General features: G+C 63.9%; 40 protein-coding genes and 15 pseudogenes. 28 read left to right on the top strand and 27 right to left on the bottom strand.

Annotated features, from left to right (window positions below):
* Positions 1–682: pseudogene (gene mobQ / locus F1640_RS20105) on the bottom strand (MobQ family relaxase); the annotation flags it as partial.
* A gap of 168 nt (positions 683–850) precedes the next feature.
* On the opposite strand from mobQ, the pseudogene F1640_RS20110 reads away from it, so the two are divergent.
* Positions 851–1,142: pseudogene (locus F1640_RS20110) on the top strand (conjugal transfer protein TraD); the annotation flags it as partial.
* A gap of 46 nt (positions 1,143–1,188) precedes the next feature.
* A pseudogene (locus F1640_RS25445) lies at positions 1,189–1,405 on the top strand (conjugal transfer protein TraD); the annotation flags it as partial.
* A gap of 244 nt (positions 1,406–1,649) precedes the next feature.
* On the opposite strand, the gene F1640_RS25450 reads toward F1640_RS25445, so the two are convergent.
* Positions 1,650–1,871: a hypothetical protein gene (locus tag F1640_RS25450; protein WP_255530629.1), complete on the bottom strand. Its 222-nt coding sequence runs from the start codon at positions 1,869–1,871 to the stop codon at positions 1,650–1,652.
* Between the two features lie 46 nt (positions 1,872–1,917).
* Between F1640_RS25450 and F1640_RS25455 the strand changes: the two genes are divergently transcribed.
* The 6 genes and pseudogenes from F1640_RS25455 to F1640_RS20125 form a co-directional block, all read left to right on the top strand.
* Positions 1,918–2,082, top strand: coding sequence for a hypothetical protein (locus tag F1640_RS25455; RefSeq protein WP_255530630.1), 165 nt, complete (start codon positions 1,918–1,920; stop codon positions 2,080–2,082).
* A gap of 88 nt (positions 2,083–2,170) precedes the next feature.
* Complete coding sequence (locus F1640_RS25460; RefSeq protein ID WP_309229325.1) at positions 2,171–2,386, top strand: type IV secretory system conjugative DNA transfer family protein; 216 nt, start codon at positions 2,171–2,173, stop codon at positions 2,384–2,386.
* Entirely contained in the window at positions 2,340–2,696 is a 357-nt protein-coding gene (locus tag F1640_RS25465; RefSeq protein WP_255530631.1) for a hypothetical protein, read from the top strand. Before F1640_RS25460 ends, F1640_RS25465 begins: the two co-directional genes overlap by 47 nt.
* A 50-nt stretch (positions 2,697–2,746) precedes the next feature.
* Complete coding sequence (locus F1640_RS25470) at positions 2,747–2,950, top strand: type IV secretory system conjugative DNA transfer family protein (RefSeq protein ID WP_309229326.1); 204 nt, start codon at positions 2,747–2,749, stop codon at positions 2,948–2,950.
* A 40-nt stretch (positions 2,951–2,990) separates the two neighbouring features.
* A complete protein-coding gene (locus F1640_RS25475; RefSeq protein ID WP_255530632.1) occupies positions 2,991–3,344 on the top strand; it encodes a type IV secretory system conjugative DNA transfer family protein in 354 nt (117 codons plus the stop codon).
* 948 nt (positions 3,345–4,292) lie between these two features.
* A pseudogene (locus tag F1640_RS20125) lies at positions 4,293–5,203 on the top strand (replication initiation protein); the annotation flags it as partial.
* Between the two features lie 135 nt (positions 5,204–5,338).
* On the opposite strand, the pseudogene F1640_RS20130 reads toward F1640_RS20125, so the two are convergent.
* The 7 genes and pseudogenes from F1640_RS20130 to F1640_RS20150 form a co-directional block, all read right to left on the bottom strand.
* A pseudogene (locus tag F1640_RS20130) lies at positions 5,339–6,913 on the bottom strand (Tn3 family transposase); the annotation flags it as partial.
* Positions 6,914–7,089: 176 nt separating this feature from the next.
* A pseudogene (locus F1640_RS20135) lies at positions 7,090–7,852 on the bottom strand (IS6-like element IS6100 family transposase).
* 171 nt (positions 7,853–8,023) lie between these two features.
* Entirely contained in the window at positions 8,024–9,556 is a 1,533-nt protein-coding gene (locus F1640_RS25480) for a TonB-dependent receptor (protein ID WP_309229327.1), read from the bottom strand.
* A 373-nt stretch (positions 9,557–9,929) separates the two neighbouring features.
* Positions 9,930–10,361, bottom strand: a pseudogene (locus F1640_RS25860) (TonB-dependent receptor plug domain-containing protein); the annotation flags it as partial.
* Between the two features lie 187 nt (positions 10,362–10,548).
* On the bottom strand, positions 10,549–10,683 hold the full coding sequence (locus F1640_RS25490; protein ID WP_255530633.1) for a hypothetical protein: 135 nt from the start codon (positions 10,681–10,683) through the stop codon (positions 10,549–10,551).
* 164 nt (positions 10,684–10,847) lie between these two features.
* On the bottom strand, positions 10,848–11,378 hold the full coding sequence (locus F1640_RS20145) for a GNAT family N-acetyltransferase (RefSeq protein ID WP_185210334.1): 531 nt from the start codon (positions 11,376–11,378) through the stop codon (positions 10,848–10,850).
* On the bottom strand, positions 11,375–11,995 hold the full coding sequence (locus F1640_RS20150; protein WP_008832583.1) for a recombinase family protein: 621 nt from the start codon (positions 11,993–11,995) through the stop codon (positions 11,375–11,377). Before F1640_RS20150 ends, F1640_RS20145 begins: the two co-directional genes overlap by 4 nt.
* A 125-nt stretch (positions 11,996–12,120) precedes the next feature.
* Here F1640_RS20150 and F1640_RS20155 point away from each other — a divergent pair.
* The 3 genes and pseudogenes from F1640_RS20155 to F1640_RS20165 all read left to right on the top strand — a co-directional run bounded on the left by F1640_RS20155 (position 12,121) and on the right by F1640_RS20165 (position 16,477).
* Positions 12,121–15,012, top strand: a pseudogene (locus tag F1640_RS20155) (Tn3 family transposase).
* Positions 15,013–15,243: 231 nt separating this feature from the next.
* Positions 15,244–15,965 (top strand): annotated as a pseudogene (locus F1640_RS20160) (replication initiation protein); the annotation flags it as partial.
* 131 nt (positions 15,966–16,096) lie between these two features.
* On the top strand, positions 16,097–16,477 hold the full coding sequence (locus F1640_RS20165; protein WP_194921599.1) for a VOC family protein: 381 nt from the start codon (positions 16,097–16,099) through the stop codon (positions 16,475–16,477).
* Here F1640_RS20165 and F1640_RS20170 read toward each other — a convergent pair.
* The 3 genes and pseudogenes from F1640_RS20170 to F1640_RS20180 form a co-directional block, all read right to left on the bottom strand.
* Positions 16,474–16,746 carry a hypothetical protein gene (locus tag F1640_RS20170; RefSeq protein WP_194921600.1) on the bottom strand — a complete coding sequence of 91 codons (273 nt, stop codon included), beginning with the start codon at positions 16,744–16,746 and terminating at the stop codon, positions 16,474–16,476. The two genes, F1640_RS20165 and F1640_RS20170, sit on opposite strands and share 4 nt — an antisense overlap.
* A 17-nt stretch (positions 16,747–16,763) precedes the next feature.
* Positions 16,764–17,405, bottom strand: a complete 642-nt coding sequence (locus F1640_RS20175; protein WP_194921601.1) for an AAA family ATPase — start codon at positions 17,403–17,405, stop codon at positions 16,764–16,766.
* A gap of 70 nt (positions 17,406–17,475) precedes the next feature.
* A pseudogene (locus F1640_RS20180) lies at positions 17,476–18,104 on the bottom strand (transcription elongation protein SprT).
* Positions 18,105–18,464: 360 nt separating this feature from the next.
* Between F1640_RS20180 and F1640_RS20185 the strand changes: the two are divergent.
* Both F1640_RS20185 and F1640_RS20190 read left to right on the top strand, forming a co-directional pair.
* Positions 18,465–18,839 (top strand): type II toxin-antitoxin system RelE/ParE family toxin, encoded by a 375-nt coding sequence (locus tag F1640_RS20185; RefSeq protein ID WP_305082353.1) that lies wholly within the window; start codon positions 18,465–18,467, stop codon positions 18,837–18,839.
* Positions 18,836–19,132 (top strand): helix-turn-helix domain-containing protein, encoded by a 297-nt coding sequence (locus F1640_RS20190; protein ID WP_206694912.1) that lies wholly within the window; start codon positions 18,836–18,838, stop codon positions 19,130–19,132. The genes F1640_RS20185 and F1640_RS20190 overlap by 4 nt, the downstream gene beginning before the upstream one ends.
* A 318-nt stretch (positions 19,133–19,450) precedes the next feature.
* Here F1640_RS20190 and F1640_RS20195 read toward each other — a convergent pair whose 3' ends face one another.
* Both F1640_RS20195 and F1640_RS20200 read right to left on the bottom strand, forming a co-directional pair.
* On the bottom strand, positions 19,451–19,672 hold the full coding sequence (locus tag F1640_RS20195) for a universal stress protein (protein WP_194921602.1): 222 nt from the start codon (positions 19,670–19,672) through the stop codon (positions 19,451–19,453).
* Positions 19,673–19,727: 55 nt separating this feature from the next.
* The gene (locus tag F1640_RS20200) at positions 19,728–20,264 is read right to left on the bottom strand and encodes a hypothetical protein (RefSeq protein WP_194921603.1); all 537 of its coding nucleotides are present in this window, start codon (positions 20,262–20,264) and stop codon (positions 19,728–19,730) included.
* Positions 20,265–20,571: 307 nt separating this feature from the next.
* Between F1640_RS20200 and F1640_RS20205 the strand changes: the two genes are divergently transcribed.
* The 9 genes and pseudogenes from F1640_RS20205 to F1640_RS20245 all read left to right on the top strand — a co-directional run bounded on the left by F1640_RS20205 (position 20,572) and on the right by F1640_RS20245 (position 31,248).
* Positions 20,572–20,907 (top strand): hypothetical protein, encoded by a 336-nt coding sequence (locus tag F1640_RS20205; RefSeq protein WP_194921604.1) that lies wholly within the window; start codon positions 20,572–20,574, stop codon positions 20,905–20,907.
* A gap of 59 nt (positions 20,908–20,966) precedes the next feature.
* A pseudogene (locus F1640_RS20210) lies at positions 20,967–22,275 on the top strand (TolC family protein).
* Positions 22,272–23,442: pseudogene (locus tag F1640_RS20215) on the top strand (efflux RND transporter periplasmic adaptor subunit). Before F1640_RS20210 ends, F1640_RS20215 begins: the two co-directional pseudogenes overlap by 4 nt.
* A 1-nt stretch (position 23,443) precedes the next feature.
* Positions 23,444–26,681: pseudogene (locus tag F1640_RS20220) on the top strand (efflux RND transporter permease subunit).
* 52 nt (positions 26,682–26,733) lie between these two features.
* Positions 26,734–27,231, top strand: a complete 498-nt coding sequence (locus F1640_RS20225) for an SRPBCC family protein (protein WP_194921605.1) — start codon at positions 26,734–26,736, stop codon at positions 27,229–27,231.
* Positions 27,228–27,836 carry a cation transporter gene (locus F1640_RS20230; RefSeq protein ID WP_194921612.1) on the top strand — a complete coding sequence of 203 codons (609 nt, stop codon included), beginning with the start codon at positions 27,228–27,230 and terminating at the stop codon, positions 27,834–27,836. Before F1640_RS20225 ends, F1640_RS20230 begins: the two co-directional genes overlap by 4 nt.
* Positions 27,837–27,942: 106 nt before the next feature.
* Positions 27,943–28,182 (top strand): zf-TFIIB domain-containing protein, encoded by a 240-nt coding sequence (locus F1640_RS20235; RefSeq protein WP_375336206.1) that lies wholly within the window; start codon positions 27,943–27,945, stop codon positions 28,180–28,182.
* 234 nt (positions 28,183–28,416) lie between these two features.
* Positions 28,417–28,701: a hypothetical protein gene (locus F1640_RS20240; RefSeq protein WP_309229328.1), complete on the top strand. Its 285-nt coding sequence runs from the start codon at positions 28,417–28,419 to the stop codon at positions 28,699–28,701.
* A 53-nt stretch (positions 28,702–28,754) separates the two neighbouring features.
* Positions 28,755–31,248 (top strand): annotated as a pseudogene (locus tag F1640_RS20245) (heavy metal translocating P-type ATPase).
* Between the two features lie 26 nt (positions 31,249–31,274).
* On the opposite strand, the gene F1640_RS20250 reads toward F1640_RS20245, so the two are convergent.
* From F1640_RS20250 to F1640_RS20265, 4 genes are read right to left on the bottom strand one after another with little or no spacing between them, the layout of a single operon-like run.
* Positions 31,275–31,622, bottom strand: a complete 348-nt coding sequence (locus F1640_RS20250; RefSeq protein WP_194921616.1) for a hypothetical protein — start codon at positions 31,620–31,622, stop codon at positions 31,275–31,277.
* 50 nt (positions 31,623–31,672) lie between these two features.
* Complete coding sequence (locus F1640_RS20255) at positions 31,673–32,635, bottom strand: tyrosine-type recombinase/integrase (protein WP_194921625.1); 963 nt, start codon at positions 32,633–32,635, stop codon at positions 31,673–31,675.
* Positions 32,632–33,027 (bottom strand): CopG family transcriptional regulator, encoded by a 396-nt coding sequence (locus tag F1640_RS20260; RefSeq protein ID WP_194921627.1) that lies wholly within the window; start codon positions 33,025–33,027, stop codon positions 32,632–32,634. Before F1640_RS20260 ends, F1640_RS20255 begins: the two co-directional genes overlap by 4 nt.
* Positions 33,028–33,064: 37 nt before the next feature.
* Positions 33,065–33,427, bottom strand: a complete 363-nt coding sequence (locus F1640_RS20265) for a hypothetical protein (protein WP_194921629.1) — start codon at positions 33,425–33,427, stop codon at positions 33,065–33,067.
* Positions 33,428–33,868: 441 nt separating this feature from the next.
* Between F1640_RS20265 and F1640_RS20270 the strand changes: the two genes are divergently transcribed.
* The 3 genes from F1640_RS20270 (at position 33,869) to F1640_RS20280 (ending at position 37,061) form a co-directional block, all read left to right on the top strand.
* Complete coding sequence (locus tag F1640_RS20270) at positions 33,869–34,552, top strand: response regulator transcription factor (protein ID WP_309229330.1); 684 nt, start codon at positions 33,869–33,871, stop codon at positions 34,550–34,552.
* Positions 34,553–34,577: 25 nt separating this feature from the next.
* Positions 34,578–35,978 (top strand): HAMP domain-containing sensor histidine kinase, encoded by a 1,401-nt coding sequence (locus tag F1640_RS20275; protein ID WP_194921634.1) that lies wholly within the window; start codon positions 34,578–34,580, stop codon positions 35,976–35,978.
* A gap of 489 nt (positions 35,979–36,467) precedes the next feature.
* On the top strand, positions 36,468–37,061 hold the full coding sequence (locus tag F1640_RS20280) for an outer membrane protein (RefSeq protein WP_194921636.1): 594 nt from the start codon (positions 36,468–36,470) through the stop codon (positions 37,059–37,061).
* A 106-nt stretch (positions 37,062–37,167) separates the two neighbouring features.
* Here the strand turns inward: F1640_RS20280 and F1640_RS20285 are convergent, their stop codons facing one another.
* Together F1640_RS20285 and F1640_RS20290 are read right to left on the bottom strand one after the other, a co-directional pair.
* Positions 37,168–37,455: a hypothetical protein gene (locus tag F1640_RS20285; protein ID WP_206694914.1), complete on the bottom strand. Its 288-nt coding sequence runs from the start codon at positions 37,453–37,455 to the stop codon at positions 37,168–37,170.
* A 260-nt stretch (positions 37,456–37,715) separates the two neighbouring features.
* Positions 37,716–38,123 carry a hypothetical protein gene (locus tag F1640_RS20290; RefSeq protein ID WP_194921638.1) on the bottom strand — a complete coding sequence of 136 codons (408 nt, stop codon included), beginning with the start codon at positions 38,121–38,123 and terminating at the stop codon, positions 37,716–37,718.
* Between the two features lie 161 nt (positions 38,124–38,284).
* Between F1640_RS20290 and F1640_RS20295 the strand changes: the two genes are divergently transcribed.
* Positions 38,285–38,635: a flagellar hook-basal body complex protein FliE gene (locus F1640_RS20295; RefSeq protein WP_309229329.1), complete on the top strand. Its 351-nt coding sequence runs from the start codon at positions 38,285–38,287 to the stop codon at positions 38,633–38,635.
* A gap of 26 nt (positions 38,636–38,661) precedes the next feature.
* On the opposite strand, the gene F1640_RS20300 is transcribed toward F1640_RS20295, so the two are convergent.
* The 5 genes from F1640_RS20300 to F1640_RS20320 form a co-directional block, all read right to left on the bottom strand.
* Positions 38,662–39,024, bottom strand: coding sequence for a zf-TFIIB domain-containing protein (locus F1640_RS20300; protein WP_194921640.1), 363 nt, complete (start codon positions 39,022–39,024; stop codon positions 38,662–38,664).
* Positions 39,025–39,045: 21 nt separating this feature from the next.
* A complete protein-coding gene (locus tag F1640_RS20305; protein ID WP_194921641.1) occupies positions 39,046–39,339 on the bottom strand; it encodes a hypothetical protein in 294 nt (97 codons plus the stop codon).
* 124 nt (positions 39,340–39,463) lie between these two features.
* Positions 39,464–39,898 (bottom strand): hypothetical protein, encoded by a 435-nt coding sequence (locus F1640_RS20310; RefSeq protein ID WP_194921643.1) that lies wholly within the window; start codon positions 39,896–39,898, stop codon positions 39,464–39,466.
* A 260-nt stretch (positions 39,899–40,158) separates the two neighbouring features.
* A complete protein-coding gene (locus F1640_RS20315; RefSeq protein ID WP_194921646.1) occupies positions 40,159–40,425 on the bottom strand; it encodes a hypothetical protein in 267 nt (88 codons plus the stop codon).
* 10 nt (positions 40,426–40,435) lie between these two features.
* Entirely contained in the window at positions 40,436–41,011 is a 576-nt protein-coding gene (locus F1640_RS20320) for a recombinase family protein (protein WP_026150044.1), read from the bottom strand.
* Positions 41,012–41,149: 138 nt separating this feature from the next.
* On the opposite strand from F1640_RS20320, the gene F1640_RS20325 reads away from it, so the two are divergent.
* A complete protein-coding gene (locus F1640_RS20325; protein ID WP_026150043.1) occupies positions 41,150–44,107 on the top strand; it encodes a Tn3 family transposase in 2,958 nt (985 codons plus the stop codon).
* 677 nt (positions 44,108–44,784) lie between these two features.
* The gene (locus F1640_RS25495; RefSeq protein WP_255530636.1) at positions 44,785–44,916 is read left to right on the top strand and encodes a hypothetical protein; all 132 of its coding nucleotides are present in this window, start codon (positions 44,785–44,787) and stop codon (positions 44,914–44,916) included.
* A 279-nt stretch (positions 44,917–45,195) separates the two neighbouring features.
* Here F1640_RS25495 and F1640_RS20330 read toward each other — a convergent pair whose 3' ends face one another.
* Complete coding sequence (locus tag F1640_RS20330) at positions 45,196–45,900, bottom strand: DUF6118 family protein (RefSeq protein WP_194921648.1); 705 nt, start codon at positions 45,898–45,900, stop codon at positions 45,196–45,198.
* Between the two features lie 12 nt (positions 45,901–45,912).
* Positions 45,913–48,369, bottom strand: a pseudogene (gene traA / locus F1640_RS20335) (Ti-type conjugative transfer relaxase TraA); the annotation flags it as partial.

Genomic DNA, 48,369 nt, shown 5'->3' on the forward strand with positions numbered 1-48,369 from the left:
GGCATGGTCCTCGACCCGCTCGACCTCAAGCCCCTGTTCGGGCATCCGCGACGCCGCCGGCCCGATCTTGTGCTGCGGCTCAAGCTCGATGCCCTGCGCCGCCAACGTCCGGTGATCGATCCGCGCATCTATATCCAGCTCGGCAAGCCGCTCGTTGACATGATCGGCCCACGCCTCGCGCCAGCCCTGCAACAGCGCCGCGCTGTTCCACTCGCGCACCTTCTGCCCGAACCCTCCGGGCCGACCTCGCGCATCGACAGCATGACGTGCGCGTGGGGCTTGGCTGGCCGTCCTTCCCCATGTCCCAATGCACATCCAGGTCCGCCACCATGCCGCGTTCGACGAACTGCTTTTCAACGAAATCGCGCGCGAGCTGGATGCCCTGTTGCTGGTTCATCTCGCGCGGAATCGAGAACTCCACCTCGCGGGCAAGCTGGGCGTCCTTCCTGATCTCTCCCGCCTCGACCTCGTTCCACAAGGTCGTGCGGTCGTTTAAACGCTCCGGCGCACCTTCGGGCAACATGATTTCCGAATGGACGACGCCGGCCTTGTTCGAGAAATCATGGTCGCGCCCTAGCCGGTCATCGTGCAACCGTTCCGCCGCACGATAGGCAGCGGACGCAACGGCGCTCGATCCGTTGGCGCGACTGATGACCTTGGCCGAGAAATGGTAGATCGCCATGACGGCCACTATACTGCCCTTCTTAGCGCACGTCGGCAACGACGTATAAGCGCGCACTCACTCTCTGGCCGTTCGCGTGATTGACTTCGCCGCATTTTACGGAACCTACCTTGCCAGCAGGATCGTGCTACGCTGCGGCGCTGAGTTTTCACAGGCGCGAGGATGAGGATGCGGAAAACAACGCGATATGACGCGAGCTACGGCAACTGAACGACAAGGCCAAGGCGCTCAAGGCCCGCAAGGTCAGCAGCTCGGCGAACTCGTCACGTCCACCGGGGCCGACGCGCTCGATCTCGATACGCTCGCCGGCGCGCTGCTCATATCGTCGCGGAATCGGAAGTTGCCGAAAATCGGGAGGCGTGGCGTTCCGATGGCGCGACCTTCTTTCAGCGCAAGGGCCGCAAAGCTACGCCACCCTCGCTATGACGGCGAAGGCGGAAACGAAACTGGCGCAGGCGAGACACCGTTGAGGCCGCTCGCGCCGCACCGATACAAGGGAATGGGTCGTGGCGCCGCCGGAACGCACCGCCACTATAGAACTGGGCGGCCTCGTCCAGAAAGCCGGCCTGGTCGAGCTGCCGGCGACGATCGCGCCACCCTCTACGGCGCAATGCTCGATTGCGCCGCCCGCGCGCGGGTGACGACGACGGCGGTTCGGTCCTCGCCCTCTGGAAGCGGCGCGGCAAGCGCGCGTTCGACGCGGAAGCGGAAGCGACTGACACGGAGGCAATCGACCATGACCCGCGACATTCCCCGCTCCTGGCAACTCATGATGGTAGGGCCGGGTACCACGACATCACACCCGAGCTACGCGATCAGCTCGTCCGCCTGCTCGACCTGTTTGCCGGAAACCGCCGCATCGACATCGAGAACCGATGGCGGCGGCGTCACCGCCTCGCGCGACTGGCCTAGCGAACGCATGGAGGAAGCCAACGCGATCCTGGCGCCATTGCCGCGCTCCCGGCGTTCACGGCGTCACGATGCCCAAGGGTATCTGACGATGGAGTGGCTGCGCCAGCTCGGCCGCGCGATCCGCAACCTCGCCCGCATCGCCCGCCAAAATCCGGTATGGGCCATCACCGCTTTCACGCTCAGCCCCCGTGAAGCTTATCCGGCACCTGATCGGTGTCCCATCCTGTTCCTCATCACCGGCATTGTGCTCGCCGGCGGCGCGCAGTTCGTCCTTCATTCCCTCATGGAACCTGCCGCGAGATTCCCATGTCTACCAGATGGGAATGATGCTGACGGGCCTCGTCATCATCCTCGTGGCGCTACGCGCGCTCTTCCAGCCCCTGATCCTGCGCTATGCCGGCCCTGACGGTGACGACACCCACGGCTCGGCCCGCTTCGCTACCGATCGCGAGACGCGCACCTTCGCCAAAATGGTGACGGCCTGCTGATCGGCCGTGATCGCAAGTCGGGCAAGCTGCTGCGCTATGCCGGCCCCTCCCATCTGCTGACGATCGCGCGACGCGCACCGGCAAGGGCGTGGGGACCATCATTCCCAACCTGCTCGACTATCCGGCCCGGTCGTCTGCATCGACCCCCAAGGGCGAGAACGCCCGCATCACCGCCCGCCACCGCGCGAAGTTCGGCCCGGTCCACGTCCTCGATCCCTTCGGAGTGACGGGCATTGCCTCGGCCGCGTTCAAATCCATTGGATCGCATCGACCTGCCGGCCTCGACTCGCCGACGATGCCATGACGCTGGCGACGCGCTGGTCTATGACGCTCCTGGCGAAGCCGGCGAGGCGCATTGGAATGAGGAAGCCAAGGCGCTGATCGCCGGCCTGATCCTCCATATCGTCGCTAGCGAGCCCCCCGCAACCCGCACCCTCGCCACGCTGCGCGAACGCCTCACCCTCGCCCCTGCCGCTTTCGCATCCCTGCTCGAAACCATGCAGAGACAAGGCGGCCTGGTCGCGCGCGCCGCCAACCGCCATCTTGGCAAGTCCGATCGCGAAGCCGCCGGCGTGCTGTCGGCCGCGCAGCGCCATACCCATTTTCCTCGATAGCCCGCGCATGACGGCGGTGCTGGGGCCATTCGGATTTTACGTTCACCGATGTGAAGGCGCGCGCCACCACCGTTTATTTGGTGCTGCCGCCCGATCGGCTCGCCACCTATGCCCGCTGGCTGCGCCTGATGCTCGCCCAAGGCCTCACCGATCTGGCGCGTGCGCCGGCCTCCCCCGCCCGCCCCGTCCTGTTCCTGCTCGATGAATTTGCCGCGCTGGCCGTCTCGAACCTATCGAGCGCGCCATGGGCCTGATGGCCGGCTACGGCATTCAGCTCTGGCCCAATCTTGCAGGATGTTTCACCAGCTCCGCGCGCTCTATGAGCGCCGCGCCGGCACCTTCCTGTCGAACGCCGGCGTCTTGCAGATATTCGGGGTCAACGATCACGACAGCGCGAAACTCGTCTCCGATCTGCTCGGCCAGGAAACGGTCGTGTTCGAGACCATGAGCCGCGCAATCGACAGCGACGAAACCGGCATATCGTTCGGGTCGCAGCATGTCGCGCGGCCCCTGCTCACGCCGGATGAAGTCCGTACGCTGCGCGAGGATTACCAGCTCCTGTTCCTCGCGGGCAAACGCCCGATCGTCGCCGCCAAGCTCGCCTATTTTGCCGATCGCGAGTTCGCGGGTCGCTTCGATAAGGCGTGAAGCCGTTTAAAACGGCCTGTCCGTTAGGCGCCATCATTCGATATCGTTTGTATATCGGAGATATGGCGTTCCGGCCGCACACTACGCCGCGACGAAATCGTCTGAAAGCGGCGAAAATCGCGCTCTGGCGCGCGAAAGTGAGTTTTGGGGTATCGGCTCACCGTTCGCGTGTCGCGCAGCGGTGGGTGATACCCCGAAGGTTCGTGGATCTCGCATCGAAAATCGACCGCCTGGGAAGCCCGTAGAGCGTCATGGGGCGGTTCTGACGCCAACCCCCCCTATCCGAGAGCTGGAATGGCGCGCAGCGGTCCGGAAATCGTCCCTGCCGAGACGTTTCCGCCTCCCTGCCCTCTTGATCGAGCGTCTACATATCCGCTTGGCTTTTTTGGAAAGCCATTTGCAACCGGTTGGTCTAGGCGGTGTGGCTGGCGATAGGAGCGCCACGGTTGCCATCATTCCCAACAATTAAAAGCGCACCGGCGAAGCCGGTTTCATCATGGGGATGCCGGGTGGGAGGATCGCTAAAGCGATCCGGGGCGGCCGAAGGCCGCGAGCCGGCGGGGCGAAGCCCCAGAGGCGGTGCTTTTCTTCTTCTTCTGGTCTGAGGGTTCGGCGTATCGCGGACTTATCCACAGTCAGGCTACCCCAAAACTCACCGTTCGCGTTCTGATTCAGAGATTCTTCTTAGATTCAAGATTCAAGAGGCCTCAAACCCGCAGAAAACCTTGAAAAATTGCCTTGAAAAGTGAGTGTTGGGGTCGAGTCGCGTGAGTTTTGGGGTAGCCTTCGGTGAGTGTTGGGGTCGGTAAAAAGTGAGTGTTGGGGTCGAGTCCGGTGAGTTTTTGGGTAGCCGCCAAATCGACGGTGAGTTTTGGGGTATCCCCTCCCCGCCCTCCATCGGGGAGCTTTAGGAATTGCCTAGCTCACCGTTGCTGCTAAAGTGAGGGCATGAATCGTGCAAGCTCACCTGTAAAATAACGGAAAGGCAAAGATTGCCCTAGGTGATGATACCGCCCTCACCCTCTCGCAAAAGGGGCGCGGAAATCCGTTCGATCCGCCAATTACGGGGAAATCGTCAAACCCGGCGAGCTGGTCGATATCGTCGAGCTGTCCCCCCTCACCCTCGCCGATCGCCGAATCTACAATCTGCTGATCGCGAACGCCTGGGAACGGATCGGCGAGCCGGTCATTCACCGCATCGCCAAAACCGCGCTCAAAGGGCACGCATCAGGGCAATGAGCGCATAGAAAGCTCGCTGCTGCGCCTGATGGGCACAATCGCCATTCGTCACGATCCGCAAGGGCGGCAAGAGCTACAAGCGCCGCGTCCAGCTTCTCGGCCCCAGCGACGAAAGCCTCGAAAAAGACGGCTCCTGGCATTACCGCATCCCCGAAGAACTGATTGAGATTTTGCGTAACAGCGAGGTCTATGCACGGCTCAAGACGCAGGTGATGTATTGTTTCGAGTCGAAATACGCGCTCTGCCTCTATGAAATGATCCGAACGCCGGATCGGCCTCGAATACAAGCAAAGCGAGGAGTTCACGATTGCGGAGCTGCGCGGCCTGCTCAACGTGCCGGAAGGCAAATTGGAACGCTTCGCCGATTTCAACAAATACTGCCTCAAGGTCGCCCAGGAGGAAATCAACAAGCTCTGCCCCTTCTGGGTCGAGTTCACGCCGATCAAGAAGGGCCGCAAGGTCGAGCGGGTTTCTATGATGTGGCTCCCGAAAACCATGAGCGCCGCCGTGACGCGGCAAAACCTGATCGACCACATAGCATCGTCCGCCGCGCGAAGCTGCGCGGCGATATACCCGAAATGCCGGTGCTGGTGGATTTCAGCCTGCCCGCCGCCCAAAAGGTGAGGCCCTACCCCAAAACTCACCTTCGCGCGCTGGGGCCGCCGCGCCCTAGCCGGCACTACCCTGCGCCGGCATCGAGGGTGACTACACGAAAGTGACGTATCTGCACGGAAAGGGCGAACGGATAGCGAACGTCACGCGGCAAGTAGGGAGTTGACGGCGCGCAGCGGTCGCAAGGCGTCCGGATCGGGTTGATCTTCACATTCCAGCTATAGTCACCGGTCAAGCGAGATATGCTCCCAGCCCAAATGGCGCGATGTGGCGTGCGATTTCGTCGGCTGTGCGATGTCCGCCAGCGCCATTTCGAGATAGCGAGTGTTCCACAAGATGATGGCGGCGACGAGCAGGTTGAGGCCGGAGGCGCGATAGGTCTGGTTCTCGACCGACGATCGCGCAGTTTCGCCGAGCTGGTTGAAGAAGAGCGCGCGGGCGAGCGCGTTTGGCGGGCTTCGCCTTTGTTGAGGCCCGCCTGGGTGCGCCGGCGCAGGTCGATGTCGCGCAGCCAGTCGAGCATGAAAATGGAGCGTTCGAGGCGGCCCAGCTCGCGTAGTGCGAGGGCCAGTCCGTTCTGTCGCGGATAGGCGGACAAGCGGCGCAGCATTGCCGAAGCAGTGACGGTGCCGGTGCGGATCGACGTGGCGAACCGCAGCAGTTCGTCCCAATGCGCCGCGACATGACCCAATGCGATCGGTTCGGCCGTCATGCCGGCAAGCAAGGGGCCGGATTCTTGGCCGGGAAGAGGTGTAAACGACGCTCCTTGATGTCGCGCAGGCGCGGCGCGAAGCGGTAGCCGAAGAAGGGCATGAGGCCGAACACATGGTCCGATGCCCCGCCCGTATCGGTGTAGTGCTCCTCGATCGTCAGGCCGGTCTGGTGATACAGCAAGCCATCCAGCACATAGGGCGCTTCGCCAGCGGTCGCCGCGATCACCCGACTTGCGAAAGGGGTCATATCGATCCGAGACATGGGTGTAGAAGGCAACGCCTGGTTCGTTGCCGCTGCGCGCGTTGATGTCGCCGATCGCGGCCCCACGGCCCCCGGCATGAAATTGCTGTCCGTCGCTCGACGAAGTGGTGCCGTCTCCCCACAGCGCGGCGAGCGGCATGGCGCGATGGGCGTCGATCAGCCTTCCCAACGCTTCGCCATAGGCGGCTTCCGCTGATGTGCCAGTCGTGAAGATGGGCGAGCTGACGCAGACTTGCGCCCCGGCAGGTTTCCGCCATGCGTGTGAGGCCGAGATTGATGCCATCGGCGAGGATGACCGTGAGCAGCGCATTGCGATCGTCGGCTTCCCGGCCCGAACGACGATGGATGAAGCATTCGCTGAACCCGGTCCAGGCATCGACCTCCAGCAGAAGATCGGTGATCTTCACGCGCGGCAGTCGATCATAGGCGGCGCGACGGGCAATCTCGGTGGCGGGCGGTGTTGCCGCCTTCAGCGGCGAGATGATGAGACCGTTTTCGTCAAGCTTAACCTGGGGCAGCTCCCCTTGCCGTGCAAGGACCGTTACCTGCTCGATTCGCCGTGTCGAGCCTGGTGCGCCGTTCCTCGATATGGCGCTCGAAATCCGTTTCGATGGCGAGCGGCAACGGCCCCTTCTCGCGCAGCGCCGCAAAGGTCGCCGGCGGTATGAGATAGCTGTCGAAATCGCGAAACTGCCGGCTTCCGCGACCCATATATCCCCGGCTCGCAACCGCTCGCGTAGTTGGGGTCGGTTCCGGCTGAGGGCGAAATGACACCCTAAGCGAAACGGCAAGAAGGGGTGGGGAGCGGACATCGCGCCCCCGCCTTGCGTCATCCTGAACTTGTTTCAGGATCCATCGGGCGATGGCTCTGTTGCCAAAGATTGGCGGCAGTCAGAGGTAGGCTGTCGCTCTGCGCCGATCAGGCGGCTGCTGCGAAATGGTGGTTGAGCATGCCCATGGCCTCCGTCAGCGCCGAGGGCCCAATGCCAAAAGCTCTCTCCACAAGGCGCACCTCGCCCCTGATGCCGGGCTGCAGCACCAGGGGCGAGCCTGTCCTTTGCGCAGGGCTCGCATGACTTCGAATCCCTTGATCGTGGCATAGGCCGTGGGGATCGATTTGAAACCGGCGCACCGGCTTGATCAGTATCTTGAGCTTTCCGTGATCGGCCTCGATCACGTTATTGAGATACTTCACCTGCCGGTGGGCCGTCTCCCGGTCCAGCTTTCCTTCGCGCTTCAATTCGGTGATCGCTGCACCATAGCTCGGCGCTTTGTCGGTATTGAGCGTGGCAGGCTTTTCCCAGTGCTTCAGGCCTCGCAGGGCCTTGCCCAGGAACCGCTTCGCTGCCTTGGCGCTGCGGGTCGGCGACAGGTAGAAATCGATCGTGTCGCCCCGCTTGTCGACTGCCCGGTACAGGTAGGTCCACTTGCCCCGCACCTTGACGTAGTTTCATCCAGGCGCCAGCTCGGATCAAAGCCACGCCGCCAGAACCAGCGCAGCCGCTTCTCCATCTCCGGGGCGTAGCACTGGACCCAGCGATAGATCGTCGTATGGTCGACCGAAATGCCGCGTTCCGCCAGCATTTCCTCAAGGTCGCGATAGCTGATCGGATAGCGACAATACCAGCGCACGCCCACAGGATCACATCACCCTGGAAATGGCGCCACTTGAAATCCGTCATCGTTCCGTCCGTCCAATCTCCGCCAAGCATGCTCAAGCTTCACGATTTTTGCAACAGAGCGGTGAGGGACATAGTCTTCTCCGTGGGCGTGGGGGTGTTCGGGGGGGTGTTCGCGGGGGCGCCCGACGGTTTTGCGCGTCGGGCCATATCAGTTGAACCGGTAGCGGACCGTCAGGCCGTAGGTGGCGGGCATGCCGGCGAAGCGGTGGTGAAGTCCGAATTGCGGGTGACGCCGTTGACATAGAATTTGTTGGTGATGTTGCGGCCCCACAGTTCGAGCCGCCAGCGCTCGTCCGACGCCTCGATCCCGGCGCGCAGGTCGACCAGCGCATAGCCGTCGATCTTCAGCCCGGCCTCGAGCGCGGCCACCGCCGGATCGCCGCTCAGCAGCGCGCCCGTCGTCGAACTTCGCGCGGTGATCGTGCCGCCGAGGAAGGCGTAGAGATCGGCGAAGGCCGGGAAGCGATACTGCGCGTCGAGGCTGCCCTGCCAGCGCGGGGTATAGGGGAAGCGCTGGCCGACGAAGTCGGACGGCGTGCCATAAGGGCCGGTCGGGTTGATCGGGTTGCGATCGATCCGGGTGTCGACATAGGTGCCGCTGGCGGTGAGGGTGAAGCCGGCGACCGGCCGCAGGGTCGCGGTGATCTCGGCGCCCTGGATGTGGTTCTTCGGGATCGACACCAGGCTGGGCAGCGGACCGAACACCGGATCGACCAGGAAGCCGACGAGCTGCTTGTCGCGGTAGCGATAGTAGAAGGCGGCGGCCTCGACCTGAAGCATCCGGCCGAAGCCGAGCTTGGCGCCCGCTTCGAACGCCAGCACCGACTCCTGCGGCACCGGCCGGAGCTGGACCGCCGACGAGGCCGGCAGGGTCGGGAAGCTGCCCGACTTATAGCCCTTGGTGACGTTGGCGTAGAGCAGGCTCTGACTGTCGAGGTTCCAGTTGAGGCTGGCGCGCCACGACAGATTGTCCTCGTTCAGCTTGCCGGTGACGATCGGCGCGGGGAGGAAATTGGCGCCCAGCGTACCGCAGCCGCCCAGCGGGATCGTCTGCGGCGCGCCGGTGAAGATGGTGCTGAGCAGGCCAAGCGCGGCCGAGATCTGGCCATTGCCATTGTCGCGGACGCAGCCGGCGAAGTCGCGCTTCTGGTCGGTGTAGCGAACCGACCCCTGCAGGACGAGGCGGTCGGCCAGCGGCAGATCGAGGCTGGCGAAGACGGCCTTGGATTCGATCTTCTGGTCGTTGTCGACGAAGAAGGAGTCGAACGTCGCCGGGCCGACAGCGGTGCCCGATGTGATCATCGGATCGAAGATCAGCCGTTCGAACACCTTGTCGTGCTGGTAATTGCCGCCGACCATCCATTTGAGGCCCGAGGGCGTGTCGCCGGTCAGCCGCAATTCCTGCGCGAAGGTCTTGATCCGTCCGGTATCGTCGGAGACGCCCGATGAGAAGGTCGTGCCGTCGAGGTCCAGCGGGATGCTCTGCCGGTAATCGGCATAGGAGGTGAGCGAGGTCAGCGTGACCGCGCTGCTCAGGTCGACCTCGACCCGGCCGGAGATGTGATAGAGCCGGTCGTCGCGGACAAAGTCGCCATTGGGATCCCAGGCGGCGGCGCGCGGCGAGCGCGGCGACACCGGGAAGGTCGCGAGCGGGAAGGGAACCGGCCGCGCCATCGGCCCGGTCAACAGCGGCGTATAGGCCACGGGTCTGCGGCTGCTGCGTGTCCGACGTGTCGTGCCACGCGGTGGCGACCAGTTCGGCGCGGATCGTGTCAGCGGGCTTCCAGTCGAGGATCGCACGGCCGTTGACGAAGCGGCGACGGCCGATCGTGTCGCCATTGGTGTAGCCGCGCTGCCAGTCGCCCTGGCGTTCGCCGCGCACCGCGATGCGGCCCGACAGGGTCGAGGTCAGCGGACCGCTGACAAAGGCTTCGCCGGTGATCTCGTTGAAGCGGCCATAGGAGGCCTCGACCCCCGCCTTCAGTTCGTCGGTCGGCTTGGCCGCGATATAGTTGATCGCGCCGCCGGTGGAGTTCTGGCCGAACAGGGTGCCCTGCGGCCCCTTCAGCACCTCGACCCGCTCGATATCGAGCATTGCGCCGCGCGTCATCGCCGAGAAGGGCAAGGGCTGCTGGTCGACATAGACCGACACGCCGGGGCTGACGCCGAGCGTCGTGTCGTTGAAGCCGACGCCGCGCAGGAAGAAGACCGGCAGACCGTAGACGGTGCGCTGGAAGGTGAAGCCGGGAACGAGCTTTTCGAGCTGCTCGCTGCTGGTCACGCCCAGCGACTTCAGATGATCGCCGGTCGCGGCGTTGATCGACATCGGCACGTCGCGAAGCCGCTCGGCGCGCTTCTGCGCGGTGACGATGATGTCGCCGGTGTCGACGCTGGCCGCGTCGGCCACCGCCGTTTCGGCGGGCGCTGTCGCCTGCGCCAGAGCGATGCCACTCGACGATGCCAGGGCGGCGATCGCCAGGCCGCGGACGATGGTGCTGAACTGCTTCATGATCCCCTCCTCCAGGTTCGACTGTCCGTCGAATCTCTTCGGAGAGTTTTATGAATGAACTCTCATAAAACTACAATATGAGAAATCTCTCATCTTTGAATTTTTGATGCGGCGAGGCGACTTCCGTCAAGGCCTCGGAAAGCAAGATACTGAAAATTAACGAAAGTAATTCAGCGGATGCCGCCTCTTACCGGGCTTGGCCCAGCTTGGATTCGAAATAGGAGCGCATGATCAGCGCCATTTCCTGCTGAATATCCACCCCCGCACCGCCGCGTTCGAGCGCATAGGCCGCCTTGAGGATCTGCAGCGCGACGATCGCCACGACCTTCGTTTCCGATGCCGGGACGTGGGGGGCCTTGCTGGCCAGAAGCGAGGCCAGCTCGGCCTCGAATTCGTCATGCGAGCTCGGGCGAAGCCTGGAAGGGGGCGTTTGCGGGAGGGGGCGGAATCCTACGCCAAGCTCGCCCAGATAGCCGGCGCGAGATCTTACTTGTTGCTGCCTTCTACGGTCGCGCCAGAAAGGCGACGGCTCAGTTCTATCCGGCGATGGCTACGCATTTTGAAGGTGTCTGGCCCAACGCGCCGATACTCAATGAAGCCGAGAGAACGCCAAAATCGCTCTGCCGCTTCATTCGCTTCCAGCACGGCCAACCGAATCTCTGTGGCACCTCTCGCAGCGGCCCAGCTTTCGACCGTCGAGTAAATTGAGCGTCCGACGCCACGACCACGCTGTGCGGCATCTACGATCATGAAGCCGAGATACCATGTGCCATCACGCGGATAATCGCGGAGGATGGCCGCGATTGCATATAGGCCGCCAGGCCCCTTCCATCCCAGGACAGCTTGATTGTGGGCGCTCTTTTCGGGCGGCACATCGGAGAAAAGCTCGCGAGCACCGTCCAGCGTGGGCGCGGCCCCGTCCTGCAACAGGAAATAGTCGCTGCAACGGTTGTACAGGTCTGCAACGTCTGCGGCGTCCGCTTGGGTAAGTTTGATCGGGGCTCCCGTCATCATCATCGCGTTTTGGCAGCAAGCACGCGCTGACCGTAATCCCGGAGTTCCCCGTTGGGACCGACATAGCGGTAGAGAGTGACGCGCTCGATCCCGAGTTCCTTGCAGAGGTCGGAAACGGACGTGTCGCGTTGGGCCATAGCAGCCTGAGCGAGCCGCACCTGGGCCTTGGAGAGGGCGAACTTGCGGCCACCCTTGCGTCCCCGCGCGCGGGCAGCGGCCAGGCCAGCCATGGTGCGCTCGCGGATCATATCCCGCTCAAACTCCGCCAGTGTGGCAAAAATGCCGAACACCATCCGGCCCGATGGCGTCGTGGTGTCGATCTGCGCGCCCTTGCCGGTGAGCACCCGCAGACCGATACCGCGATCCGACAGATTCTGCACCGTGCTGACCAGGTGGGTGAGCGTTCGGCCGAGCCGGTCGAGCTTCCAAACGATGAGGACATCGCCGTCGCGCAACGATTTCAGGCAGGCGGCAAGACCGGGGCGATCATCACGGCTACCGGATGCACGATCATCATAGATATTGCCTGGCTCGACACCGGCAGCGCGAAGGGCATCGTGCTGCAGGTCGAGCGACTGCGAGCCGTCGGCTTTGGACACGCGGGCGTAGCCGATCAGCATGGATCACAAACGAAGGTTTGAGGCGGTGACGAACATGAGCACATAAGATTGGGCTATTGTGTATCTTAACCAGCATCTCAATCAAGCTATCTCAAACCGTAGCTCGGAAAGAATAAGGAGCATGTATGCCGCGTCGCGTGACCCTGACCGATCGACAGCGCGAGGCGCTGCTTCACTTGCCGGTCGATCAAGGTGAGCTGCTGCGGCACTATACCCTCAGCGATGAGGATCTCGGGCATATCCGCCAGCGCCGGCGCGCCCACAATCGTTTTGGCTTCGCGCTGCAACTGTGCGTCCTGCGCTACCCGGGCCGGGTGCTCGCTCCTGGCGAGTTGATCCCGGCGCAGGTATCGGATTTCATCGCGGCCCCAGCTCGGCCTGACCAGCGACGATCTACTCCTCTATGCCGCGCGCGAGGAGACCCGGCACGAGCATCTGGCGGACCTTCGCCGAATCTACGGCTATCGCTCCTTTTCGGGGCGGGGCGCACGGGATTTGCGCGAATGGATCGCTCGGGAAGCCGAGGCGGCGACATCGAATGAGGATCTTGCCCGTCGCTTCGTTGCGGAGTGTCGCCGCACCCGCACGATCCTTCCCGGCTCCTCGACGATCGAGCGCCTTTGCGCCGATGCGCTGGTTGAGGCCGAGCGCCGGATCGAGGATCTTATCGCCCATCGCATCACGCCAACCCTGAGCGAGAATTTGGCTCACCTGTTGGAGGATACGGTGGATGGTCGCGTCACGCGCTTCGTATGGCTGCGACAGTTCGAGTTGGCGCAAATTCAGCAGCCGCTAACCGGCTGATGGATCGACTGGAATATCTTCAAAGGTTCGATCTTCCGGCGGATTTGCTGGACGGCGTGCCGGCGCATCGTGTGACCCGGCTTCGCCGGCAGGGCGAGCGCTATTACGCCGACGGCATGCGTGATCTGCCCGAAGACAGGCGGCTTGCGATCCTCGCTGTCTGCACCCTGGAATGGCGGTCATCGCTGGCCGATGTCATCGTGGAGACCCACGATCGCATCGTAGGCCGTCTCTATCGGGCCTCCGAACGCCTTTGCAACACCAGGATCGCCGACGCAAAGGCGGCCGTTCGGGACACGCTGAAGTCCTTTGCCGAAATCGGTGGTGCTTTGCTTGGAGCGCAGGACGATGGCACGGCCCTGGACGGGATAATCGCCACCGGGCCTGGCTGGGAACGGTTCAGAACCCTTGTCGCCACGGCCTCCGCGCTGACCAACGTGCTCGCGGCCGACCCGCTCAGCCGTGTGCTGGACGGCTATCACCGTTTCCGCCTCTACGCGCCCAGGATGCTGCGCCTGCTCGACATGCAGGCGGCGCCGATCGCCACGCCTCTTCTGGCGGCCGTTGCGATGCTGCGTAACGGGATCAAGGTCGATCCGCCGGTGGATTTTCTACGTCCCAACTCGAAATGGCATCGTCATCTTCGCGCTGAGCCCAGCGGCGACCACCGGCTTTGGGAAATCGCGGTGCTGTTCCACATCCGCGACGCCTTCCGGTCCGGTGACATATGGTTGGCGGGATCGCGCCGCTATGGCGACCTCAAGCAGCTTCTGGTCCCGCCACAGGCGATAGAGCAGACCGCGCGGCTCGCCGTGCCGCTGCGACCCGGCGAATGGCTGGCCGAGCGCAGGGCTCGACTGGATACACGGCTGAAGGAGTTTGGCCGCGCGGCGCGAACCGGCACGATCCCAGGCGGCATCATCGAGAACGGCAAGCTGCACATCGACAAGCTGAGGGCCGACACGCCCGAAGGGGCCGAGGATCTCGTGCTCGATCTCTATCAACAGCTCCCGCCGCGAGGATCACCGATCTGTTGCTGGAAGTCGATGAGCGAACCGGATTTTCCGAGGCGTTCACGCATCTGCGCACCGGCGCGCCCTGCAGCGACCGGATCGGCCTGATGAACGTGTTGCTGGCGGAAGGCGTCAATCTCGGTTTGCGCAAGATGGCGGCGGCGACCAACACGCACAGCTTCTGGGAATTGCTGCGGATCGCGCGCTGGCATGTCGAAGGCAGCGCCTATGATCGGGCGCTCGCCATGATCGTGGAGGCCCACGCCGCCCTGCCCATGGCCGCCTTCTGGGGACAAGGGCAATCGGCATCCAGCGACGGGCAGTTCTTCCTTGCTACCGAGCAGGGCGAGGCGATGAATCTGATCAACGCGAAATATGGCAACGTCCCGGGCCTCAAGGGATACAGCCATGTGTCCGATCAATATGCGCCGTTCGCAACCCAGGTGATCCCGGCAACGGTCAGCGAGGCTCCCTATATCCTGGACGGGCTGCTCATGAATGACGCGGGCCGCCGCGTTCGCCAGCATTTTGCCGACACGGGCGGCTTCACCGATCATGTGTTCGCCGCCTGCGCCTTGCTCGGCTACAGGTTCGCCCCCCGTATCCGCGATCTCCCTCAGAAAAGACTCTATGCCTTCACGCCCAACGCGACGCCGGCCAATGTGCGAGCGCTGGTCGGAGGTAAGATCAATGAACCGCTCATCGAGCGCAACTGGCCCGACATCCTGCGCATCATGGCGACGATCGCAGCGGGGATCGTCGCCCCCAGCCAGATTCTTCGCAAGCTCGCCTCTTACCCGCGCCAGAATGAGCTGGCCCTCGCATTGCGAGAGGTGGGCCGCATCGAGCGAACCCTGTTCATGATCGACTGGATTCTTGATGCCGGCCTCCAGCGCCAGGCTCAGATCGGCCTCAACAAGGGTGAGGCCCACCACGCCCTAAAGCGCGCCATCAGCTTCCACCGCCGAGGTGAAATCCGGGATCGATCCGGCGAAGGCCAGCACTATCGCATCGCCGGAATGAACCTGCTCGCCGCCATCATCATATTCTGGAACACCATGAAGCTCGGCGAGGTCGTCAATACCCGGGCCGCCAGCGGTACCCCATATCGCGCCTGATCTACTCGCCCACGTCTCGCCGTTGGGATGGGAACACATCAATCTAACCGGGGAATATCGCTGGCCCAAATCCTTAGCGTAGGATTCCGCCCCCTCCCGCAAACGCCCCCGGGATGGGCAACCAGCTCACATATTTGGCGAGCAGGGTTCTACCTCGATCGTTGGTCAATCGGATTGCCGCCCTCCCATATCGGCGCCCGTAGAGCGGCACCACATAAAAGGGGCAGGAAAGCCTGCGAATAGCATCTGCTGGCATCGTACCGGATTTGTTCGCCCTTAGCGTGCAGATACGTCACTTTCGTGTAGTCACCCCATCTACAACCTGCTGATCGCCAATGCCTGGGATCGGATCGGCGAGCCGGTCATCCACCGCATCGCCAAATCCGCGCTTAAGGGCACGCACCAGGGCAATGAGCGCATCGAAAGTTCGCTGCTGCGCCTGATGGGCACGATCGCGATCGTCACCATCCGCAAGGGCAACAAGAGCTTCAAGCGCCGTGTCCAGCTTCTCGGCCCGAGCGATGAAAGCCTCGAAAAAGACGGCTTCCTGCACTATCGCATCCCCGAAGAGCTGATCGAGATATTGCGCAATAGCGAGGTCTATGCGCGCCTCAAGACGCAGGTGATGTATTGTTTTCGAGTCGAAATACGCGCTCTGCCTCTATGAAATGATCGAGCGGCCGTATCGGTCTCGAATACAAGCAATCCGAAGAGTTCACGATCGCCGAGCTGCGCGGCCTGCTCAACGTGCCCGATGGCAAGCTCGAACGCTTCGCCGATTTCAACAAATACTGCCTCAAGGTGGCAGCGGACGAAATTAACAAGCTCTGCCCCTTCTATGTCGAGTTCACGCCGATCAAGAAGGGCCGCAAGGTCGAGCGCGTGTCGATGATGTGGCTGCCCAAAACGTCGAGTGGCCGGCGCGACGCGCAAAACCTGATCGATCAGCACAGCATCGTGCGCCGCGCCAAGCTGCGCGGCGGCATCCCCGAAATGCCGGTGCTGGTGGATTTCAGCCTGCCCGCCGAACGGTGAGCCCTTACCCCAAAACTCACCGTTCGCGCGCTCGACTTCGCTGGCATGTGCTGCCGCTCGGCCTGCCAGAACGATCTGGTGGGGGCAGAGCTTGGATGAAATGACACTTTCCGCAGACGGAGGGCATTCCTTTGGGCAATAGGACGACGGTCGAAATCAAGGCATATGTTCCGGCGAAAGATTTTGATTTATCGAGACAATTCTATCGCGACCTCGGATTTGCTGAGATGTGGCTATCCGACGATATGGCGTATTTCAATGCTGGTAGTTGTAGCTTCCTGCTGCAACGCTTCTATGAAAAGGAACGCGCCGAAAACTTTATGATGCACCTCCTCGTCGAGGATGTTGATGCTTGGTGGCAGCATGTCGAGGCTCAGCAGCTCGTTCAAAAATACGGCGTCAGGGCCGAACCGCCCGAAGACAGGCCGTGGGGTATTCGCGATTTCATCCTTGTCGATCCAACCAGCGTCCTCTGGCGCATCGGCCAAGGCATTGAGAGTGGCCCAGCTTAGCCTTCGCCGGCGTCGAGCGCGCGGCTGACGGTGAACTGAATCCATGCGCTGCGGCTGATCCCGCGCCGCTTGGCCGCAGTATCGACCTTCGCGAGAAGCGCACGATCGAAGCGCAGCATCACCGGCGACTTGCGCGGCTCGGTCCCCTCCCCGGCCTCGGCCGCGATCGGCGCTGCCTCGGGCTTGGCTGCGCCGGCAATGAAGGCGTCGGCCGCCGCGTCGTCCACCGGGGGCTTGGGCTTGCTGTTCGGTTTACGAGCGATAGCCATAGAAGATCACTCCGATATTATTTTGATATACAAATGGCAGCGATGAGCGCGTTAAGCTCGTCGATCGCCTTGGGGTCGCGCGGGCTATGCTCGACAATCGCCCTGCCCTCGGCCGCCGCGTTCGGAAATGCCTTGCGGCGAACGATCGACGTGGACAGCACCTCGATCCCCTCGATATCGCCGATCATCTCCAACGCGGCATCATTGTCGGCCCCTTGCGCGTCCGCGCCGTTCAGCACGGCGACGGCGCGCAGCCCCTCGTTTATCTCGCGCGCCTCGGCGACCAGCGCCGAAACCTGGTCCAAGGCCCATACGTCGAAGCTGCGCGGCTGCACCGGGACTAGGAGCGTATCGGCGACGGTGAGCGCGGCGCGCAGCGAGCCAGTGTCACGTCCGCCCACGTCGATGATGATGTCGTCATATTTGCTGGCGAGCTGGCGAACCTGACTGCGCAGCGCAGCGCCGGTGAGCGCGACGGCGGTATAGCCAGCTTGCCCAAGCCTCTCGGCGCGGAGCTGGGTGAAGGTGAGGGCGGTGCCCTGCTCGTCGCCGTCCACCAGCAACAGGTCGCGCCCCGCGAGCGCCAGCGCGACCGCGAGATTGACGGCGAGGGTAGTCTTACCAACGCCGCCCTTAGTGTTTCCGACTGCCAATATCATAGCGCCCTCACTCTGCGAGCAATCGTTAATCGGTTTGCGATGATCTGTCTATCATAGCGATATACATTTCTCATTCTTCGGGCTCGGGGTCGTCGTCGAGCGGGTCATGTTGCATAACTCCGTGATCCTCGATCGGGCAGAGCGGCGCGCCGGCCTGTTCCAGCCATTTGCGCGCGGTCCTGACGGTATAGCCGCACGTCGCGCACTCGCATTTGAGCAGCCGGGTAGTCTGCTTCTTCGGCGCCGTCGTGTCGCCGGCCGTATCGAGACGGGCATGGGGAGGGGGCCTGCTGCATCGAGGATCGGGGTCACGACAGCAAGGAACGCCTCGCCGGGGGTGGTAGCACGCATCGGCCCGACCAGGCCCAGCCCTACAGCGACCCGTTTAAACGCTTTCCCATGTCCGGCCGGGATGCCGACGGCGGCATGGACCAGCTCATGCGCGAGAATGGCCGCGATCTGCGCCGGCATGGCATCGGGTGCGTGCGCGAGGTCCGGCCGGATGAAGATTTCAAAATGGCCATCCGCGCTCAGCCGGTTATCCCAGCACTCGCCGATCGCCTTGCCCTTTGCTCCCCTGCTGGTGAAACCGATCGCCACGCGCACGCGATCGGGCAGGGGGGCGTCCAACGCCTCGAACAGCGGAGCCATACCCAGCGCCACCCGATTGAGCCAGCTTTCGCGGTTGTCCTGTGTCATGTGGTTCTACTCCCTTCAAATCGCCTGTGCGGCGATGGCCACAGCCATCGGCCGGACACGGACGCCCAAGAACGCCGGCAGGAGAGGGGGCAGCGGGAATCGACGGGGTGGAGCGGCCGCAGCGCAGCGAGGCACGGCCCGTCGATTCCCGTTGCTGGGGAGAGGGGGGCGGAACGCCCTCTCCCCACTGACAAGTATAGAGCCGGCGGCGCCGGCCCCGCATCGAGCGAGATCCGCGCAGCGATCTCGCCCCGCCATGTGGATCGTCACCTTGGGCCAAGACCGCCAGCGGGCTTGGGGAGCGGAGCGAGTAGAGCCACGGTGCCGCGCAGCGGCAGGCGCCGGCTTCAAGATGGGAACTTGCGCTTGTGTCTCGGTTTTGATACACCGTTCGCGATGGAGCCTGCGACCCCGAAGCCGATTCATTTCCTGGGTGACAGCCGCGAGGCCCTACGGGATTTCCCGGATGACGCTCGCTATAGTGCTGGCGTCGAACTCCGGGCGGTGCAGACGGGGCTCGATCCATCGGATTGGAAGCCCATGAAGACGGTCGGAGCGGGCGTAAGGGAGATAAGAATCAAGGAAGCATCGGGCGCATTTCGAGTGATCTATTTGGCGACATTGCCGGATCGCGTGCTTGTGCTTCATGCGTTTCAGAAGAAGACGCAGCAGACGCCGAAAAAGGACATCGATCTGGCCGCAAAGCGGCTGAAAATTTGGAAGGCAGAGCAATGAACGCCGAGACTGTGAATATCGAAGTCTTCGATAGCGTCTTTGATGCGCTCGCCGACACGCCGGCGGAAGCGGCGAACCTGACCGCGCGCGCGGACCTGCTGCTGAGCATCCGCGAGCGGGTGAAGTCGTGGAACGTGCCGCAGGAACAGGCCGCAAAGCGCCTCGGCCTGACGCGACCGCGCCTCAACGACCTGCTGCGCGGGAAGCTCGACAAGTTCTCGCTGGATGCGCTGGTGAACGTCGCCACGGCGGCGGGCTTCAGGCTCCATATCCAACTCGAAGAAGCGGCTTGAGCGACAGGCGAATGGCCGGCACTGGCACGCCGCACCGACATGACGGTAAGCCCTGGCTGCAGCACTGGGCGGCGCGCTACACCTGACAGCGCCTTTCCCGTTCGCACCGTCGAGATCGGCAATTTAGAGACGGCGGCCGGCTAGGACGATCGTGCCGGTCAAGAAGGGCAAGGGATTCCAATTCACATTCGATCCGGTATTATTTGTATAGCGATATACAGTCATTTGTATATCAAGTGCGGCGTGATGGAGGCTGCATCGCTTGATAAAGCACAGGGTCAGGCGAGCGCCGCAACAGGTCGCAGGAGAGGCTGACGCCTAGTTCGCCATCAGCCAGGTCAAATCGGTCTTAAGCAGCTCCTCGGTCACGCCACCGAATATCCGCTCCTTCCATCGACCTTGCGACCGTCCGCCCGCCACCAACAGGCCATAGCCTTCGCGCCGGGCAATCTCCGTCATCGTCGCTGCGGCACCTTTCTCATTGTCCGGAATGTGAAGCTGTCGAGCATCGAGCTGATGGGCGCTAAGATAACGCTCCACGGCGCTGAGACATTCCGAGGACGTCTCATCCCCTACGCCCACGATCAGGATGCTCTCACATCGCCGCAAAAGGGGGAGGGCGGCTCGCAAGGCGCATCGCGATTTCCCGGCAATCCTTCCATCCGATCAGCCCGCGCCGGAAGCCTTGGGCTAATGGCGCAGCTCCTACGCGCAAAACCGGCGTGCCCGTAGATGCCGCAAGGTCGACCGGATCGGCCTGGACGATATTGGCGTCTCCCGGCAGTCCCGTGACGATTAGATCGGCCAGCAGACCGTGCTCGCGTAGCACGGTGCCCGGATCGCCAACGCCGTCACACCATTCGGCCGATAAGGGCGAGTCCTTCACCACCCGGTCGAACGTCGAACGCGACGTCGCAATGGCCGATCGCATATCCTGCTCTTGGACCATCGAATGAACGGGATTTTGGACAAGGGCGTCAGCGATCGACATGCTGGCGGGCCATGCGGCACACACGATGGACAGTGCCGCCTCCTGCTCACCCGCGATCTGCAAAGCGGCTTCGATGCGCCGCTCCACGCCGGCTCCCGGCGTTGCGTCCACGACCAGGCTACGGAGCTTTTCGGCGGTCATTATCGTTCCCTTCATGAAGAGGGCGAGACTAGGTTCGCTGGTCACGGCGATCAACAGTGTGGCGGGTTACGCCCGACTTGCGACAGAGATTAAAGACGGCAACAGCCCTGTCGAGACAGCAGACATGACGTCGCGATATTTTCATTGTTCCGATATTCACCAGGTCGGGCGCGCAAGTGCCGATCGCCACAATTACCGCCAGTAACTTCGGCTTTAACTTGGAAGCCGTATGATATAACGGCACATCAACGCCGGTGCGCGAAAGGAATCCTTTCCCGATCTGAGCATCATGTTATACGGGCATCCCATGGGACGCTTGCTGACCCTTATCCTGATGTGCGTTGTGTCGCTGTCGTTGATGGCGGGCACAGTCGCGCACGCGGCCGAACCAATCGGCTGCCTCGATTCGGACGTCGCCGCCGGCCTCGGCCATGCGGCGGGCGACCGCGATCAGGTTCCATCTGACGATGGCAAGGCGACGCCGCACCATCACGGCGGTTGTCACGGCCACCAAATCGGCGAGCCGGTGAAGGAAGGGCTCGTCACTCAAGCGACCCTGCGCTCTGCCGTTCCTTTCCTTGCCAATGCCAAGGTCCGCGTTTCCGCACCGACCGATCCGGCCTACCGCCCTCCAAGAGCCTGACGATTCCAGCCTAGCCCTTTGTCGGGGCTTCCTCGGAAATTGTCAGGAGTCTTCTCACCATGCACCGATTGTTCGCGGCCTTGATGGCCGCGACGGCTTGCGCGAGTATCGCGCAGGCCCAAACCACGCCACCGGCCGATGCCGGGCAGGCGCTGTCGCCAGGCACGCCGCCCGCGCTTGCGGGTCCGGTTTTCAGTGTCGATCGCGCGCTCGAATTGGCAGGCGTCGTCTCTCCGGCACTGGAAGCTGCGTCGGCCGACGTTCGGGCGGCGGAAGCCGGACGCCGCGTCGCCGGACTGCGCCCTAATCCGACTGTCACCGTCGAAGCCGAGAATGTCGCGGGCTCAGGCCAGTATCGCGGCGCGCAAAGCCTTGAGGCGACGACTTCGCTTACGTTGCCGCTTGAACTCGGCGGCAAGCGATCGGCCAGGATCGCCGTCGCCGACGCTCGAACCGACCGGGCCGCGATTCAGGCGGCCATCGCCCAAGCCGATCTCCGGCTGAACGTCATCCGTGCCTACGCGGAGGCGGCCTCGGCGGAACGCCGGCTTATCACCGCCCGCGATCAGGCCCGGATCGCAAATGAGGCTCTGCGCGGTGCGCAGGTCCGCGTGCAGGCGGGCCGCGCATCGCCGATCGAAGTGCAGCGCGCCGACGTGGCACGGGTCAACGCTGACGCGGCGCTGACGCGCGAGGAACGGGCTGTCGAAGTCGCGCGGTTCACCCTGGCGCGCATTATCGGCGAACCGATCATGGGGCCGCTCGATACGGATTGGTTTCGCTCGCGCTCCCACAACCTATGGCCCCCTCCGGCCGATCGACAGCACGGGCACGCTCATGATGGCGGCGGCCGACGCCGACTTCGCCATCGCCGACGCCGGCGTGCGCCTCGCCCGCTCGCAGCGCGTGCCTGACCTGACGCTCGGGGCTGGGGCGCGCCGGCTCGAACAGACCAATGACACGGCGGCGATTTTCAGTCTGTCGATCCCGATTCCGTTGTTCAACAACGGCCGCGCGGCGCTGGGCCAGGCCACCGCCGAACGGCAGAGCGCGGACGCGCGGCGACGCCTTACGGCGCTTGATGTGGACCAAGCCATCGCGCGTGCGCAAGCTGATGCCGCCAACGCCGCGACGAATGCGGCGGCGGCCAGCGGACCCGCGCTTGCGGCGGCCGAAGAAGCGGCTCGCATCGCGCGCATCGGCTACCGGGAGGGCAAGTTCGGCCAGCTCGATCTACTCGATGCCGAACGCACCCTCGCCCAAACGCGGGCGGCGGCGATCGACGCGCTGCTCTCCTACCACATCGCCCAGGCGCAGCTTGAGCGGCTTACTGCCCGCGCGCCCGTCACACAGGGGGAAAACCCATGAAGTCACTTCATATGGTGGCCTTGCCGCTCACACTGGCCGCATTGCTGATGGCCGGATGCTCCGGCGGCGAAAAGGCCCCCGACGAAGCATCGAACGCCGCCACGGCCGAAAATGGCGCGTCGAGCGAGAAAGCTGGCCATGCCGACGAAGAAGGCGAAATCGACCTTAGCGCCGATCAGATTCGCAAAGCCGGCATCGAGATCGTGCGCGTGATCCGCAGCGGCGGCGGCGCGCTGACGCTGCCGGCGACGATCGAGGGTGATCCGCAGGGGATGCAAGTCGTGTCCGCCGCGATCGGGGCCGCGTGGTGTCGCTCACCCGCAACCTTGGCCAGTCGGTCGGGCGCGGACAATCGCTCGCCGTTATCGAGAGCCGCGAAGCCGCATCGCTCAACGCCGAGATCGAAGCGGCACGGGCGAGGCTGGGTCTCGCCGAGAGCAACCTTCGCCGCGAGCAGCGCTTGTTCAACGAGCGCGTGTCGCCCGAACAGGATCTGATCGCGGCGCGCACGGCGGCCACCGAAGCGCGCATCGCGCTACGTCTTGCGCAACAGCAAGTGTCCGCCGCAGGCGGCGGTGGTGGTGCGCTCAATCGCATCGCGATCAACAGCGCCCCTTTCTGGCCAGGTCGTCGCGCGCAGCGTGACGCTGGGCCAGACCGTCGCGGCCGACGCCGAGTTGTTCCGCGTTGCCGACCTTGGGCGGGTCGCGGTGACGCTGGCGCTGTCACCGGCGGACGCCGGCAAGGTGCGGCCCGGCTCCATGATCGAGATCGTTGCCGGCGATCGGCGATCGGTGGCGCGGGTAGATTTCGTGTTCGCCGATCCTTGATGAGACCACGCGGCTCGCCAGCGTGATCGCGGTCATCGACAACCGTTCGGGTCAATGGCGCGTAGGCGAGCCGGTCACGGCCTCGATCCAGCTCGCCGGTGGCGGCGCTGCCGCGCTGCTCGTGCCGCAAAGCGCGGTGCAGACGGTCGAGGGCCGGTCCACCGTGTTCGTGCGAACCGATCACGGCTTCAAGGCCACGCCCGTCACGCTCGGAAGCCCGAACGGCGACAATGTGGTCGTGACCTCGGGGCTCAAGGGCGACGAACAGCTCGCTGGCCCCAATAGCTTCACTCTCAAGGCTGAGCTTGGAAAAGGCGAAGCGGAGCATGGGCACTGACATGATTGACCGCATCGTCACATTTTCCGTCGAGCGCCGCTGGTTCGTCCTGCTCATTACGCTCATCGCCACGGTCATCGGAGGGTGGGCGATCTCGCGCCTGCCGATCGACGCCGTTCCCGACATCACCAACAAACCAGGTTCAGGTAAATATCAGCGCGCCGGCCCTCTCGCCCGAGCTGGTCGAGAAGCAGATCGCCTTCCCGATCGAAACCGCCCTCGCGGGCGTTCCCGGCCTTGAATATACTCGCTCCTTGAGCCGCAACGGGTTCGCCCAGGTCACGGCGGTTTTCTCGGATTCTACCGACATCTATTTTCGCGCGCCAGCAGGTATCCGAACGGCTGCGCGTCGCGGAAGAAAGCCTGCCTGACGGTGCAGTCCCGACGATGGGGCCGATCGCGACGGGCCTTGGCGAAGTCTATATGTGGACCGTCCACTTCCAGCACCGGAAGGAAGACAAGCATAAGCCGGGCGAGCCTGGGATGCAGCCCGATGGCAGTTACATCACGCCGGAGGGCGACCGGCTCGTCAGCGAGGCCGATCAGGCGACCTATCTGCGCACCACGCAGGACTGGATCGTCGCGCCGCTGCTGAAGAATACGCCGGGTCTTGCCGGCGTCGACTCGATCGGCGGCTATGTGAAGCAGTTTCAGGTGATCCCCGACGTCCAGCGGCTCGCCGCTCTCGGGCTCAACCTGACCGATCTGTCGCGGCCCTGCAGGAGAACAATGTCGGCGTCGGCGCCGGCGTCGTCGATCGCGGCGGCGAGGGTCTCGCCGTCCGCTCCGACGCGCGCATCCGCAACGTGGGCGAGCTGGCCGGCACGGTCATCGCCACCCGCGAAGGCACGCCGATCCGACTGGATCAGGTGGCGCAGGTGCGTCTCGGTCAGGCGATTCGCTACGGCTCGGCGTCCGAGAACGGCAAGGAGGTCGTGGTGGGCACCGCGATCATGCGGATCGGCGAGAACAGCCGCACCGTCGCCTCGGCGGTCGCGGAACGAATCGACGGATCAACGCATCGCTGCCGACCGACGTGGTGATCAGCCGGTGCTTGACCGCACCGCCCTGGTCAACTCGACGATCAAGACCGTGGCTAAGAACCTGAGCGAAGGCGCGCTGCTCGTCATCGTGGTGTTGTTCGTGCTGCTCGGCAATTTCCGGGCGGCCCTGATCGCGGCGCTGGTGATCCCGATCACCATGGCCATGACCAGCTTCGGCATGTTGCAGGGCGGCGTCTCGGCCAACCTGATGAGCCTGGGCGCGCTCGACTTCGGCCTGATCGTCGATGGCGCGGTCATCATCGTCGAAAACGCGCTGCGCCGGATAGGCGAGCGGCAACACCATTACGGCCGCACACTGGAATTGGACGAACGATTGTCGGTCGTGGCGCAGTCCGCGCGCGAGATGATCCGGCCCTCGGTATTCGGGCAGGCAATCATCATCCTCGTCTATGTGCCGCTGCTCACGCTCACCGGCGTGGAGGGCAAGACCTTCACGCCCATGGCGCTCACCGTCATTATCGCGCTCGCCTTCGCCTTCATCCTCTCCCTGACCTTCGTGCCGGCCATGCTCGCGATCTGGCTATCGAAGCCGGTCGAGGAGAAGGAGGGCCGGATCATGACCTGGCTCAAGCGCAAATATGAGCCGGGTCTTGATCGCGCGATGAAACGGCCGACGCTCACCATGGGCGTGGGTCTCGGCGCGTTCCTTGCGGCCATCCTCACCTTCTCGTTTTTTAGGCCAGGAGTTCCTGCCCCAGCTCGATGAGGGCGACCTGACCGCACAGGTGCTGCGCGTGCCGGGAACCTCAATCGATCAGAGCCAGGCGATGCAATCGCGGATCGAACGCGAGTTGGGCAAGCTGCCGGAGGTAAAGTTCGTTTTCTCGAAAACAGGGACGGCCGAACTCGCTGCCGATCCTATGCCACCCAACATCTCCGACACCTTCATCATCATGAAACCGCGTGATGAATGGCCAGACTCGGGCCTCAGCAAGGCCGATCTGGTGGCGAAGGTCGAAAAAAACGCTCGAAAGCCTGCCGGGCGGAGCGTTTGAGATCACCCAGCCCATCCAGATGCGCTTCAACGAGCTGATCGCCGGCGTGCGCGGCGATGTGGCGGTCAAGGTGTTCGGCGATGACACCGACGCGATGAACACCACCGCAAACCAGATCGCGGCCATCCTGCGCAAGACGCAAGGCGCGACCGATGTTCGGGTCGAGCAGACCGAGGGGCTGCCGATGCTCGATATCCGGCCCCGCCGCGATACCATATCGCGGCTCGGCATCACCGCGCAGACCGTGCAGGACACCATCTCGGCCGCGATCGGCGGGCGGGACGCCGGCATGATCTTCGAGGGCGATCGGCGCTTCGCCGTCACCATCCGACTGTCCGACGTGGCGCGCGCCAACCTGCAAACGCTCGGCCAGGTGCCGGTGCCCTTGCCGGGCGGCGGGTTTGTGCCCTTGCAGAGCGTGGCCGACATCGGCGTGACCGATGGCCCGAACCAGATCAGCCGCGAGAACGGCAAGCGGCGCGTCGTCGTGCAGGCGAACGTGCGCGGCCGCGACGTGGCAGGCGTGGTGGCGGACGCACAGGCCGCGATCGACGCCCAGGTGCGCCTGCCCGCCGGGCAGTATCTCGATTGGGGCGGCCAATTCGAGAACCTGCAATCGGCGAGCGAGCGGCTGATGCTGGTCGTGCCCGCCTGCTTCGCGCTCATCATCCTGCTGCTCTACGGGGCATTGGGCAGCGTGCGCGATGCGGCGATCGTCTTCACCGGTGTCCCGCTGGCGCTGGTGGGGGGCGTGCTCGCGCTGTTCCTGCGCGGTATGCCCTTCTCGATCTCGGCGGCGGTCGGGTTCATCGCCCTGTCGGGCATCGCGGTCCTCAACGGCCTGGTCATGGTGACGTCGATCCAGGGGCTGATGGCGCGCGGCATGGAGCGCGCCAAGGCGGCCCATGAAGGCGCGATGATGCGGCTGCGGCCCGTGGTCATGACGGCACTGGTCGCCAGCCTCGGCTTCGTGCCGATGGCGATTGCCAGCGGCGCCGGCGCGGAAGTGCAGAAGCCGCTCGCAACAGTCGTTATTGGCGGCCTGATCTCGGCGACGCTGCTGACGCTGTTCGTGCTCCCCACGCTCTATGCCCGCTACGGCCGCCGCGAGACGGATATCCCGGCTCCGGCCAAGCGGCCCGATGCACCGCCCGCCGATCCTGTCGAGGCTCCGCTGTGAGCCCCGGCACCGGCCTCATCACTTTGGACACCCAGCGAAGGGCAAACCGGCCATGAAGGAAACAACCTCCTTCGCCCTGTCCATCACGCCCATCCGGGCCTGGACACACATCGTCGATCTGGCGGCGTTCGCACTATGGCACCCCAGCTATCGCTTTCGTGGGACCGCCGCGCCCGATGCGACCGTGGGCCTGACATTCGGCCTGCTCAAAGGCGAGCTGCCGCTGAGGGCCGATGCCAGGATCATAGCCTATGAGCGGGCTCACCGGCTCGCGTGGCGAACGGGCCTCGGCGGGGTGCTCGCCCTGCATGAAGAATATGTGTTCGACGGGGCCGGCGAACAGACGCAGGTTCGCCATATGATCGCGGTGGAAGGGGTGCTGAGTCCGCTCGGCTATGTCGTCCGGCGCGGCTTGCGCAGCGCCATGCGGGCGCAGGATGCGGCGCTGATCCGCTATCTCACCAAGGAAGTGCGGGGAAGCGGCTTCCCGGTCAACCGCCATCGCCGGCGGGTCCGCAAAGCACAGCTCGTTCCGAAAGGCCGGCCATGACTGATCCTGCATCCTCGGGCGCGGATACGGAGCGGCGCACGCTGTGGATTGTCCTGATCCTCAACGCTGTGATCGCGCTGGCCTTCCTTGTGGCCGGCATCAGCGGCGATTCGAGCGCACTGCTCGCCAATGGCCTCGACAACCTCTCGGACGCCGCAGTCTATGCGTTGAGCCTGATCGCGTTGAGTCGAGGCGCAAAATGGAAGACCCGCGCCGCGACCGTATCAGGCGTCATGCTGCTGATTTTCGCCGGCGGCATCCTGCTCGATGTCGGGCGGCGATACCTTCAAGGGAGCGAGCCGATCGGCGTCACGATGATGGCGATGTCGGCGGTCGCGGCCGTGGTCAATTTCATCTGTCTCAGGCTGCTGCAACGGCTGCGGAAGCCCGACGTCAACCTGCGCGCCGCGACCACCTTCAGCTTCAACGACTTCATTTCGAATGGCGGGATTTTGATCGCCGGCTTGCTGGTCTGGTGGCTCGGTTCGAACTGGCCCGATCTGCTGGTCGGGTTTCTCACCGCGATCATTGCCATCAAGGGCGGCGTCGAGATTTTACGCGATGCGTGGAACGAGAGTCGCCAAGTCAAAGAGACGAAAGCGTAACCCTGATCGTTAGTTTTTATGCTGATCCAAGTGAAAGGATACTGCCATGGCAGAAAACCAGAAACACCAAGGGCTGTTGTGCCCGACGTGCCGGGTCGATCTTGTAATGAGCGAGCGCCAAGGCATCGAAATAGACTATTGCCCACAGTGTCGTGGTGTCTGGCTTGATCGCGGCGAACTCGACAAGATCATAGAGCGCAGCGTCACCGACGATGCCGCAAGGCCGACAAGTGGCCGCCTCGGCGTGTTCGGCGAGCGCAGCCATGGCGATCAAGGCGGCAAGCACGGATATGAGCGGGGCCATCATGGTCGTCGCAAGGGCTTTCTGCGCGAACTGTTCGACTGAACTCCTGTGGATCGGCCGCCGCACAACGAGTCCTTCGGGTGTCCGTGTGAGAACGGCCCGCGCCATGGGCGTGTCCCCTTAAACGCCCATGGCGAACGATCGTGGAAAAGGAGGGGAATGGCGGCTCGGCGACCAAAGAGCGGCCCGGTTCGATGGATTATCCTCGCAATCGGGCTTGCCCTGGCGCCGGGCCTGCTCGGCTGCTCGCCGTCGCCGAGCGACAGTAACAGCGACGTGTCTCGCGATCGACAATTGCCCTATTTCATCGGCGAGCATTTCTATGCCTGCCCCGATGGTTCGCGCCTCGATGTCGATTTTCTTGGCGATGGCCTTACCCTCGACATCAAGACAATTCCAAATGCTGTCCCTGTGCGAGTAACCGCGCCGGCAAGCGGGCTGACCTATGTCGGCCACAATCTCAACGTGACGATCTCGGGCGGGGACCGGATCACGCTTATGCGCCCCGGCGCGCGCCCTCTGGCTTGCAAGAGGGTGCCATCCAGGTCCGCGCCCCCCTGATAGCCACTCCCGCCCGCCTGACCACGAAATCGCCCTCGCGAAGGGAAAACGCCATGAACGACAAGCTCAAACTCGACATCCCGGTTATCCTTCCCGATCTGCCCGACGCGGCCGACGCCTGCCTTGATCGCCTCGTCTCCACGCTGGTCTCTCGCGATGGGGTCGAGCGCGCTCACGTCATTACCATTGATGGCGATGATCCGGCGGCGCTTTGTATTCACTTCGATGCGGGGAAGCTGCCCCTGTCGCGGGTGCGCGACATGGTGCGGGCGGCGGGGGCCGAAATCACCGAGCGCTTCGGTCATGCCATCTGGCAGGCCAAGGGGATCAATCACGAGCGCCGCGCCCGCACAGTGAGCGAAGCGCTCAGCGCCATGAAGGGCGTCGTGCAGGCGAGCGCCAGCACGAGCGGATCGATTAGAGTTGAATATGATCGGCGCGAGACGACGGAACAGGATATCCGCGACGCTTTAGGTAAGCTCAACGTCGGTCTCGGGAAGCGGATTGCGGCCGACGAACACGCCGGTCACGATCATGGACCAGCAGGCCATAAGGCCAGCGAAAAGAAGCATCGCCCCGGTGACGGTCACGATCACGCCCATGGCGGATTGCTAGGGCCGAATACCGAATTGATCTTCGCGCTGGCCTGCGGCGCTACGCTCGGCCTCGGCTTCGCAATCGAGAAGCTGGTTGCTGGCGCGCCTTCGTGGTTGCCGCTCGCGCTCTACCTCGCCGCCTATGTGTTCGGCGGCTTCTACACGGTGCGCGAGGCGATCGACAATCTCCGCCTCAAGCGGTTCGAGATCGACACATTGATGCTCGTCGCTGCCGCCGGCGCTGCGGCGCTGGGGGCATGGGCGGAAGGCGCGCTGCTGCTGTTCCTGTTCAGCCTCGGCCATGCCCTCGAACACTATGCCATGGGCCGCGCCAAGCGCGCGATCGAGGCGCTGGCTGAACTGGCGCCGCGCACCGCCATGGTGCGGGCGTCCCGATGGTGGCACCAGCGAAGTTCCGGTCGAGGATCTGAAGCTCGGCGATGTCGTCATCGTGAAGCCCGACGAACGGGTCGCGGCCGATGGCTTCATCGTCAAGGGCATCACGGCGATCAACCAGGCCCCGGTCACGGGCGAGAGCATGCCGGTCGATAAGCGGCCCGTGCAGGACGATGCGGCTTCCCGCCAGAACCCCGATCGCGTCGATGCGGCAAGCCGCGTATTCGCCGGCACGATTAATGGCAGTGGCCTGATCGAGATCGAAGTGACCCGCCTGTCCACCGAAAGCACGCTTGCCAAGGTGGTGAAGCTGGTGAGTGAGGCCGAAACGCAGAAGTCGCCGACGCAGCGCTTCACGGACCGATTTGAGAGGTTCTTCGTGCCGGCGGTCCTGGCGCTCGCCTTCTTGCTGCTGTTTGCCTGGGTCGTGGTCGACGAGCCGTTCCGCGACAGCTTCTATCGCGCCATGGCCGTGCTGGTCGCCGCAAGCCCCTGCGCGCTCGCCATCGCCACCCCCAGCGCGGTCCTCTCGGGCGTCGCCCGCGCCGCGCGGGGCGGCGTCCTCGTGAAGGGCGGTGCGCCGCTTGAACTGCTCGGCTCACTCGACGCCATCGCGTTCGACAAGACTGGCACGCTCACCAAGGGCGAGCCACGCATACAGGAGATCATCCCGGCGGCGGGCGTGAGCAAGGAAGACCTCATGACGGTGGCCGTCGCCGTCGAATCCCTGAGCGATCATCCGCTGGCGCAAGCCATCGCCCGCGATGGCCGCGACCATATCGGGGACCAGGCGGTGCCGAAAGCCGACGACCTCAAGAGTTTGACGGGTCGCGGCGTGTCGGCCGTCGTCGGGGAGGATGAAGTTCTGATCGGCAAGGCCGAAATGTTTGGCGCTGACGGCATCGCACCGCTCTCAACCGAAATGACGGCCGCGATCGAAAAGCTGCGCGAGGCCGGGCAAACGAGCATGGTCGTCCGCCGCGACGGCAAAGACCTGGGCGCGATCGGCCTGCTCGATACCCCGCGCGAGGCGGCGCGGGACGCGCTCAACAAGCTACGGGCGATCGGCATCAAGCGCATGATTATGATCTCAGGCGATCATCAGCGCGCCGCCGATGCGATTGCCAGGGAAGTCGGCCTTGATGAGGCATGGGGTGATCTCATGCCGGAAGACAAGGTTGAGGCGATCAAGAAGCTCCGCGCCGAGACCAAGGTCGCCATGGTCGGCGATGGCGTCAACGACGCCCCCGCTATGGCGACGGCGACGGTCGGTATCGCCATGGGGGCCGCTGGGTCCGACGTCGCGCTCGAAACCGCCGACGTCGCCCTGATGGCTGACGATCTCGCGCATCTCCCGTTCGCGGTCGGGCTAAGTCGGAGCACGCGTTGGGTGATCCGCCAGAACGTGTTTGTGAGCCTCGGCGTGGTCGCCTTCCTCGTGCCTGCGACAATCCTGGGCCTCGGTATCGGTCCTGCGGTCGCGATGCACGAAGGATCGACGCTGCTGGTGGTGTTCAACGCCCTTCGGCTGCTTGCCTATCGCGATCGGGCATAGCCCACTTCCATGCCAAGGCGAGGCTGCTACCGCTGGCTGCACTTGAGGTCGATTGACGATATAGCGAGGGAAGAGGGGGAACCGCCTGCGTTCGCGACTTCTTCATCCACGCAACGCTGCCTCGGCGTGCGGGTGTCCTTCGGCTGCTCTTCTACCACGTAAACCGTGCCATGGTCCGGCGTAACGATGGTGCGCACCCGGGGCCTTTTCGTGCGAACGGCCCCCGGCTGCGCCGGCACGACATAAACGGTGCGGCCATCCGTCGTGGTGACGACGCGCACCTGATCTCTCGACTGCGCCGCGATCGGTGCGGCCGCACCGATCGCGAGCAAAGCGGCCCCCAATGCGACGGCCAATGATTCGGGTCGCGCCATAGCGAACTATATCGGCTCGCTCAGTGTTAGCATCAAGTTAATGGCCATGGTTAGATCAACACTCGCTCCACCTCGTCGAGGGTCACATCATCAGGCCGCCGATCGTAGAGCTGGGTAGTGCGCGTCGAGCTGTGGTTCGCCATCGTCGCGGCCGCCTCCAAGGTGCCGCCGTTCTTCAAATAGGTGGTGATCCCGGTCGCGCGGAACGAATGGTTGCCGATCGCCGTCCCGATCTCGGCCGCGCCTGCGCGCCGGCGCACCATCGCAAAGGCATTGGCTTGGGGCAGGGGGGTATCGCTTAGTCGCTTAGTGCCGCGCGCGATCGTGCGGAACAGCGGCCCCTTGCGATCCTCGCGCAAGCCGCAGCCGTCGATATAGGCGGTCAGATAATCCTCTAGATTGTGATGGCAGGGCATTTCGTGGCGCTTGCCGCCTTTCTCATGCAGGCGGACCCATAGCCGCCTGTTCTGCATGAATACGTCCTCGACCCGCATCGCCAGCGCCGCGCCGATCCGCGCGAAGCTATAGACCATCAACCCGATCAGGGCGCGGTCGCGCAGGCCCGCATGGGTGGTCACGTCGATGCTGTCGAGCAACCGCCGCGCCTCGTCGGGGGCCAGCACCGGCGTCTTGCCGCGCCGCTGGCTATGCGCCGGCCCGCGCACCGATCCGGCAGGGTTCACCGGCACGATATGGCCCGTCACCAGCCAGTCGAACAGGTGGCGCACGCCGGCGAGCTGCTGCTTGACGCTGGGCGCGGCCAGCTCGCGCCCCAGCGCCTCGACCCAGGCCGCAACGTGGAGCGGTTGCACGACCTCAAGCGAGGCGACGCCGCGCGCCTCGCACCAGGCCAGGAAGTCGCCGGCCGCGCGCGCATAGGCGCGGCGCGTATGCGGATTGCGGATGGTGACGGCGAAGAACTCAAGGAAGCGCAGCCGCACGTGCTCGTCGGCCGCCGCGATCAAGGCCGGCAACGCCAGCGCCGGCGAGGGCAGGGGCGCGAGCTGGTTCATCGTGCGATCTTCTGCCAGCAGGCCGGCTCGGGGCGGGGCTTCGCCAGCTCCCGGCACAATTCGTCAAACACCTCATCGGCGGGCCGGGTGCGGCCCGCCTTCACGTCCTCAAGCCCGCGCCCGACCGACTCGTCCAAAATCCGGCGTAGCAGCTCGTCGCGCAAATCGCGGTGCGGCTCGATGTCGATGAAGTTCTTGACGATCGCGAACACCGCCTCGGACGGATCGACGAAATGGCCCTGCTCGACCCGCTCTAGCAGCCAGTCGGCCATGCTGCCGGGTAGATACGCCTCGAAGCGCAGGCCGCCCGCGCGCGCCTGCTCGCGCAGCGCCTTGGCCTGGTCGCGCTCGGCGTAGTTGTCGGCAAAAGCCTCGTCCTCATTTTCGATCATGCCGGCATCCTTTTCTGCGGTGGATCTTCGGGGGCGTTTAAACGCTCTCGGCGGGGTCGCCGCGATAGCGCACCCAAAGGTCGCCCATCGCGTCGCGGTAGCCCCAGGCGTCGGCGTAGGTGGTCGCCTCCTGCGCCAGATAGGCCATGATCGTCAGCATATCCTCGGCAATGACGGCATCGACGTTGCACAAGTGGATGATCGGGAAATGGCCGCACTCGTCGCCGTTCCACCAGGCCAGGAGGAAATCCGCGACCTTGCCCGATGCGCCCGTCTCGGCCGCGCGCGTGGACGGCATGGCGATGGCGAGCAAGCGGCCGATCGCCTCGCCGACCTCATCGAAGCTGACGTGCCGGATGACGGGACGGCGCTGCGGGGGTGTCGGGGCCGTCTCGGACATGGCGATCATGGTCCTTTTGAATGTGTGATAAAGGACATTATCACACATAGAACGGCATGTGAATCCGGGGCAGGGCGATCAGCCGCCCGAAGGCAAGGGCAACTAGAGCCAACTGGATGCCCCTATCGATGGGTCCGCGTGGCGTAGTGAACCAAACCACTTTATTATGAAGCGATTGTAATCTCTGCTTCAAAGAGGTGGCAGCTAGCCGTGCCACAGCTTCAACAGCGGGCCAGATCGGTTCGCGTCAGCCTAAAGGAGGTGATCACTTGAACGACTGCCGCTCGGGAGCGGCAACCAACATGCTTCCAAGGCCAGTACGGCACGCTTACCCCTGGGCAGACCGATATTCCTGGCCCTGGAGCAGGCACCTTGCCTAAGGCTGACGCTCCGGCCGCTGGCACCCTCATCCGGCGGTCGGAGCAAATTCAGTGTGGATTGGTGCCGATGAAATTACTTCTCGTTGAAGACGATGAACCGACTGCCGGCTATGTCTGCCAGGGTCTTGCCGAGCTCGGGCACGCTTGCGATCTTGCGAGCAATGGCATCGACGGGCTTACAGCCGGGCTAACCAAGAAATACGATGCGATCATCCTCGATCGCAACCTGCCTCACCTCGATGGGCTTTCCGTCCTGCAGGCACTACGCGCTCAATCGCTGCGAACTCCCGTCCTGATCCTCAGTGCGCTCGGCCAGGTCGAGGATCGCATCAGCGGATTGAACGCTGGCGGAGACGACTATCTGACGAAGCCCTTCTCCTTCAACGAGCTCATCGCAAGGCTGACGGCGATCATTCGGCGCGCAGAGGGAACCACAGTCACGCCGCACGTGCGACGGATTGCGGACCTCGAACTCGATCTGCTCACGCGCGCCGGTCGGCGGGGCGATCGGCGCATCGAGTTTTCCAACAAGGAGTTCCAACTGCTCGACTATTTCCTTCGCCATGTCGGGCAGGTTGTAACGCGTACTATGCTTATCGAAGCCGCCTGGGACTACAGCTTCGATCCCGGCACCAATCTGGTCGATGTCCATATCAGCCGCTTGCGTGCGAAGCTCGAAGCTGAAGGCGAGGCTCCTTTGCTGCATACGGTTCGCGGCGCCGGCTATCGACTTGATACTCGCTAGGCCGCCGCGAACATCAGCGGCAACGATGCGTGGTGCGCTATGGGTCACGCTCGCTGTGCTGCTGGCCACTGCTACCGCGCTCACGCTGCAATATGTCCGAACCTTCAGTGTTCTCGAAGCCGAGTCCAGGCATATGGTCCAGGCCGAGGTTGCCGGCCTGATGGAGCGCTATCGCTCGGGAGGGCTAGAGGAACTCGCGCAGTTCATAGCCCGGCCCCAGCCTCCAGCCGATGCGCGCGATTATATCTATCTAATTGGAACCGCGAGCGGCCGAATCGTTGCGGGCGATCTCGATCGATGGCCAAGCGCAGCGCAGCGCCAAGGATGGCAAATCCTCAATATACCGTTCCGCAGTGGTCCAACGCTGCGCGTGAGGCGGGTCGAGGCGGAGGTCGTGTCGCTGGGTTCGGGCAACCGACTGCTGGTCGGGCACCTTGCCGATGGCCGCGATCAACTTGGCGTACGATATCTTGAAACGCTCGGGTGGTCGATCGCCGCGACCGCACTGATCGGCCTTGCCCTCGGATGGTGGATTAGCCGACGTGCGCTGCGGTTTGTTGAGCATACTGCCGAGGCGGGGGAGCGCTTCCTAGCCGGACGGCTTGACGAACGCCTCCCCGTTACGGGTCGCGGTGATCAATACGATCACCTTGCTCAGGTAGTGAACGCCTGCTTCGAGGAGGTGGAACGCATGATTGACAGTTTGCGCGCAGCTACGGACGGGCTGGCACACGATCTGAAGACGCCACTTACGCGGATGAAGGTTCGGGCCGAGCTTGCGCTGCTGCGGCAAACCCCGGCGGATGAGCAATTCCTTGTCGCCACCACACGCGACGTCGACGCGCTACTCAAACTCATCAACGACCTCCTTGCCTTGGCGCACGTTGACGCACTCACGGCGAACATGCTTGAGCCGCTCGACCTCGCCGATATCGCGCGCGAGGCCCTTGAGCTCTACGAGCCTGTTATCGAAGCGGCTGGTCGCCACCTGATTGCCGACCTCCGGCCGGCGACGACGCGCGGCGCTCGCTCCTTGCTTGTGCAGGCAGTCTGCAACCTGATCGACAACGCGATGAAACATGCCGCGGATAGCTCGATCAAGGTTACGACTGGCCACTCCAGAGCGGAAGCGGAAATAAAGGTTTCTGACGCAGGACCCGGCATTGCGGCGGGCGACCGCAGCCGAGCCATTGAGCGGCTCGTCCGGTTGGATGCAAGTCGATCCACGGAGGGCAGTGGGCTGGGCCTGTCGATCGTCGCCGCCGTCGCGCGGGCCCATGGCGGTGCGCTCGCACTTGAAGACAACCATCCCGGATTGAATGCGTCGATACGCCTGCCTTCGGGAGCAACGCCGAAGCGCTGCTTAGGGCCGGAGATTACACATTTGTCACTATTGCGGCATGGGGATGCATCAATCTCGCGGTAGTGGAGTCGAGCGGTTCAACTGAAGGGCAACGGACACCAACGTCGCTCCTTCTCTATTTCCGCAGCACGACAACAACGCCGCTCCATGGGCGGTGCCATTAATCTCCTCTGGAACAAGGAATTGAAATGGGAACGAGCTCTCATGCAGGCGCTGCCGATCACCACGAGAAGGCGGCGAAGTCGCATCGCGCCGCTGCGGAACACCAAAAGAGAGGCAATCACGCCATGGCTGCGAAGCATGCGGAAGAGGCGCACGGGCACTCGTCCGCAGCACATGCAGAGTCGACCTCCGCGCGTGGGAGCGGCAAAAGGTTGAAGTAAGTCGGCGGTGTCGGCGAGCGGATCAGGGCGGCGCCATCGCTCGCCTGTCGGCACAGGGCCGAACCGTTCATAATATGACTTTAGAAGCCCGCGCGGCAATGCAGGGGCGGTCGGCGGGCACCCGCCCCACCGCAGCAATATTGCACAGTGTCATCTTGGAGATTTGATTGTGAGAAATGGCGTAACCGGCCTGTTAACGGCCGTGTCCTTGGCGTTGGCCGCTCAATCCGCGCAAGCGCAGGTGACAACGAGTTTTCGAGGCTTCCGAGTTGAAGGACAGGTGGGTCTAGATCGCTTTCAGTCTCAGGGCACTCATCGGAACAAGCTCGGCTATGGCGGCGCTGGAGGCTTTGACGGTGTCATCAACGACCGATTCGTCATTGGTGCCGAAGGAAGCTATTGGCGAGGGAACAAGTGGACTGAAAACTGCACATCAGGCGCGATTGGCGGCACCATCTGCACCAAGTCGTTCAACGAACTGGGCGCTTCCGTCCGCGCGGGCGTGTTGGTGAGGCCGAACATACTGGCTTATGTCTCCGGAGGCTACGTCAACAATGAACAGCGCAAGCGGTTCTCGGTACCGCGCGGCCAGACATCCTTCTATGACCACTATCGTACGGACGGCTACCAGATCGGCGGAGGCGTGGAATACTCCCTCACCGACAGGTACTACGTCAACGCGGCGTACAAATACTCTCAATACAATGACCACACCGCTCGTCAGCGGGCGATGCTAGGGTTCGGAGTACGACTTAACCCCTAAGTGAAAGTCGGCGGGCATCGAAGTGGCTCCTTTTCCCTTTATGGGTCGCCTTGCTCCCTGCCGGATATCGAAGAGCCATACCGCCGGCAGATTACGGTGCCAATAATCAGCGCCGATGCACAATGCGTCCAACGAGCTTTGGCAGCAAGCGAGGTACAACGAGGAGACCGAGGGCGCCGATCGCCCAAACGACGATGATAAGCGGCTTCAAGACTGCTTGCAGGAAGACGGTGGCCTGACCAAGAAAGCCGCTGGCGTTTATGCTCTGCGCCACGCTGGCCGCCTCCTTGCCGACTCCTGTCGCGAGCACAAGACCGGCATTCGCGGCCACCCAGCCGAGGACGGGATCGACCAGCGCGTAGCCGGTCCAAGCGAGCAGCGACCAGATCGCCAAGCTGACGAGGACAACGATCCACGAGATCGGCCTCGAAACTCTCTCTTCGGGGTAGTAGGCTGGTGGCCTGCCCGTTGGCCCCCCGTGAAGGGAACTGTGCTCGCCGGGATTACTCCGTGGCGAGCGGCCATAGCGCCTGTGTCCGCCCATGTCTGTCTCCCTTGTTGATGTGCAAGATCGGGATGGATCCTCAATAGCTGTAGGAAATTTGATATGCTCGAAGCGCTGCGGCGAAGCCGCTAGTGGCGTTCATCCTCATCTCATGCGTCGGACCCATGACGAGATTGAAGTCTCGCCCAAGCTCCGAAATGAAGCCCAAGCTCAGTGGTGAACAGCCTACGCAGGATCCACGCGGAGAGCACTAGCATCTGGGTGAGGTCCCACTTTGGACCCATTTGGGGCATTTCAGCAAAGCGGACATCGGCCGCTTGAAGCAGGTCGAGCGTAGCAACTTCGTCGCACGTCAGCTGGTCCGAATAACGAATATTCGATTTGTGGGGGCATTTGCGCCACGCCGTGATCTGCTTGAAGAAATCGTCGAGTGGAACCGCCAGCATGGCACCCCCGAGAGGAGCCAACCGCTGGTGAAGTTCGGGAAGCGTGGCCAGCCTTTCCGCGCGACGCATTTTCCAGAGCCGCAGCGCGACCAGGACGATCTTCTCGGCCACGCTGAGGCCCTCCAACCCTCTGCGACCGCAAACTGATATGTAAATCACCGTTCGCCTTTCTAGGGCTTTACCGACCGCTGGGGATATGACTTGCAAGGCTAAAGCCAGCCTACATCGGCGGTTACATCATTGTCATACACGAGCGGGAACTTGGGAGAGCCTTGAGTGACGCCTGCCGCGAACGCTGGCGCGCGGCCGACGGACGTGCTGACGCTTCGAAGCGTGATTCTCCAGCGCAACGCCGCGCTTCGCGAAACCGCAAGCGTTGCGCCCACCACCAACGGGCTTCGAGGCGTCCAACCGACCGGGACACCGAGGACGCGATCCAGAAGGTGAATAGCCTTCAGGAACAAGGGGAGTCGCCACCGAATCCTACGAGCGGGGTCGATACGACCGACATCGCGACGGTCGCGCTGATCCAGCAGCGCGCTTCCGTCAACATCAAGGCCACGCTACAAATCCACAACAAACTTCTATCCGCCTACAAATACATCATGGATATGGCGATTTGAGCCGGTGGGAAGAACGGCCCCGGCGATCAGTGCCGGAACAGCCCCCCGAGGAACCCGCCACGCCGATATCCTCCATGGTGCCCGCCACCGTGATGGTCCCCGCCATGGCGCCCTTCGCCATAGCCCCAGGGCGCGGGCTGGACATCGGTGGGGCCGGGGGCAACATAATTTGTGCCGCCCTGTGACGGTGCTGCGGATGCCTCATAGGCAGCATTGCGCTCGATAATCTTGTCGAGCTCGCCGCGATCGAGCCAGACGCCCCGGCACTGCGGACAATAATCGATCTCGATTCCCTGCCGGTCGGCAAGCACGAGGTCCACCCGGCACACCGGACAAAGCAGACCCTGCACGCGTTGCGGTGCGGGGGCAGATTCGGACAAGTCTGTCATGATATTTTCCTCGTGCAAAGTTTAGCGGCCGGCGATCAGCATGGAACGCTCGATGGCGGGGCCCATGTAATGGCCGTAGTCGCCACGCCGGGCGAAACGCTCGCGCCGCTCCTCGCGAGCACGGCAGTTATTGTAGCGGTAGTCGCGCCGATCGTCATCGCGATAATAGGAGTCGCCATAGTGATCGTTATAGCGATAGCCGCCCGGTCCTGAAAACCGCCATAACCCGCGTAGCCGCCGCCAGCCTGCACCATCGCCGCTCCTGGAACAGCCCTCGCCAGCACGGCAGCCGCAACGATGAGGAAACCGTTTCATGGATCATCTCCTCGAAAGAGTGACGGATCGTCACGCCTGGAGGGAGGTTCTAAGCCGCACGCAATGAACGCGGCGGGAATGAGATCGGCAGCACCTGTGCATGTTGGTTCGACAAGCCAGGGCCTCAGTGATGGCCCCCATGCCCTCCACCGTGTCCGCCACCAAAATGGCTCCCGCGAAAATGCCCGCCGCCGAAGCCGTGATGTCTGGTTGCTCCCAGGCCAAACCCTACACCGATCGACCCATAATAGGGCCGGCCATAATAGCCGCCCGGATAATAGGGACTATACCCACGACTGTAGGACGCATCGGACACGGCCACCACGCAAGTCGGCTCCGCCGTCGCGGGGTCGGCGGGCGCGCCGGACCGTGCTGGCGGCGCGGACGGCGATGCGGGATCGGCTTCAACGCCGATCGGCTGGGCGGGGATCGCGCCCGGCATGGTGCAGGGAACCCGGTAATAAGAGTAGCGGGGCGCATATTGCGCGGTCGTGCATCCTGCGAGCAGCGCCATCGGAACAGCCGCCAAGCCGATCAGCTTCAATGTCTGGGACGGCATACTTCTCTCCTTGCCGATGCAGAAATCCGCTCAGTTTGTTTTTAGGCTAACACTACGCGCCTTCCCGCGCCAAGGAGAGAAGATTTGTTCCTACATCCAGCTTTTCTTGCCGTAGATGCGCTTCGCCGCATTCACGGCCTATTCAAGCGGATGTCATAGGATTGTTCCTACTCGTTGTTGGCGGCGAGCATAGAGGGGTCACTGCACGAAAGTGAAGTTTACGTACGCTAGGATCGAACGAACGGCGAACACTGACGGTGCTAACGTCGGAAGGGTATGACGACAGCCTGGTCGAGGAAGGCGCGCATACCTTCTTCATCGACGGTCTGACGAAAAGCGGCATGCGCGGCATCATCAGTCGCGAACAGGTTGTCCCAGACCGTAGACGTTCCATACTCGTTTTCGACTTCGAGCGACCAGTTCGGCTCATTTTCCAACCGAATGATGTTCACTCTCACGGTGACGCCCTGCTCGGTGACGATACCAGACAGGCTCGAGGTAACGATGTTGGGATCGCGTTCGTTCATCACTCTTTCCTCATACTTTGACTGCGGTCTTGGCAGTGGTGCCTTCGAGAGCCTTGTAGAGCGCGGTTTTGCCAACCTTGAGGCGCGTGGCCGCCTCGCGGACAGTCAGCCCTGCCGCGATATGATCGCGCGCCTTGCGCAATTTGTCAGGCGTGATGACCGGACGTCGACCGCCAAGGCTCCCTCGTTCCCGTGCAGCCTTCAATCCGGCGTTGGTGCGCTCGCGGATTAGATCGCGCTCGAACTGGGCAAGCGAGCCGAAGATGTTGAACACCAGCATGCCGCCTGACGTGGTGGTGTCGATCTGCTCGGTAAGCGAGCGGAAGCCGACGCCGCGCGCGGCGAGTTCGCCAACCTTCTCGATCAGGTGGCTCATCGAGCGGCCAAGACGATCGAGCTTCCACACGACCAGTGTGTCGCCAGCGCGCAGATAGGCCAGTGCCTCGGCCAAGCCTGGCCGATCGGTCTTTGCGCCGGACGCATGGTCGTTGAACGTCCGCTCGCAACCGGCCGCGTTCAGCGCGTCGTGCTGGAGCGCCAGCTTCTGGTCGCCGGTCGATACTCGCGCATAGCCAATCAGCGCCACAGCCGGTCCCAATCTGTCCGTTTTCCCATCGATTTGCATTCTTGTCCGAATCGCCATCACGGGTCCAGAGTTGACGGACATATTCATGCTGGCCGCCAGAGGACCGTCTGACGGACAGAGCGAGAAAGGTCGTGGCACATGGCAAGGCGGCGGTTGCTGACACGCGAGGCGCTCGCCCCGCATTACGATCCGCCGACCGAAGAACGGGAAATCGCCCGTTACTTCACCCTCAGCCGTGAGGATCTCGATCTTGTCGGCGAACGCCGGGGAGCGTCGAGCCGGCTCGGGTTCGCACTGCTGCTGCTCTACATGCGTTGGCCAGGCCGAGTGTTGGAGGCGGGAGAGAGGCCGCCCGGTGCCATCCTCGCCTTTGTCGCCGATCAGATCGACGTGCCGACAACGGCGTTCGACGATTACGCCCGTCGCGATGAAACCCGGCGCGCACATCTCGCCGATCTCATGCAGCGGCTCGGCTATACCGCTTTCGACCGGAACCACTTTCGCGCGATCGTGGCGTTCGCGATGCCGGTCGCGCAGACTGCCGCCCAGCCTCTCCTGCTCGCTGGCACCGTGATCGACGAGTTGCGCCGACGGCGGGTGCTACTGCCACCATCGGCTGTCATCGAGGCGATCGTCAGACACGCGCGCCAACAGGCCGAACAACTCACCCATGCAATCCTGACCAACGGCATCGAGCCGGAAAAGCTGACGGCGCTGGACGCCTTGCTGACCCGGCGATCGGATCAGGGGACAACATGGCTGGCCTGGCTGCGCAATGCCCCGCAATCGCCGGCGCCGCGCAGCATCCTGCGGTTGCTTGAACGGCTCGATCATGTCCGCACGCTCGACCTCGACCCGGCGCGCGCCACCATGATACCGTCGGCAACCTTCGATCGACTGGCCGACGAGGCAGTGCGGATCACGCCGCAACATCTCGGCGAGCTGGCGGCCATGCGCCGCCACGCGACGCTCGCGACCGCAGCCATCCGGCTCGAGGAAAGCCTGACTGACGCCGCGCTCACCATGTTCGACAAGCTGCTTGGCAGCATGGTGCGCCGCGCAGAAAACCGGACGCGCGACAAGGCGATCAGGACCGTGCGCGAGATGCAGGGGCATTTGCGCACGCTAACAAATAGCTGCCGCGTGCTGATCGACGCGCACGCCAAGGGTATCGACTCCCTTGCGCGTATCGGCCCCTTCGACTGGGAACGGTTCGGCTCCGCTGTCGCCCAAGCGGAAGTCCTCGTCCGCCCCGAGACGATCGACCGCACGGCCGAACTGATCGAGCGGCATCGCACGGTGAAGCTGTTCGCCGGTCAATTCCTGCGGGCGTTCGCTTTTCGCGGTGCCGGACCGGTCCAGGGCATCCTCGATGCGCTCGCCATCATCGCTGATCTCTACCATACCGGCAAACGACGCCTGCCCGACAAGGTGCCGCTACGCTTCGTGTCGGCAGGCTGGCGACCCTTCGTGATCCGCGACGGCGTCGTCGATCGCGCAGCCTATGAACTCTGCGCGCTGTCCCAGCTTCGCGACCGGTTGCGGGCCGGCGATATCTGGGTGGCAGGCAGTCGGCAATTTCGAGACTTCGACAGCTATCTCATTCCGCCAGCCACCTTTGCAGCGTTGCGCGAGAAGGGGCCGCTCCCGCTCGCGATCGAGTCCGGATTCGATCAACATATTGGGGAGCGCCGTGAGCGCCTGGACCGCGCGATCGAACGGGTGACGGTACTGGCCAGGCAAGGTGAACTGCCCCAGGTCCGCCTCGATGAAAATGGTCTGATGATCTCGCCGCTGAAGGCGATCACGCCACCCGCCGCAGAGGTCGCGCGTCGCACCGCCTATGATCGTCTCCCTCGCGTGAAAATCACGGACATCCTGCTCGATGTCGATGCGTGGACCGGCTTCGGCGACTGTTTCACACACCGGCGCTCGGGCCGTCCTGCCGACGATCGCAACGCGCTGCTGACCGTGATCCTCGCCGATGGCATCAATCTCGGCCTGACCCGCATGGCGGACAGCTGCCGGGGCGCGAGCCTGCGCCAGCTCGCCCATCTGCATGACTGGCACATCAGCGAGGCTGCCTATGGCGAGGCGCTGGGGCGCTTGATCGACGCTCATCGCGCAATGCCGCTCGCTGGATTATGGGGCACCGGCGTCAGTTCATCGAGCGACGGGCAGCAATTTCATGCCGGCGGGCGCGGTGCCGCGATCGGCGATATCAACGCGCGCAACGGCAACGAACCCGGCGTGTCATTCTACACCCATATATCGGACCAGTATGACCCTTTCGGCTCGCGCGTGATCGCCGCGACCGCAGGCGAAGCACCCTATGTCCTCGATGGCTTGCTGTACCACCAGACCGGGCTATCGATCGAAGAGCATTATACCGATACGGGCGGCGCGTCCGACCATGTGTTCGGGCTGATGCCGTTCTTCGGCTACCGCTTCGCGCCCCGCCTACGCGATATCAAAGAGCGCCGCCTGCATCTCCTGCCCGGGCAGGAGGCGGGGCCGTTGCTCGCCGGCATGGTCGGCGATCCGATCGCGTACGACCATGCAGCTGCGCATTGGGACGAACTGCTGCGGCTTGCCACCTCGATCCGGACCGGGACCGTCACCGCCTCGGCGATGCTGCGCAAGCTGTGCGCCTATCCGCGCCAGAACGGCCTGGCACTGGCATTACGCGAAGTCGGGCGGCTCGAACGCTCGATCTTCATGCTCGACTGGTTGCAGGATATCAATCTGCGCAGGCGAACCCAGGCCGGGCTGAATAAGGGCGAGGCGCGCAACGCGCTCGCCCGCGCATTGTTCTTCAACCAGCTCGGCGAGCTGCGCGACCGTCGGTTCGAAAACCAGTCCTATCGCGCCTCCGGTCTCAACCTGCTGGTCGCCGCGATCATCCTGTGGAACACCCGCTATCTCGAACAGGCATTGGCGGACATGAACACGTCGGACGACATTGCCCGCCATATCGCGCCGCTGGGTTGGGAGCATATCGCGCTCACCGGCGACTATAGCTGGGAGCGGGACGATCGGCCGGCACCGCATCAGCTGAGGCAGCTTCGCATTTCACCATCACTTCTTGCCGCGTGATATGATCCGGGGATGGGAATTGCCGACCCGCGCCCATTCAGGCGAGCAGGTCATCCATCGTCATGGCAGCCGAGACAGGAAGATCGGGCAACGCTGCAATCCTGGGAAGTCCATCACCACGCCAGATCGCACAGACTACACCTATGACCGTTGCCCCCAGCCTCTGTTACGAGCCGGGTAGCGTCCGCGACCGCACCGCCAGTCGTGATAACATCCTCAATGAGCACCACGCGCTTGCCTGAAACGTCGCCCCTTCGACCGCTAGGCAAGTGCCGTAGTCCTTCGGTGCTTTCCGAACGAACGCGGCGGGCATTCCTGTGGCAAGCGACAACGCCGTTGCTATCGGGCACACCCCCAAGTTCCAGTCCGGCAAGGATTTCTGCGTTGGCGGGGATCAATGGGATCATCTCCGCGGCCACCCTGCTCAGAAGATCAGGCCGAGCTTCAAATCGGTATTTGTCGAAATATGTAGATGATAGCTGTCCAGACCGCAGCCGGAACGTTCCTTCCAAGGCAGAGGCAGCGTTGATGTCGGCGGCTAGGGTCGGGTCGATCATGCGTACGTCTTGCCATAAGCAAACGGCCGCTTCCCATCACTTTTTGCCGTTCGTTTTCTGTTCTCGCCTAGCGTACGTAAAACTCACTTTCGTGTGGTGACCCCATAGAGAGAGGCTTTTATGAGCAGGAAGTCGATCTTGGCCCTGGCAGGCTTGGCCGCGGCCATGCTGGCGGCTTCGCCCGCGCTCGCGCGTAACGGGCACCACGGCACCGGCGTGAGCTGGAACGGCACGCACGGTGGCGTAAGCTGAGATGGCGGGCACGACTATTCCGGCATGGGCTACGGCGGCTCATCCGTCCCGCCCCGCGCTTACCACCCGTCCGACACCCCTCCTGGCGGTCTCGACCGCAACCAGGCTCCCTCGATCGTTCGTCCGAACAGCGATGCAGGCTATCCGCACCGCGCCTATCCGCCCGATGATTCGGCCGATCTTCACCTGCAGGGCGGTCACCGCTAGGACTAAGGTCTTGGGGCAGAGTCAAAGCGTGGCCCTCTGGTCAGGCGGTCGCCATTCATTATGCCCGATGGTTCACCGTCGCCCCTCCGATCCGATCCTGACCGTGCAGCGCACCGGCTTCTTCGCCTTAGCCGCCTGCTCGCGGCACGCCTGCACCGCCTCGCGGTTGCCGTCGGCGAGCGGCGAGGCCGCGACGATCGCGCCCCAACTCTCGGGCGCGGCCGTCTGCATCAACCGCTGCCCCGCATCCCATAGGCTGCGCTCGTCCAGCACGCGGGCCGCCATGCGCTCGGGCCATTGCCAGCTTGCCGGCGCGAGATGCGCGATCGGCCCCGCCAGCACGGCATAGAACAGCATCCCCAGCACCAGGCCGCCGCCACCAAAAATATACAGCCAGCGATTCTGTTCGTCGCCGCGCCGCGCCGATGCAAGCCAGCCTCCGATCTCCCGCACAGCCTGATCCAGCGCCGCGCGTGCCTCCGTGATAAGGCGCTGGTCCTCGCGACGCGCAGCCGTAGCGGCGCTCGCGATCTCGCCGGCCATACGCGCCGGGTCCATCGACAGCGCAGGGCTTTTCCGCATGGCGGCGATCTGCTGGGTCAGAACCCCCAGCGCCTTTTCGGTGCGCGTCAGCGTCGGCTCATAATCGGGAATGTCGATGGACTCGCGCGCGGCGGCCAGCCCCTCGACGGCGGCGCGCAACAGCGACACCTCGCGCGTGAGCCGCCCGAACGCCCGCGCCGCGCCGTCCTCACTCTCCCGGTCTTCTTCATCCATATGCGGTTCTCCTTACCGGCTCATGCCGCGATCACGGCCTATGCCAAGCTCCTGCGTCAACTGGCGGCCCAACTCGCCGCCGCCTATCTCCCGGCCCCGGTTCATGCCGATCTCAAGCCCCAGCTCGCGCGTGCGGCCACGCAGGATCGATTCCACCTGTGGATCGCGCTCAAGGCTTTTCGCCATGCCCGCCATCGCCTTGCCGGCCTTCTCCCGGCCCGCCATGTCGCCGGTGCGATAGAGGCGGTCCCGCTCCTGTTTGAGGCCCTGCCAGCGTTCCACGAACCGATCGGCACGCAAGTTGGGGTCGGCACGCACGCGCGCCTCCTGCGCATCGCGTCGAGCATCGGCCCGCTTCGCCCCGCCGCCGCCTCGCGCATCAAGGCGGGGTCGCGCTGCATCGCCGCCGACAGGTCGCGCGAGGCGCCCGGCCTAATCTGGTCTAGCGCCTGCGTCGCGCGCTCGAACGCGACTTTCTGATGTTCGAGGACCGGCGCACCCGACGCCCGCACCTGCAACACCGCTTCGGCCGAACGCGAGGCCCGCTCGACCGCGCGCGCATAGTCGCGGCCCTGGCCGCGATCGGCAGGCACCGGCGCGCGCTCCGCGCCCTTCAGCGGCGCGGCCGACAGCTTCAGCCCGTCGAACATGCCCCGCCTGGGGACCGCCTTCTCGCGCCCGCCTGCCGGCGTCGGCTCCGGCACCGGGCGCTGCGGAGCGGGCCGGAAGCCGTGGAACATGCCCCGCCGCGGTTGCCGTTCCGCCGCGGCTTGTCCCGCGCCAGCGCCGCGGTCGCCAGCATCGCGAACCGTGCGTGGATCCTCGCCCATCTGGCGCGAAGATCCACGCGGGGGACCAAGGAACTCCACCCCGCGTTTTTCGGGCGCATCCGGCAATCGGATCTCGCCCGACAATCCGCGCCGATCGGCGAAAGCGCGAACCTCCGCTTGCGCGTCCCGAACCATCGGATAATCCGACGCCATATCCTTCGCCCGCTCGCGCGAGAGCGTGCGGGTGAGCTGGCGCTGATCGGCGAAGTCGTCTCGGCCGTAATGGAGCTGCACCCCGTCCCGATGCCGCGACAGCGCCACATAGGCCGAATGGCGGTCCATCCCCGGGGTCGCCAGCACATGCGCCCGATCGATCGTCACGCCCTGCGATTTATGAATGGTGGCAGCATAGCCGTGATCGACATGGGCATAATCTTTCAGGTCGAACGCAACCTGTCGGCCGTCGTCGAGCCGCACCGCCATATGATCGGGCGACACGCGCTCAACCTTGCCCAGCGTGCCGTTCTTCACCCCTAGCCCGCGCTCGTTCTTGAAGAACATGATGCGGTCGCCGCTGGCGAACTCGCGCGCGCCCCGCTCGGCCGATATGCGCACGTCCTCGCCCAGCTCGCCCGTGCCGCGCAGCCGATCGCGCGCAGCCAGGTTCAGGTCACGGACCTCGGCATTGGTGTGGGTGAGGATCATCCGGGTCTGATCCGGCTCGGCGAGGCGCTGCGTGTCCCAGCGGTCCACCAGCTCGGCGCGCGCAGCATCGCGCGTCTCGGCTGCCTGCACCCATACCGTTCTGCTCATAGGCATGGATGGCCTCGCCGGTCCTGCCTGTCGCCAGCGCCCTGGTCGCTTGCCGTTGCCAATCCTCATGCTGCCGGCGAACCTCGCTGATCTCGGCCGCGCCATGCCGCTCGGCAAGACTGCGGAACGCCGCGCCAGCCTCGATCGCCTGTAACTGCTCGGGATCGCCGACAAGAACGATCTTAGCCCCAGCCCGCTCAGCCTCGCCCAGCACGCGCTCCATCTGGCGTGTGCCGATCATGCCCGCCTCGTCGATTATCAGCACGTCGCGCGGGCCTAGTAGCTCGCGGCCCTGGTCCCATTGATATTCCATGCTGGCGAGCGTCCGCGAGGCGATGCCCGAACCGCCTTCCAGCCCCTCGGCCGCGATCCCCGACAGCGCCGCGCCGCGCACCTGGTAGCCGGCCCGCTCCCATTCGTCGCGGGCGAATCCCAGCATGGCCGATTTGCCGGTGCCGGCATAGCCGACCACGATGGCAATATCCTTCTCGCCGGTTATATGCGCCAGCGCGGCCTCCTGCTGGCCCCCCAGCACCAGGCCCTCACTCCCGGCGGCGTCCATCCCCCTTGATCGCGATGCTGCCGGGAGACCATGCCCGCCCCGCTCCGCAAGCCGATCGCCGGCGCGCTCCAAACGCTGCTCGGTCGCGATCATGTCGCGGGAGGTAAAGCGGTCCTCGCCGCGTCCGTCCTTCCCCAGCGCCACCAGCTCGGGCGCGGTCCTCACCGCACTCATCACCTGGTCGAACTGATCCTTCCCGTCGCTATGGCGGAACGCGAACTGCGCCAGGTCGCGGCGCGTGAACGTCGCCTGTTGGCGCGTGATCGCGTCGAGCGCGATATTCGGGTTGGCGATAATCTTCTCGCCATTCTCACGCGCGATCCG

The sequence above is a fragment of the Novosphingobium sp. NBM11 genome (assembly GCF_015390225.1).
GTDB lineage: Bacteria > Pseudomonadota > Alphaproteobacteria > Sphingomonadales > Sphingomonadaceae > Novosphingobium.

What these genes read in the sequence shown, in the direction of transcription:
- F1640_RS25450 (WP_255530629.1), bottom strand. Translation starts at nt 1,871, where the DNA reads ATGAAGGACGAACTGCGCGCCGCCGGCGAGCACAATGCCGGTGATGAG.
- F1640_RS25455 (WP_255530630.1), top strand. Translation starts at nt 1,918, where the DNA reads ATGATGCTGACGGGCCTCGTCATCATCCTCGTGGCGCTACGCGCGCTC.
- F1640_RS25475 (WP_255530632.1), top strand. Translation starts at nt 2,991, where the DNA reads ATGTTTCACCAGCTCCGCGCGCTCTATGAGCGCCGCGCCGGCACCTTC.
- F1640_RS20145 (WP_185210334.1), bottom strand. Translation starts at nt 11,378, where the DNA reads ATGATGATGACGGGAGCCCCGATCAAACTTACCCAAGCGGACGCCGCA.
- F1640_RS20150 (WP_008832583.1), bottom strand. Translation starts at nt 11,995, where the DNA reads ATGCTGATCGGCTACGCCCGCGTGTCCAAAGCCGACGGCTCGCAGTCG.
- F1640_RS20170 (WP_194921600.1), bottom strand. Translation starts at nt 16,746, where the DNA reads ATGGCTATCGCTCGTAAACCGAACAGCAAGCCCAAGCCCCCGGTGGAC.
- F1640_RS20175 (WP_194921601.1), bottom strand. Translation starts at nt 17,405, where the DNA reads ATGATATTGGCAGTCGGAAACACTAAGGGCGGCGTTGGTAAGACTACC.
- F1640_RS20190 (WP_206694912.1), top strand. Translation starts at nt 18,836, where the DNA reads ATGAACGCCGAGACTGTGAATATCGAAGTCTTCGATAGCGTCTTTGAT.
- F1640_RS20200 (WP_194921603.1), bottom strand. Translation starts at nt 20,264, where the DNA reads ATGACCGCCGAAAAGCTCCGTAGCCTGGTCGTGGACGCAACGCCGGGA.
- F1640_RS20205 (WP_194921604.1), top strand. Translation starts at nt 20,572, where the DNA reads ATGGGACGCTTGCTGACCCTTATCCTGATGTGCGTTGTGTCGCTGTCG.
- F1640_RS20225 (WP_194921605.1), top strand. Translation starts at nt 26,734, where the DNA reads ATGAAGGAAACAACCTCCTTCGCCCTGTCCATCACGCCCATCCGGGCC.
- F1640_RS20230 (WP_194921612.1), top strand. Translation starts at nt 27,228, where the DNA reads ATGACTGATCCTGCATCCTCGGGCGCGGATACGGAGCGGCGCACGCTG.
- F1640_RS20235 (WP_375336206.1), top strand. Translation starts at nt 27,943, where the DNA reads ATGAGCGAGCGCCAAGGCATCGAAATAGACTATTGCCCACAGTGTCGT.
- F1640_RS20250 (WP_194921616.1), bottom strand. Translation starts at nt 31,622, where the DNA reads ATGGCGCGACCCGAATCATTGGCCGTCGCATTGGGGGCCGCTTTGCTC.
- F1640_RS20255 (WP_194921625.1), bottom strand. Translation starts at nt 32,635, where the DNA reads ATGAACCAGCTCGCGCCCCTGCCCTCGCCGGCGCTGGCGTTGCCGGCC.
- F1640_RS20260 (WP_194921627.1), bottom strand. Translation starts at nt 33,027, where the DNA reads ATGATCGAAAATGAGGACGAGGCTTTTGCCGACAACTACGCCGAGCGC.
- F1640_RS20265 (WP_194921629.1), bottom strand. Translation starts at nt 33,427, where the DNA reads ATGTCCGAGACGGCCCCGACACCCCCGCAGCGCCGTCCCGTCATCCGG.
- F1640_RS20275 (WP_194921634.1), top strand. Translation starts at nt 34,578, where the DNA reads ATGCGTGGTGCGCTATGGGTCACGCTCGCTGTGCTGCTGGCCACTGCT.
- F1640_RS20300 (WP_194921640.1), bottom strand. Translation starts at nt 39,024, where the DNA reads ATGACAGACTTGTCCGAATCTGCCCCCGCACCGCAACGCGTGCAGGGT.
- F1640_RS20305 (WP_194921641.1), bottom strand. Translation starts at nt 39,339, where the DNA reads ATGAAACGGTTTCCTCATCGTTGCGGCTGCCGTGCTGGCGAGGGCTGT.
- F1640_RS20310 (WP_194921643.1), bottom strand. Translation starts at nt 39,898, where the DNA reads ATGCCGTCCCAGACATTGAAGCTGATCGGCTTGGCGGCTGTTCCGATG.
- F1640_RS20315 (WP_194921646.1), bottom strand. Translation starts at nt 40,425, where the DNA reads ATGAACGAACGCGATCCCAACATCGTTACCTCGAGCCTGTCTGGTATC.
- F1640_RS20325 (WP_026150043.1), top strand. Translation starts at nt 41,150, where the DNA reads ATGGCAAGGCGGCGGTTGCTGACACGCGAGGCGCTCGCCCCGCATTAC.
- F1640_RS25495 (WP_255530636.1), top strand. Translation starts at nt 44,785, where the DNA reads ATGAGCAGGAAGTCGATCTTGGCCCTGGCAGGCTTGGCCGCGGCCATG.
- F1640_RS20330 (WP_194921648.1), bottom strand. Translation starts at nt 45,900, where the DNA reads ATGGATGAAGAAGACCGGGAGAGTGAGGACGGCGCGGCGCGGGCGTTC.